Source organism: Aeoliella sp., from assembly GCF_965227375.1.
Taxonomy (GTDB): Bacteria; Planctomycetota; Planctomycetia; order Pirellulales; family Lacipirellulaceae; genus Aeoliella.
Window position 1 is genome coordinate 1,898,574 of the sequence record NZ_CBDDFX010000002.1, and the last position, 57,671, is coordinate 1,956,244.

A 57,671-nucleotide genomic window follows, 5' to 3' on the forward strand; every position below is an offset into this window, starting at 1 on the left:
CGAAACGCGCTCGGTAGATCGATCGAGTATCGTTTACCGCTGTGGTCACCCACGACCAGCGGCTTGCTCTCGAATACGAAGTCGATGTTTCGCCGCGACTTGTTGACCAGTTCGTTCCATTCGGTCATCGCGCCATCCACGACACTGAGAAACTCTTCAGAGTTGGTCACTTCCAGCAGCAAGGCGGAGTTGGACATCGATGGTGCGTCCTTTTCCGGCGTGATCGCCAACGCTCGCATGCTCTGGATCATGCCGCTTGCCTTCATAACCGTCTTGCGCAGGCTGTTGAACTCCGCGGTCGAGAAGTAAGTGATTCCCACGGCGTCCGATCCGGTCGAAGCGTGATCGACGTACATCTTCACCGCCGTTTCGACCCAGGGCGAATTCCAAGGTCCTTCGGCAATGGCAAAGTGACGCTGACCATCGACTTCCACTGCTGGCAGGGTTATTTGGGTGTCGGCAATCGTGGGTGGCTTTTCGGATAGGAGGTGAAGCTCGAGGTCGATGCTCTGCTGCTCACCGACATCGGCCGACAGCACCATGGTGTCGCAGCTCTTGCAGAGGTGAATAATCGGCGCGCGATAGAGCGTTAGCCGCTCTTCCCAATCGCTGATGCTAGTCCAGTTCATCTTGCGATTGGCGAGCATGCGTCGTCGGCTCGCCACGCGGTAGGGAGCTTCGGACCGGGAACTGGCGATTCTGCGCAGTTCGCTCACTCCCTGCGGTGGCACCGCAATGGTGACGAGAGTTTCCTCGTTCACCGCGTCGGTGATCTTGCTGGCAAATTTCTCGTCGAGCCGGCCGAGGTCGTTGACGTCTTCAATGGGATTGATGATCAGCGCCCACTTTCCACGCTGCGAGCCGATCAGTTCCTCGCCGGCTATCGTGAGCGGTGTGTACACGAGCCCCGCATCGCCATCGCCTGCCTGCACAAAGGCCTTGTAGTCGTTGACCGGCAGTAAGACGAATGGCGTGTAGTTGCGGGTGCCGAGCCGCAGCAAACCCACCGCGACGTCTCCGCCCATGTCCACTCCTTCGAGATCGGCGGCGATGTCGCCCACGGCCGGCATATCAATGCCAAACGTGGCTGCCAGCGGTTGGACCAGGTGGTCCAGGTGATCGAGCTGCGAGACGCGCACCGCCACCACTGTGTTGCGAGGCAACGTGTGCAGCACCGTTTCGGCCGACGCGGGTAGGCAGATCGACAAACAGGCGACCAAGCAGCCGAGGGCTGCAGTGTTCCAACGCCCGAGCATGGTTGGGGTCCTTCGAGGCAGAAGTTTGCGCTTGCACCTGGCTCCACGGATAGCGCCGCTGTCGGCAGTGCTATCTGAGCCCCCTTCCATCTTGCGCGATCGTCGCCAATCAGGCCAGCGCGATCTTTGCCGCAGCGACGAGGGCCGCAGCGGTAATGCCCCGATCTTCGTAAACTGCCTGGAATGGGGCGGAGGCACCAAAATCGTCCATTCCGATAAATGTGCCCGTCGTTCCGAGATAACGGTCCCAGCCCTGGCGGATACCGGCCTCGATGGCAACCCGCTTGGTAACCGCAGCCGGCAGGACACTTTCGCGATACTCCGCGTCCTGGGCTTCGAACAGTTCCATCGAAGGCATGCTTACCACCCGCACGGCGACGCCGTCGGCGGTGAGTTTCTCGTAAGCCTCCACGGCCAGCGACAACTCGCTTCCACTGGCCAGTAGGATGAGGTCCGGCTTGCCACCCGCCGCATCGGCCAGCACGTAGGCTCCCTTGGTAACGCCCTCGGCCGAGGCAAACTTATCGCGGCATAGCGTCGGCAGATTCTGTCGTGTAAGTACCAGCGCGGCGGGATGCTCGGTCTGCGAAATGGCGGTCTTCCACGCCTGCACGCATTCGTTGGCGTCGCCTGGACGGAGCACGATCAGGTGCGGGATGGCTCGGGCGGCGGCCAGTTGTTCAACCGGCTGGTGGGTCGGTCCGTCCTCGCCCACGCCGATGGAGTCGTGCGTGAACACGTACACCAGTGGCAGCTTCATGATCGAACTGAGTCGCATCGACGGCCGCAGGTAATCGCTGAACACGAAGAACGTGGCCACGTAGGCTCTCAAACCGGCCAACGACATGCCGTTGCCGGCCGCCGCCATGGCGTGTTCGCGGATACCGAAGTGCAGGTTGCGACCGCCGTAGTTCTCGGCCTCGAAGTCCTGCTCGCCCTTGATGTCCGTCAGGTTCGAAGGAGCGAGGTCGGCCGAGCCGCCGATCATCCAAGGCAGGTTCTTGGCCAGGGCGTTGAGCGCCTCGCCCGACGACTTACGGGTCGCCAGTCCCTTGGCATCGGCTTCGTACACCGGCAGGTCCTTGTCCCAGCCGTCCGGCAGGTCGCCGCTCCAGATGCATTTCAGCTCGTTGGCCAGATCGGAGTGCTTTTCGGCGTATTGGCCGAACAGCGTATTCCACTTCTCGTGGGCCTCGCTGCCCCGCTCGCCCATAGTCGCGGCGAAGTGCTCCATCACTCCGTCGGGCACCAGGAACTTCTCGTCTTCGGGCCAGCCGTACGCCTTCTTAGTGCCGGCGATTTCCTCGTCGCCCAGCGGAGCGCCGTGGGCGCCATGCGTGCCGGCCTTGGTGGGAGCACCATAACCGATCACGCTCTTGACGATGATCAGCGTGGGCGAATCGGTCGTCTTCTTGAAGCTCTCGATCGCCGCCGCGAGCGCCTTGAGGTCGTTGGCGTCGTCCACTCTCCGCACCGTCCAGCCCAGGCCCTCGAACCGCGTGGCGACGTCCTCGCTGAAGGCCAGGCTGGTGTCGCCTTCGATGGTGATGTTGTTGTCGTCGTAAATCCAACACACGTTGTCGAGCTTCAAATGCCCGGCGAGCGAGGCCGCTTCGCAGCATACGCCTTCCATCAGGTCGCCGTCACTGCACTGCACGTAGATGTTGTAGTCGAACAAGTCGAAGCCGGGCTGGTTGTACCGGGCGGCGAGCCACTTCTGGGCCATCGCCATGCCGACGCTATTCGCACAGCCTTGGCCCAAGGGGCCAGTGGTGGTTTCGACGCCGGCGGTGTGCTTCACTTCGGGGTGCCCCGGCGTGCGGCTGCCGAATTGCCGGAACTGCTTTAGCTCCTCCAGCGGCAACGAAGGTGCGTTGACGACGTTGCCATCGTGGTCGATGTCCTGAATGCCCGACAGGTGAATCATCGAGTACAGCAGCATCGATGCATGGCCGCACGACAACACGTAGCGATCGCGATTGGGCCACAGCGGGGCCGACGGGTCGTACCGCATGTGGTTGGCCCACACCTCGTAAGCGATCGGAGCCAGGGCCATGGGCGTACCGGGATGGCCGCTGTTGGCCGCCTGCACGGCGTCCATGCTCAGCGTGCGAATCGTGTTGATGGTGAGTTGTTCGATGGATTGCGTAGCGGTAGACATTGGGTACTAAGAGCGGGGCTAAGTGTTGGCCTGTATATGTTTTGCGACTAGTCTATCGCCCCTGCACGCAGAGTGTCAACGAAGCCCCCAAGCGGTGCACTCTCGGGGCGCAGCTTTGCAATCTCGTGGACCCCGGATGGCACTCTAGAATCGCCGCAGAGGCGGCAAAGTTGGAGTAGTTACTGCCCAAAAGCGGACTAACCGCAATCGATGCGGCGACCTTCCTTGTGGCTCTGCTGCGCGGCGATCACGATCGACATCGCGCGGTAGGCGTCTTCCAGGCTGGCTGATTTGAGCAGTAGGCTGGCCACCTGGCGGTGGAAGTGCAACAGCAGTTGCTCGCCCACCGGCCGCTCCGAATCGAGCGACTCCATGTGCTGGCCTGCCGAGTCGAACCACACCAGCGACGAGGGCAGGTCGACAAAGGCGATTCCTCGCTCGCAAACCACCTGCAGGTCGGCGGGGCGGCGGAACGCGGTGGCCTCCGACCAGGTGTGGCGGACATAACTGCCGCAGGCGATTTGAGCCTGCGGGCGGCTGTGCGCGTTTTCGGGCTTCTCGAAGTCAAGCAGCATTAGCAGATAGTCCTGGGCCGAACCGCCGGTGCTGCCGGGGTTGGCCATGCCCATGACCGATCGCGGCTCGGTGCCCACCAGGTAGCGGCACCAATCGACCATCTCCACGGTCTGCGGCATGTTCACATCGCCCGAGGCGCCGTTGAGCGCGTGGTTGCCGTTCTGCTGGTCGGCCGTGTGGCGGTGATTGCAGAACAGCAGTCGCGGCGGCCCCAGCTTGGTTGCCATGAGTTCCTGCAGGCGGAGCGTGGCAGGTGCCAGCCGGCACGGGAACTCGGCCATGAACGCAATGCCCGCCTCGCGGACCTGCTCGCGAAGTGCAGCCGCCTCCTGGGCATTCAGTTCCAGCGACGCCCCACAGTAAACTGCCTTGCCCGCTTCGCAGGCGGCGACGATTGGCAGCGACCCGAACCAGCGAGCCGAGAGCAGCAACACCGCGTCGACATCTTCGGCAAAGGCCACCTCGCGGAAGCTGTCGACCGATCGAGCACTGAGTTGCGTGGCGAGCTGCTGTGCCCGGTGGGAGACCGGATCGCAGACCGCGCGAACCTCGAAGCGGTCGCTCAGCGCACGCAAGGCGGGCATGTGCCGGCTAGCCCAATGGTTGCCGAGTCCGATCACTCCGAGCCGAAGTTTCAACGTCAATCCTCACGTTGGGCGACAAGAATACCGTCTGCCACCGACGTCCGATCCTTTCGGTGGTCCTGAGAAGTATACTCCACGGGTGAGCCGAATTGAATCGGCTTTCCGAAGCGGGTTCCGACAATTCGGCAAGGCTAGCGGTCGCCCTCGAGCAACGATTTGACCGCGTCGCTCTCGAGTTCCTGCTGAGCTTTGGTGAGATTGGGGTTCGCCGGCCCCAGCTTGCCCCGCCCTTTGCCTCCAGCGATACGGCTTTGGACGTCTTCGCGGGTCGCTTCGGACTCGAAGTCCCAAAACCGCTTGAGGGTCTCTGGCGGCAGCGGCTTGAGCGAACGAACCACTCGCATGCCGACGCCGGTGGTGGGGTAATCGGTATACCACCACGGGCTGAGCGGCGAGTTCGGGTCGCCCGACTTCCACAGCTCGTCATCGGAGTAGAAGCGAGAGGTGACCCGGCAATCCTCAGGCGCCGAGTCGTAAAAGCCACCACGCAACACGCGGGCTTCGTTCGACTTAGCCCAGTTCACCGCCTGGTCCCACGAGAGCACGTCGGCGTCGGGACGCTCGATTTCTTCGCTGAACTCGTCGATCACCCACTCCGCCACGTTGCCCAGCATGTCGTGCAGTCCCCAGGCGTTGGGCTTCAGTTCGCCCACGTTGTGCGTGCTCCAGTCGGAGCTGTCTTCGAACCAGGCGTACTCGCCCAGGTTGTCGGCCGTCACGCCCTCGGGGTACGCGGTCGTCGAGCCAGCTCGGGCGGCGTATTCCCACTCGGCTTCGGTCGGCAGGCGGTACTCCTGGCCGGTGGTTTTGCCGAGCCACTTGGTGAACTGCTTGGCCGCGTAGGGAGTCATCGTGGCAGCAGGCAGTTTCGGGTCTTCGCCGAATTCATACGTGGTGCCCGGATCGTACAACGGCGTCGGCGCGGTCACTCCGTCCACGTAGGTGGCATCCTGCTGGATGGCCGCTGCGATGGCCGGCGAGCTGGAGACCGCGTTCTTGGCGGCGGCCGCTTCGCTGGGGTTGGTGCTGGTCAAGCGGTTCTTGATGGACTGCAGTTTGACGAAATCGTCGTTCAGCTTCATGTACTTCCAATATGCTTCCCAGGTCAACTCGTGCTTGGCGATCCAGAAGGGAGGAAGCTCCACCTTTACCGCGTCGAGTTCGTACTCGCCGCGATCTTCGTCATCGGGCGAGCTGCCAAAGGTGAACACGCCGCCCGGCACGGGCACCATCTCGATCTTCACTTCGGTGCCCGGCAGGGTCTCGGTGTAGGGAACCATGTAGCCCCCTTCTACTTCGATCGCGGGACCCGACTCGGGCTTCTCGCTCACCACCCCGCGCGGCAATACGGAGTCCTTGGCGCCAGCGGAACCGATGAATGTCAAAGATGCTAGTAAGCAGGCAGCTAGACGCATTGGGTACCTCAGCGGGGTGGGGGCGAGGTGACTTGGCGGCTGAGAGCCGCGACTTTCACCTCGCATGGGGTGGGACACCTATTATCGTCTAGCCGCCAGGCGAGGTAAACACCTGTGCGGCTGCCAGCAACTCCTTCACTCGTTCCATCGGCAGGCCCACCACGTTCGACTCGCTCCCCTCCTGGATGTGAATCCAGCCCAGCCGATCCTGATAGCCAAAGGCCCCTGCTTTGCCCTCCCACCCGCCGGATTCCAGGTACTCTTCGATGGCTGCATCGTCGATGTCGTCCATCCGCAGGGAGGTAACCACCGCCTCGACCAGCGGAGAGTCGGCTTCTCCCTCCACCGGTAGACGCCACAGGCACAGGCCCGTAATCACCCGGTGGAGTTTGCCCCGCATCAGTTGGAGCATCTGCCGGGCGTGGTCTTCGTTGGCGGGTTTGCCGAGGATCTGGCCTTGGCACTCGGCCACCGTATCGGCAGCCAGCAGCAACAGGTCGTTCTCGCGGTTGCTGTGCATCAGTTGCTGGGCCACGTCGGTTGCCTTGCGAACCGCGTACTCGCGCACCAGTTCCACCGGCCCACCGGAACTGCACGCGCCGCACTCGGCGTTGGGGTCGGGACCTACCACGCGAAACGTGTAGCCAGCGTCGCGCATCAGCTCCTGGCGGCGGGGCGAGGTGCTCGCCAGGATCAGTTCGGGGGCGGGGCTTGGTGTACTCATAGGTTACAGGTCACAATTCAGTGGATTGTTGATTCGTTCGCCTGAGTAGCGTTGAAATTGTATGTCGCTCGATGTCTTGTACGAGGATAACCACCTTCTGGTGGTCAATAAACCGGCCGGCATTGCCACGATGGGCGTGCGGGACGATCGGCCTACCATGCTCTCGGTGGCCAAGGAGTACATCCGCACCAAGTACAACAAGCCGGGCAACGTCTACTTGGGCGTGGTCAGCCGGTTGGACGCTCCGGTCACGGGAGTGCTGCTCATCGCCCGCACTTCCAAGGCGGCCCGCCGGCTAACGGAGTCGTTCCGCAGCCGTTCGGTCGAGAAGTGCTACCTGGCGCTGGTCGAGGGCCACCCCAGCGAGTCGCAAGCGACTTTGGAGCACTACCTTCGCAAGGACGAGCGCCACCGCAAGATGCACACGACGTCCGCATCGGCGCCCGACGCCCAGCGGGCGGTGCTGCGTTATGAGGTGTTGAGCGAGCAAGCCGAAACCTCGCTGTTGCGTGTGGAGTTAGATACCGGGAGGAAGCATCAGATCCGAGTGCAGCTGGCAAAAATAGGACACGCCATCGTGGGCGACCGAAAGTATGGTTCCACGCGCGCGTTCCCTGAAGGCATCGCCTTACACAGCCACCGAATAGCGCTCGAGCATCCGGTGCGCAAAACGCCGCTGGAGGTGGTTGCGCCGCTGCCAGCGTACTGGCCGTCGGTCCAGCTTCCCTAATCGGCAACATTCGGGTAATACCTCGAAGCGTGTAAGTCTCTATGGTGTGGCAGTTTACGCCGAACCGGTGCGGCTAACTGAGTTGGCGCAGCAGGGATTCCCGCATTAGACTATGCACAGTGCATCTCGCACCTTTTCCCCACCTGCGCGCCCATGTCTTCTACGACCAAATCGATCCTGCTCGAAACGGCCCAAGCCAGTGGCTTGGTGACCGCCGAGCAATTGCATTTGGCCACCGTTTCGGCGTGCGACGCGGGCGATGAGCACACCGTTTCGATCAGCGAAGTCTCCGACGACGCGATTGGTCGGCGGCTGGTGGAACTCGAGTTCCTCAACCCTTGGCAGGTGGAGCAGCTCAAGCTGGGGCGGAGCAAATTCTCGCTGGGGCCATATCGCATCGTCGACGCCATTGGACGCGGTGGCATGGGGCATGTGTTCAAGGCCGAGCACGAGATCCTGGGGCGCATCGAAGCGGTGAAGGTGCTGCCGCGCCACAAGACCACTGCCGAGACGATCGACAAGTTTCGGCACGAGATCCGCATTCAGGCCCAACTCGATCATCCCAATTTGGTTCGAGTCCACTTTGCCGACCGCGAAGGCGACATCTACTACTTTGTCACCGAATTCGTGCCAGGCACCGATCTGCGTAAGCTGATCCGCCGGCTGGGGCCGGTCAGCTATCAAGCGGCCGCGCTCATTATGCAGCAGGCGGCCGAGGGGCTCGAACACGCTCATCGCCGCGGTTTGGTGCATCGCGACATCAAGCCGGGCAACCTGCTGGTCACGCCCGAGGCGGTCGTCAAGCTGATCGATCTCGGCCTGGCGTGGTACCTGGAAGCCGATATTCACGCGGCCAAACAGGGCGACCGTTTGAAGATCGTGGGCACCGCCGACTACCTGGCGCCCGAGACCATCCGCGATCCTGGCGTCATTGTGCCGGTGAGCGACATCTATTCGATGGGCTGCACGCTGTACTACGCGGTTACCGGCAAAGTGCCGTTCCCTGGTGGCAACCCGGCCGAAAAAATGCAGCGGCACCTGCACGAAGTGGCCCTGCCGCCCGAGCAACTGCAGCCCGATCTGCCACCGGAGTTTATTCAACTGGTGGCAGAGATGATGTCGAAGGATCCCAAGCAGCGTCCCCCATCGGCCGCGGCGGTCGCGCAGCGACTGCAGGCGTTCGCCACGGAGGAGGCCATTGCCGAAGTATCGCAGGCGGTGCGGACCATCCAGATGGAGCCGCGCGAAGCGCGTTCGGAGCGATCAGCCGCGCAGAGTCCGCATCTGCAAGATACGCTCACGTTCGACGATGACCCCTTGGCGGACCTCGACAGCGACGGCCGCAGCAGCTCGCAAGGCACCACGCCGATTCATTCCCCTACCGACGAAACGACACCCCAACAGACGCCCGCCTACGTGTCGCCTGCCACTGCGGAAGCGGATTCACTGGAAGCCGACAGCGGCATGAACCGTCTGGTGCTGGCCAGCATCGCGATCGCGAGCACGGCCGTCATTGCCATCGTCGGTTTCTGGCTGTGGGAAATGTGGGGTTAGGTATCTCGTCAAGCCGAAGATAATTCGTTTGACAGTGAACTATCCAATGCTCCGCAAGTTGCTGCTTGTCGCGTTCGTCGTTATCTTTCCACAAGCCAACGTTTCTGCCGCCGACTACGTTTGGATCGAAGGCGAGGACGCCACTCGGCAGCAAGTCAGCCCGCATGGTTGGTACAACAGCGTCAAGAAGGACGCGCTGTCGGGCGGTGAGTGGCTGTCGCACTTCGACGAGGGCCGTGAGGGAACCGCCGAGTTCGACTTCCAAGTCGAGCAAGCCGGCGAGTACACGTTCTGGTTGCGCGCCAATCCCGTGAAGGCCAAGCTCTCCTTTCGGCTGAATGACCAGCCGCAGCAGGAGGTCGATTTCCGTGGCGACTTGCGAGGGCAGATCAACATCGCCACGGACGACAAGCCCGATCTGCGGTTCATCGGGTGGGTGAAGGTCGGCAAGCTCGATCTCTCGCAGGGCGCGCACACACTTACCTTCCGAATGCACAGCGGGCCGCAGCACCATGGTGGCATCGACTGTTTGGTGCTCGCCCGCGGCACGTTTGTGCCAAGCGGCACGACCAAACCACTCGAAGATAGCGGCCCGGCGAAGCCCGACGAGTGGTTTCCGGTGATCATGGACATCGACCCGCTGTCGCCGAAGTCGGTAATCGACGTCAGCCACCTGATTGACACCCCCGCCGGCAAGCACGGCTTCCTGAAGCGTAGCCATGACACACTGCGATTCGAAAGAGCCAGCGAGCCCACCAAGTTCTGGGGCGTTGGCTCGCCACCGCACGGCAACACGCCGGAGGAGATGCAGCAGGCCGCGCGTTGGTTTCGCAAGCACGGCATCAACATGGTCCGCCAGCACACGATGATCGGCGCGGTAGGCTTGCTGAACGAGCGCGGCGAGTTTGACCGCGCGCGGCTCGATCGCTACGACCGCTGGTTCGCTGCGCTGAAGGAACAAGGAATCTACTCCACCTGGTCGGTCGTCTATCCCCATCACGGTGCGTTCCTGCGCCCGCAGGATCTCGACGCGGACCTGTTTGCCGAACTCGACGCGGAGGACAACTCCCGCGATGGCCGCCGGCAACCGATTGTCTCCAACGACTACATCAACCTCGACCGCCGCATTCAGGACGCCGCGTGGAAATACTTCGACAAGCTGCTGAATCACGTAAACCCCTACACCGGTTTGGCGTACAAGGACGATCCGGCGTTGGCGGTGCTCGAGGTGCAGAACGAAAGCAACGTGTTTTTCTTCACGCTCAACAGCTTGCTCGACCCGCAGCGCGCGCCGCGGCTGTCTCAGGAGATGCGGAAGCGATTCTACGAGTTCGCCAAGCAGAAGTACGGCAGCCAGCGGAAGGCCGAGAAAGCGTGGGGACGCGCGATGCCGGGCGACGACTGGCGTCGGGGCGAGTTGGCCCTGATGGGCGCGCATCACTGGGGGAGCGATGGACCGCAGTACGAGTACGCCGGGCAAGAACGCCGCTGCAGCGACTACATCGAGTTCCTCACTTCGGTGCAGCGTGAGTACTTCCAGCGCCGCATTCAGCAGATGCGCGACGCAGGCTTCCAAGGCGTGACCGTAACCACCGCCTGGAAGTCGGGCGGGCCGGCGGCCAGCCTGGCCAACCTGTATTGCGACACTGCGGGCGATAGCATCGACCGCCACAACTACTTTGGCGGCGGCGACGGTGGCCACCGCATCACCGTAGGCAAAGTGAACACCGACACGCACCTCGACCAACCGGGCCGCGGCTTGTTGGCGGTCGGCATGTTCCAGGTCGAAGACCGCCCGTTCTCCTACAGCGAGTGGTCGCACATGCCGCCCAACCCCTGGAAGGCCGAAGCCGCGCCGCTCGTTGCGTTCTACGGCATGGGACTGCAAGGTTGGGACGCGAGTTACCACTTCAATATGGGCGATCGCCGCATTGGCGATGGCTGGCCTGCGCAGAGCAAGTACATGTCGAACACGCCGCACTACATGGCCCAGTTTCCCGCATTGGCGTTCGCAGTGCACAACGGCCATGTCGAAGAGAGCGTGAGCATCGCACACCGAAGTGTCGACCTGGAGGATCTCTACACGGGGCGCGACCTGCTTGGGCAATCGCTCTCCGGCGGCGGGCACGATAACAAGCAGCTGGTTGGACGTGGAAACACGCCGCCTGAAACGCTGGCAGCCGGACGAGTGACGATCGCCTTCTACGACAAGTCGATTGGAGTGGGACCGCTCAACCTCCCCAACCGCATCTCCCATTCAGGCGAATGGAAGATGCTGCACGATGAGGAGAGCAAGACCATTCGCTCGTCCACCGGGCAATTGTCGTGGCGGTACGGCGACCGCGTCGTCGAAGTTCGTTCGCCGAAAACGCAGGGCGTGATCGGTTTCGCCAAAGACGAAGTCATCCGCCTGCCAGACGTGGCGGTGCGGACGACCACTCCGTTCGTCTCGCTACTGTTCACCCCGCTCGACGACCAGCCGCTGCGGCAGTCAAAACACATCCTGGTAACCGCCATGGCCCGCGACAAGCAAACCGGCAGCGAGTTCAACGAAGACTGGTCGCAACTGCTGACCGAAGGCCGCCCACCGCTGTTGATGGAACCGGTGCAAGCGATGATCCGCCTGGCGGGCGAGGCGCCCAGGAGCGTCACTCCGCTCGACCTATACGGCGTGCCTAAAGAGGAGTCGCTCACCGTCGGAGAAAACGGCACCTTCCAGATTGATGGGACGCATCGGACGTACTACTACGAAGTCGTGCGTTAGTGCCCGTTAATGCGCGTCGCCATCTCGAACCGACTCGAGAAGCGCCGCCAGTTCTTCAGCGACTTCCGGATGCGCACCCGCCACATTCTTGGTCTCTCCGATGTCGCTTTCCAAATTGTAAAGCTGCGCGGGCTGTTTGCCGGCCGGGGCGATGTACTTCCAGTTGCCGCGCAGGATGGCCAGTTGATTGCGGCTGCCGGAGTGTTCGACGATGTAGTCGCGGCCGGCCTGGCTTTCGCCTATCAGCACTTCCGAGAGGTCGGTGCTATCGGGCGCTGCGCCTTCGGGAAGTTCGTACACCTCCGCCAGCGGCGCGAGGGAGGCGATGAGGTCGACCTGGCTGATCATCGCCTGGCTGACGCCGGGCTGCACGCGGGCGGGCCAGTGGACGATCCACGGTACGCGGGTTCCGCCTTCGAACCGGCTGTACTTGCCGCCGCGGTAGGGACCAGCAGGCTGGTGGTCGCCCAACTTTTCTACCGCATCGTCTTTGTAGCCGTCGTCCAGCACCGGGCCGTTATCGCTGGTGACGAGGATCAGTGTGTCGTCGAGCTTTCCGGCAAATTCGAGCTGCTCCACGAGTTGCCCCACGCACCAGTCGAACTCCACCATTACATCGCCCCGCGGGCCGTGTGGTGTTTTGCCGACGAACTGCGGATTGGGTGCACGCGGTACATGAATCTGGTGGGCCGAATAGAACAAGAAGAACGGCTCGTCACCCCCTTCGGCGATGAACTTCCGCGCCCGCTCGGTCAGCACCTCGGCCATCGTTTCGTCGGTCCAGCGCGCCTCTTCGCCGCCAACCATGAACCCGATGCGGCCGATACCGTTGACGATCGAATTATTGTGCCCGCGTGACCAATCCATTTTCAGACTGTCGCGGTGCGTCACGCCGGTGGGCTGTCCGTCAGGGTTATTCCGAAAGACGTCCACCGGGTCATCGGGGTCGAGTCCCACGATGCGATGCCCGTCGACGTACACGCACGGCACGCGGTCGTTGGTGGTGGGCAGGATGAACGAACTATCGAAGCCGAGTTCCAACGGCCCGGGCTTGATGTCTCCCGACCAATCGGGCTTGGGTGGCGAGCCGAGTCCCAGGTGCCACTTGCCGACAATGCCGGTTCGATAGCCAGCGTCGTGCAAGACCGAGGCCAGCGTCGGCGTGCCAGGCTTGATGAGCGAAGAAGCGTTCGGCGGTGCGATCCCCGTGCCGGGCACGCGCCAGGCGTACTTGCCGGTTAGCAAGCTGTAGCGGCTGGGCGTGCAGGTGGCCGAAGTGCAGTAGCCCGAGGTGAATCGCAGGCCGTGCTCGGCGAGTTGATCGATGTTCGGCGTGGGAATCGATTCCGCGCCGTAGCAACCAATGTCTCCGTATCCAACATCGTCACCATAGATGAGCACGATATTGGGCGCCGCGGTACTTGGTGCAACGAAGACGCCTATCAGCAGCGTCCATATGCACAGCAATTCGAAAGGAAGTCGCATGGAGCTCTCGTCGTGTGGCCAAGCAAAGTGGATTCAGGTGTCCAGTGTACCAACTAAGACGCCATTCGGCCGAGTATTGTACCATTGGCGTTGTCAGCAAATCGCGGTTGAAACTTGACAAAACTCTGATCCAATGAGTGTGGCGTTATGTATGGGTGGCCCCGATGAGTAGGCGAGTAGGTTTTCCAGTTTGCCCTTCGCAGACTTGCCCCAAGAGTGCCCCCTAGCCGGCAACCTGTGTGTTGTCGGAAATCAGACAAAAATCTCCCAAGTTGGATTCCGATTCCCAAATATAGCGTGGGCTGCGATCGGGGGTTTTGTCCCCTTTAAAACATGCGGGGAACAACGTGGCAAGTTTTGTCGCACCCCCCGATTGGTTTAGTCGAGAAAACAAGGGAGTTTGCAATTTGGACGTGGGCAAAACGGTTGGGGTTTTGGGCCCATGGATCGTGAACTGGGGAACAACGAACAAAACGGGACACAACACCACTGCCTGCGCGGCAACGACGATGGCGACAACGACATCTTCGACTTCCAGATGTTCGTCGAGTTGTACGACACCACGCACCGCCGTGCCAGAACGTGCCACTTGGCTACTTGCCACGATGGCGGTGGTTGCTGCATTCCGATTCCGGTTTTGCTGAGTGTCTAGTGTAGAGACTCGGAATTTTCGGGCACTTATCCGCACTGGTGTAATCAAAGGGGCTTATCTGGCGCTAAAGTGGGGTGGCAGCCAGTAGGTCCCGTGGTTAGCCTTGTGATAAGCCGTGCTTGTGTGCGTGACGCTTAACTTTCGAACCACGATTCATTTCGGGAAACGCTATGCCAGGTATCCATCGCCGTGACTTCATTGCTGGTACTGCCGCAACCCTCGCGGTCTCTGCAACCGCGCGAGCTGCCGCCAACGAGGCCAACAACAAAGTCGTACTGGCTCTTATGGGAGCTCACAATCGTGGTTCGCAGTTGGCGAAGCGATTTGGCAAGGTGAAAGGCTTCGAGATCGCTTACGTGTGCGATCCCGACGAGCGGCAACTCGACAAGGGCATCGCTGCGGTCAAATCGGGTGGACAGAAGACGGCGGCCAAAGGGGTGCGCGATTTTCGCGAGGCTTTGGACGATGCGAACGTCGATGGGCTGATTTGCGCCGCGCCCAACCACTGGCACGCAGCGGCCACGATTACCGCCTGCGACGCGGGCAAGCATGTTTATGTGGAGAAGCCTTGCAGCCACACGGCCGAGGAAGGCGAGTTGATGATCGCAGCGGCCCAGAAGACCGGCAAAGTGGTGCAGGTGGGCATGCAACGCCGTAGTGGCCCGCTCTACCAGCAGATGGTGGAAAAGGTGCGCGGCGGAGCGATTGGCGAAGTGCTGATGGGCAAGTCCTACTACTACAACAATCGGCCCACGGTCGGTCACGCCGAGCCGGAAACCCCGCCTAGTTGGCTCGACTTCGACCTGTGGCAAGGCCCGGTGACTACGCAGCCGTTCCGCTCCAACATTTTGCACTACACCTGGCACAATTTTTGGCAGTGGGGCAACGGCGAGATCGGCAACAACGGGGTCCACACCATCGACATCTGTCGCTGGGCGATGGGCGTCGACTTCCCCACGAAGGTGAGCGTCCACGGCAGCAAGCTGCGCTACGACGACGATCAAGAAACTCCCGACACGATGAACGCGAGTTTCGAGTGCGGCGACAAGCTGATCACTTGGGAGGGCGTCAGTTGGTCCGATCCTTACCAGACCGGCAATCAGATCGGCATCGAGCTACGCGGAACCGACGGCACCTTGTTCGTCAACGACGCCGGCATGACGGTCTACGATCTTGATCGCAAGCCGGTCGATAAGCTCGAAGGCAGTCGTGGCGACTACGAGCACATCAAAGACTTTCTTTCTTGCATTCGGGATGGCGGCACGACGAATGCCAATCTTGACGAAGGACACCGCAGCGTGATGTTGTGCCACCTGGCAAACATCGCCTACCGCACCGGGCAGTCGCTCGACGTCGACCCCAAGACGGGCCATCTCGTCGGCGCCACGGGCAAAGACCTGTGGCAGTGCGAGTATCGCGACAAATGGATGCCGAAGTTGTAAGCGGCTTGCGACTCACGCCTCGTACCGCTGAGCGCCGGCCAGCAGTGCAGGGGCGATGTCTTGCTGGACGAATTCGTTCACCCAGGTGGAAGTGGCCGATCTATCGGCAAAGTGCTGGAATAGCGCACAGAAGAACTGGTCGGGTACGTGCGATCGCCGCTGGAAGTCGAGCACCTCTCGCCGCCACATTTGGTTGTAGCACTTCTGAGCGAACTTGGCGTTCAACGGAAACCAAAGTTTCTGATCGACCACAGGACGAAGGTAATACAGCACAAGTACTGCCACACCAACAATACCCAGAATCATCACCAGCACCGCAACGAACGCTAGTGTGTCTTGGTTCGCCTGCTCCATCGAGGTGGAGACGCCAGCGTAGATTGAAATGACGATCAGGGAGCCAATTAGTACCCCCACTGCCAGGGCGACCCATCGGGCAAACAAAGCCAGGGACCACGTCACGCCGGTCAACGAGTTGTTGCACTCCTTTTCCAGTCGGGCGAGCAGTGCGGCGCCGCGGCTCACCCAGACTTCCTGGTTGACCTCGGTCTCCTGCTTGAACGACTGTCGTTCCGCCACGTCATGCGAAGCCCACGCCCAGATGGGGTAGAACTTGTGCAGTAGCTCGCTTTGTTCCACCGGAAACTCATCCATCAACGCATCGCCAGCCGAGAGTAGTTCCATCTGCGCGGCGACCATTGAGTGATCGCCGACCTCCTGCGACTCGCTGAAGTAGTCCTTGAGGGCCGCGTCCATGCGGCTACGCAGCGGTGAGCCGGCGGCGAACTGCCGACGTACCAGCAGGTACTCGCGGGCGAGGCCAAGCAGTTCGACGTCCCACTCCAACCAGGGTGGAATGTTGCTGAAGTTCTCCTCGATAAAGCGAAGCTGCGCGGCCGACCAGCCATTGAGCTGTTCGTCGCGCCACAAGGCGCTCTTCAGCGTGTGAATCAGGAAGGCCATCCTCCCCACGATATGCGAGTCGCGCAGTTCTCTTTCGCAGCGATCGTAGGTTGCGGTGAACTGGTTGAAGTTGCACTCGCGCATCACCGTTTGCCAGGCGGGCTCGGTGAGTGGATAGAACTCGTCGGTCCGAACCGCCTTGGCCACCGCCGGTAGTATCTTCAGCAGCAACTTGGCCTGCTGCGGACCGCGGAAGTAATCGTGCAGCAACTGCTTGAGCGCCCCGTCGCGTCGGTGGGTTGCGATGCCCTCGATGAGCCACTTGACGAATCCTGTTGGCGACTTCTCGACCACATCCGATAGCAACGCCAGGGCGTAAAAGTCGTAGGGCGACTTGTTTTCCCGCTGCTTGAGTTCTTGAAACAGCGCGGCGGGCGACTCGGTCTTGAGCCGCTCGGCTAGCGTGGGTTCCAATTTCTGTGGCGTGGCCGCATCCGCAGGCCCGCTCTCGTCGGTCTTCCAATCCTGCGGTGTCGGCACTCGCTGCGGCGCTGCGCCGCCGTGGTAGCGAAGCTGCTCGTCCAGTTGTTCGTACGCCGCGCGGATCTTCTGAAACTCGGCGGGGAACTTCTCTGGTTTGTAGACGCGCAGCAGCCGATTGTAAGCACGCTTCAGGTCCTTGCGATCAAATCCATCCGCCAGCGCAAAGAACCGGATCGGATCTTGAGGCAAAAGGTCCCAGTTGGGATTGTCAGCCGTGTCGGCCATGGCTTCGTGCGATGCAGATAGAGACGTTCAGGGACCTGGCAGGCCGGGGCTGGTCGAGTAGGGGCGGGGAAAGTTCGGACGCGAACGGTTGGAACCAGGCGGGCTGGGAGTCGGCACGTTCGGTGGCCGAGGATACTCGGGCGGCGTGTAACGCTGCCGATTGCTCCTGTGTTCTTCGAGGATCTTGTCCATCCTCGCGCGGGCGTCCTCTATCGACTTGCGGTGTTCTTTGAAGGGGTCTTCCACCTCCCAAACCTCGCGGTCGGGTGGGCCAGTTCGAAACTGTTCCGGCTGAGTTTGGCGGCCTGGCCGATAAGTGTCCTCGAACGTGTCCGGAATCTCGACACGAGGAGGCGTGTAAACAGGCTCCGTGTACGACGAACGCGATTTGGACGACGAACTGCTCTCGTTGGCGATGTGGGCGCAGCCACGAATGACCGGGAGAACAAGCAGGAACAGCCACCAAGGCCAACCGTTGCTCGAGCGTTCGGTCGTAGCCGCTTGGCCCGGTGCAGCGGCCACCGCGTGTTTGCGGGCGGAGTAGCGAAGCAGGGAGTCGAGCCAGTCGGACTCCAGCGCGTATAGCTCAGGTAGCTCCGTCTTGAGCAGACGAATCATCGCCTGGCCGTGGCGACGGTTGTGTCGATGGCGAAAACTGGCGAGCACTTGCTCTCGAAGCACAGCCACGTCGCGCGACGGTGAAACCAGAATCTTCTTGAGCACGCTGAAGAAGTCGCCATCAAACCGGCGATCGCTTGCCAAAGCTGGCAACTTTCCGCGACTCTGCAATACGACTGTCAGTCGTCTTGCGAGTGCAGCCAACTCGGGGAACTCTTGGACAGGAAGCTGCCGGATACGGCCCAGCAGTTGATCCACCGGGCCAGTGAAGCAAGCTTGCCGGATCTGCTCCAACTGATCGCGTACCTTCTGCCGTTCTCCAGCCGAGGGAGCGTTGGCCGACTTGGTCTTCTGTTTGGCTTCGAGGCGAAACGCTTTCGCTCGCGAGCGAACAATATCGCCGCTCTCGTTAATTGGATTGCGAGCAAGTTGCTTGGTCAAATAGTCGACCACTTGCGGCGAGGCGCTACTCATCGCTCGGCTCCTGGGCGGTGTCGGGATCGATGCCAAGCATCGACAACACTTCCTCCAAAGTGCTGCGCGCCGCTTCCACGGTTTCACGGTCGCCGGTGCTCATGGCTTGCTCGAACATGTCGATCGCCACCTCGAATTGCTCACGCTGGTAGGGGCTCACTTCGCCCACCATCCGCTCGGCAAAGCGGAGCAGTCGCTGGTTGGCCATGTCTTCGCGCGGGTAGTACTTCAGGCCCTGCATCTTGGCGACCGCCTCTTCCAACTCCGTGTCGGTCAGATCCGCGGCGTGCTGCGTAACGACAGTGCGGAACTTGTTCTCGGTGCTGCCCACGTAGGCTTCCACCTCGAGGATGCCGTTCAGGTCGTAGGTGAAGCGGATGAACACATCCTGCCCCGCCGGCCCACGTGGTACGCCTGTGACGCGGAGTTCGCCGATCTTCAGGTTGTTTTCGACCTTGCGATTCTCGCCTTGATACACGTCGACCTGCACCTCTTGCTGGTTCGGCACCATGGTGCTGAAGACGTGCTCCTTCGAGACGGGAATCGTGGTGTTGCGATGGATGATCGGCACGAAGTAACCGGAGCGGACCTGTCCGCCCATGTCCTTGGCGGTGTCGATGCCCAACGTGAACGGGCAGACATCGGTCATCACCATGTCGTCCACGGCGCGATTGTCGGCAATGAGCGCCGCCTGCACGGCCGCACCCATGCAGACCACTTCGTCGGGGTTGTAGGTTGCCTCGGGCTCAGTGCCGAAGTAGTCGCGGACGAAATCGACCAGCGGCAGCATTCGCGTTGCCCCGCCCACCAGAATCACATCGTCGACCTCGGACGAATCGGTGCGCCCATCGCGAAGTGCTTTTCCGATCGGTCCCGCGATGCGATCGAGCAGCGGCTTGACCGCCTTGGAGAAGGTCTCGCGATTGATCTTCACCATCTTGGCCTTCTCGGGCAACGTCCCATCGTCTTCCGGCAGGGTCACAGCGACTTCCGCCTCGTTGCTTAGTTGCCGTTTGGCGTCCTCGCATTGCTGACGGAGCCTGGCCACGCGGAGCGGCTGTTGCAACTCTGCCAGCTCGAAGTTGATGCCCTGCTGTTTTAAGATCACCGAGACCAATCGATTGGTGAAGTCCTCGCCGCCCAGGAAGCTCTCGCCAGAAGTGGAGATGATCTCGAGCGTGCCTTCGAACACTTCCATCAGCGTCACGTCGAAGGTGCCTCCGCCGAGGTCGACAACGATCAGCTTCTTCTCCGCTTGGCGGTCGTGGAAGCCGTAGGTCAGCGCGGCGGCCGTTGGTTCGTTGATGATGCGGCGGACCTTCAGTCCTGCCAGTTCCCCCGCCACCTTGGTCGCCTTGCGTTGGTTGTCGTTGAAGTACGCCGGCACAGTGATCACCGCATCGGTGACTTCCTCGGCAAGGAACTTCTCCGCGTCGCTCTTCAGGGCCTTGAGCACCAGGCTCGAGAGTTCTGGGGCCGAGAATGCTTGCCCGGCGAGTTCCACACGCGAGTCGCTGCCCATCAGACGCTTGAAGGTCGACGCGCACCGCTCGGGTTGTGTGACGCGCAGTTCGCGGGCTGCCTCGCCTACGAGGACCTGGCCATCTTCCAGTATGCCAACGACCGACGGCGTGAGCATTCGCCCCAGTGCGTTGGGTATTAATCGCGGTTTGTCGCCCAGGAACACGCCGCAAAGCGAGTTGGTTGTTCCCAGGTCGATACCGATAATATGAGACATGAAATTCCCGTTGATTTCCTGTTGGCCGGCATCGAAGCCGTTCCGGCAGGCCCATTGTAAACGTTGAGGGCGGGGCGTACCACTGAATCGACCGCCGAATGGTGCGCGAAGTTCGCCCAGTACTCAACGCCCGTATGGTTCTGCTATTTTGGGGGAGTTGCGTATCCGTGAATCAAGGTCCGACCGCCCATGTTGCTCAAGTTTCTCACCTATAACATCCACAAGGGCATTGGCGGCGTGGACCGCAAGTATCGGCTCGAGCGGATTATGGACGTGCTTCGGCATCACGATCCCGATATCGCCTTGTTGCAGGAGGTGGACGACGGGGTGCCGCGTTCGCGGGGCGATTGTCAGATCGACTTGCTTCGAGAGGAATTGGGCTACGCCGACAGTGCGTTTCAAGCCAATGTTCGCCTGCGCAGAGGGCACTACGGAAACGCAATTCTCAGTCGGTTCCCGCTCAGCCATCAGACCGATATCGACTTGACCATTGGGCCCAAGAAGCGAAGACGTGCGTTGGTGGCTCACGCGCGACTCGCGGACCAGAACCATACGCGCACGCTGGTTGTTGCGAACTTGCATTTGGGACTTGCCGACTTCGAGCGGCGCATGCAACTCCGGAGGCTGCTAAAGCACGATGCTATCGCGCATCACCACTCCACGACGCCCATGCTGGTGGGTGGCGACTTCAACGACGTGTGGGGCAGGATGGGCAAGCGGATCATGCACCCAGGCGGATTCCATTCGGCGACTGGCAAGGTTCGCACGTTCCCCGCCCGACTGCCGCTCCGCGCGCTCGACGCCATTTACTACCGCGGCGACGTGGAACTCGACCATGCGTTCGCGGGGCATACGCAGCTGTGCCGCGAGGCGTCCGATCACCGCCCGCTTGTCGCTCACCTGCACGTGCAGGTGAGTTGAGAAGATAGCTCAGGCGTTCTCTTGCATCTGCTGGTCGATCCAGCCTTCCAGTTCCGCCAGGTCGACCGGCGGCACGTCGCACAGATCGGGACGCAATCGCTCCGCCTTGCGATGATACACGTGGTGCACATCCGACTGAGCCTTGTCGGTGTTCCAGTGAATGAGCACCCGAATGCACTTCTCGAGCGATCCGGGCACGTAGATCTCGTGGCCGCACAGCAGTGGGACATCGCACCAACCAAGTTGCCGCGCCGCTAGCGCCGGAAACTCCGCATCCAGGTCGACCGTGGTCGTGAAGAAGGCGCTAGCCACGTCCTGCTTGTCGATTTCGTTGTGCCGAATGATCAGCGCAAGCAACTCGCGAGTCGCGCGGAGGATTTCCTCGCGATCATTGTTTTCGACGGTAGTAGCGCCTCGTACGCCGCGGCACTGCATACAAAACCTGGATTGAATAGTGGGATCTTGGGGCCAAAAGACAAGGTGGTCATGTTACCCCAATTCGCCCCGTCTTGATAGCACCTCGCCGGCGGGGAGCCGTGGAACGCTGTAACTGTTGCTTGTGCGTAACCGCACATGTGCGACCGTGCCAGGGTGTTTGTTTCGTCCGTTGCGGGGTTCAACACAGAGTGTCTTCGCAAAAATCAGAAGGTTCCCTACCGGTTCGTGGATTGTTCCGCTGAGGGTGCAGTTTGGCACGGATGGTGCTTAGAGAGCTTCCAGCCCATCCATTAGTTACTCTCCGCACACTCTCTACCAACCTTATCGGTGCCTCGAAATGTTTGTTAGATCCTCTAGTTTCACATTCCTCGTCGCCTGCAGTTTGCTGATTGGCTGCAGTTCCGAACTCCAAGAGCTGGCAAGTTCTTCGGATGCCGACCAGTCGAACACTGCGGCCCCGAAAGTCGAGCAGCCTGCTTCACAGACCGACGCGGAATATCGAGCAGTTATCGATTCCGCCGACCTGCCGAAGCCGGCAGAGTTGACGGCCGACGACTGGCCCCAGTTTCGGGGCGCGAATCGGGATGCAGTCGTCCAGGGGAGCACGCGACTAGCACGCACGTGGCCGGCCGAAGGACCTCCCGTGCTGTGGGAAGCCACGGTGGGGCAAGGATACTCAGCGCCCTCGATTGTCGGCGACCGCGTGTTTTTGAACGACTACGACGAAGACGCCAAAGAATGGCTGGTTCGTTGCTTGTCACTGGAGAGTGGCGACGAGCTTTGGACCTACAAGGTCGCCAAGCGAATCCGCCCCAACCACTCCATCACGCGTTCCGCTCCGGCGACCGACGGTGGTTTCGTCTTCTCGATCGACCCCAAGTGCGAACTGCACTGCCTTGATGCGAGAAATGGCAATCTCATCTGGAAAAAGAACCTGCCGCAATTGTACGACAGTCCGATTCCACCCTGGTACAACGGTCAGTGTCCGCTGATCGACGACGACAAGCTCGTTCTGGCAACCGGCGGTAAAGCGGTGCTCGTGGCGCTCGACAAGGCAACCGGTGAGCCCATTTGGGAAACGCCTAACTCCGATGAGTATCTACTTTCACACTCATCGGTGATGCCGCTCGAAGTCGACGGGCATCGCCAGTACGCCTACCTCACGCTCAAGGGAGCTTTGGGCGTGGATGCCGAGTCGGGCGAATTGTTGTGGTCGTTTCCCTGGAAGTTCAACACGGCTGTAGCTCCTGCACCGCTGCCGTTGGGCGAAGGACGCCTGCTTTTGACTAGTGGATACAATGCACAGACGGTAATTTGCCAGGTGAAACTGGAAGACGGCAAATGGACTGCGTCGGAGAGTGTTGCATTCCAATCTCCCCCACGAGGTTGGAACTCGGAGGTTCACACTCCGATTGTTCATGGCGGACATATCTACGGAGTTGGCAAGACCAAGCGGGGGATGTGGACCTGCCTGGACTTGGATGGCAACGAACTGTGGACTAGCGGTCGTGCCGCGACGTTCGGCATGGGCGGTTACGTTCTGGCCGATGGGATGTTCTTCGCGCTCGACGGGAAAAGCGGCACACTGCGACTCATAGACGCTGAGGCCGACGAGTATCGTCAGTTGGCCGAAGCAAAGCTGCTGTCTGGTCCGGACGTATGGACCCCACCTGTTATTTCAGGCGGAAAGCTGTTGGTGCGCGACTTGGGCAAACTGCTGTGCCTTGATGTTGCGGATCCCAACGCTCCGCTGGCCGCATCTTCCAACTCCAGCGGCCAATAAAATGACAACCAAAACGATGAATGTCGCTCACGTGAAGACGCTCACTGGCCCATCCGCTGAGCCGTTGTTCGATCTGCGGCTGGTTGCGGTGGCCGTTGACCCGAATGATCTGGTCTACATGCTCGGCGACGATCGAGTCCGATGCTTCACTTCCGAAGGTGAGCCGGTGCGGAATTTCCAACTCGACGCGTTGGGATGGTCGCTCTTGGCCGAAGAAGACAAGCTGTGGATCGGTTTCGATGGGAAGGTCCGATCGTACTCGCCCGATGGAAAGCCGTTGACGATCATCGCAGACGCCCGATTGGGGCGTATCACATCGATCGCCTCGGCAGGCGAAAGCTTGGTGCTTGCCGACTCAACTAACCGGGCAGTCCATCGCTACTCGCGCGACGGCAAGTACCTTGGCGACATGGGGGCGGAGGCCAACACGCGAGGATTCATGATCCCCAACGGCATTCTCGACCTGGCCCGCGATCCCAGCACCGGTTCGGTCGTCGTTGCCCATCCGCAGAAGCATCGAGTCGAGCGATACGACGCCGCGGGTCCGTTGCTCTCCAAGTGGGGACGTTTTGGCATGCATGAACCGGGCGACTTTGGTGGGTGCTGCAACCCGACGAACATTGCCGTGGCCCAGGAGGGGATGATTGCGGTGAGCGAGAAAGCCCCACCGCGCATCAAGCTGTACGACGGCGACGGGAACTTAGAACTAGTTGTCGACGAGGAGGTCTTCGATCCGAACACGAAGAACATCGATCTGGCGTTCGACTCGAAGAATCGGTTGTATGCTACCGATCCGCTTCGCAAGGTGGTCGAAGTGTTCGAACTCCAAGAGTCCGAGGAGTCGGAGCCATGAACGAGCAGAATCGACGAGACTTTCTTCGGCACTCCGGTCGGGCGGCTTGCGCTATTGCGATCGGCAGGGTGGGCTTCGAACTAGGCCGGAGAGCCTGCGCCGAAGACGCATGGGTGATTGCGCCCAATCAGTGCATCAACATTCGCCTGGGAGTCACCGGCGCGGTGAACGTGTGCGACGCATGCGCGACTAGCTGTGTGCTGCCACTGTCGGCTGTGCGTGCGGTGAACGATCACTCGGCTTGCGGACGGTGCTGTATCTGCCCGGCTTACTACGACGTGCTGAGTCCCACCGGCTCGGACGGACTGCCGACCAAAAAGCTCTGCCCACGTGATGCGATTACGCGGACGCCGATCGGCGAGGTCGATCCTTATGATCCACTGAATAACTTCTACGAATACACGATCGATGAAGAGAAGTGCAATGGTTGCGGTCAGTGCGTGATGGAGTGCAAGGACCCCGCGGGTCTGGGCTCGATCCGCTTGGAGGTGCGCAACGATCTGTGCCTGCGCTGCAACCGCTGCAGCATCGCGGAAGTCTGTCCCGAAGATGCGTATCTACGCGCCGGCCCCGAACCTCGCCCGTCGCAGCAGTTGGAGGGGGGCCACGGATGATTGTGCCGCGCTGTGCCTCTGGAGTGCACATCGCGAGCCGTCTCGTGGCGGTGGTGCTGGTTGTGGTGCTTGGCACCAGTTCGCCGCAGTCGGGGCTCGCACAGGAATACGAACGCCCTGTGGCCAACGCGCCGCAGGCGGAAGATATCGGCGGTGGTTACGAAGTCCCTGCCGTGCAGCGGACGCCACCGCGCTCGTTGGCGATGCATGTACTCGACATCGTGCTGCTCGTGGCGGGGATGGCGGTTATCGCGTGGGTCGTTCGCCGCGGACGCCGCCGCTGGGTGATCACGTTGGTGACGCTACTGTCGCTGGCGTACTTTGGATTTTACCGCCAGGGATGTGTCTGTCCGATCGGAGCTACCCAGAACGTGGCTGCGTCGTTGGCCGATCCGACGTCGGCCGTGCCACTGGTGGTGCTGGCGTTCTTTCTGCTGCCGCTAATCGCAGCGCTGCTGGTGGGGCGAGTTTTTTGTGGTGGTGTCTGCCCGTTGGGTGCAATTCAAGACGTGGTGCTGCTGCGCCCGATACAAACGCCCCGTACGTTTGATCGCTGGGCTGGGGCCATCAAGTATCTCTACTTAGGTGCAGCGATCTGGTTTGCCGTGAAAGTGGCCGCCCAGCGCGACTTCATCATCTGTCGTTTCGATCCATTCGTGGGCTTCTTCCGGCTCAACGGTACCGCGTGGATGCTTGGTTTTGGTGTGGCACTGCTGGCGATCGGTACTGTTGTCGGGCGCCCGTACTGCCGTTATCTCTGCCCGTATGGCGGCCTACTGGCGATCGTATCGCGGTTTGCCTTCTGGCCCGTGAAGATCACGCCCGACGAGGAACTCGACTGCGGCCTCTGCGTCGACAGCTGCCCGTATGGTGCGATCAAGGACCTCAGGGCCGAGCCCAGCAAGTGCCTGGCGTGCGCGCGGTGCTTCGCCCATTGCCCGCGACAACAGCTTGCTTGGGGCGAGATCGAGCTAGTGCAGCTCGAAGAAATGGTTGCCGAGGCGAAGGCGAGCCGCCAGGTACACGAGGGAGACGCATGATGGCCCTCGACTTAAAATCCCGGTTCATGCAGATCGCCACGATTGCATCATGCCTTCTACTGGTGGGCAGCTTAGTGTTGTTGCTGGTCGATCACGTGCAGTGGCTCTCGAACTACTCGGCCGCCGAGAATGCCCTGCAGGAAGCAGAAGCCGCCGCACAACTCGATTCAGCCGCCAACGACCGGTTCGAGCAACTGGTCGAAACGCAAACCGCGGATTCGCTGAGACTGAAGCGTCGCGAGCGAGTGCTTGGTATCGCTGCTCTGGTTGCAGCCGGTGCGTTTTTGCTTCTCGTGCGTCGTCCCGCGCCGGCGAAGCCTCCCCTGCCCCGCACGTTGGCGGAGTGCATGCCCCAGCGCAGCGGCGAAACCACACCCGCTGAGATTCCCGACTCCGCGGGCGAACCTTCCACACAACCGTCTATTGATTTGCAGCCACTGCGCGAGATCGTTGCACGTGAAGGTCGAGAGTCGCACCGGCTCATTCCGCTGCTGCTAGCCATCCAAGCCGAATACCGCTACCTGCCGCAAGCGGCACTGGACGAACTTTGCCGACTGACGGAGATCACTCCCGCGCAGCTGGCCGGCGTGGCTTCGTTCTACACGAAATTCCGCACCAAGCCGTGCGGCAAGCATCTCGTGCAAATGTGTCGCGGAACGGCGTGTCATGTCGCGGGCGCGGATCGCGTGTTGGAGGAAATGCGGCGTGCCTTCGGAATCGCTCCAGGGCGTGACACGGATCCTACCGGGCAGGCCACCGTTAATTCCGTTGGCTGCTTGGGCTGCTGCAGCCTGGCGCCGGCTGTGCAGGTGGACGACAAGATTCTCGCCAACGTGAAAGTGGAAGACTTGCCGGAGATTGTCGATTATTGTCACGACAAACCCAAAAAACGCAGCGGCTATCTGCCGTTCCGCAAGCCGACGGAGAGCCATTCGTTGGAGGCAACTTCGGCAGAGATGCTACTGGATTCAGAGCAGTCGGTCGCTCGTATTGTAACCGGCGCGTGGGAGACTACCAAAGCGGAAACACTCGAAGAGTACGAGCGCCAAGGCGGCTTCGCTGCGTTGGCCAAGTGCTTGCAGCACACGCCGGAGGAGATCCTCGACGAGATTGATCACAGCGGATTGCGTGGCCGCGGCGGCGGGGGATTTCCAGCGGCACAAAAGTGGCGTCTGGTGAGCCTGCAGAGCGGCGAGAAGTTCGTCGTCGCTAATGGCGACGAAGGCGATCCTGGCGCGTTCATGGACCGTTCGATCATGGAGACCGCGCCCGCAAGCGTTCTGGAGGGAATGCTCGTCGCCGCGTACGCAGTGGGTGCTTCGCGGGGCGTGGTGTACGTGCGGAATGAGTATCCTTTGGCGGTGCGGCGGATGCGCGAGACGGTAGATCGCATGCGCGAGAAGGGCTACCTGGGCGACGGCATCCTGGGGAGCCGTTTCGCGTTCGCCATCGATGTGGTGGAAGGCGCCGGGGCTTTCATCTGTGGCGAGGAGACGGCGCTGCTGCAGTCGGTGATGGGCCATCGCGGGACGCCGCGCCGACGTCCCCCCTTCCCTGCTGAGTCGGGTTTGTGGGAACGTCCGACACTGGTCAACAACGTCGAGACCTTAGCGTGCGTGCCATGGATCGTCTGCCATGGCAGTGAGGCGTTTGCTACATTCGGCACCGCAGGCAGCCCCGGCACCAAGGTCTTCTCGCTCGCCGGTAAGGTTCAGCGGGGCGGACTGGTCGAAGCCCCCATGGGAACGACGATTCGCGAGTTGGTCGAGCAGTATGGAGGTGGAGTTGCCCCTGGCCGGCGATTCAAAGCCGTGCAGATTGGCGGCCCTTCGGGCGGCTGTCTGCCAGCCGAGTTGGCCGATACGCCCGTCGACTACGAGTCACTTCGCGAACTGAATGCCATCATGGGGTCGGGTGGGCTGGTGGTGCTGGACGACACCGATTGCATGGTGGACGTGGCGCGCTACTTCCTCGAGTTCACGCAGCACGAGTCCTGTGGGCATTGCACGTTCTGCCGGATTGGCACGCGAAAGCTGCTCGACCTGCTGGAGAAGCTGTGTGCTGGCAAGGCCAAGAGGCGGGACCTGGAGGAGATCGAAACGCTCGCCCACAGCGTGGCGCAGGGAAGCTTGTGTGGCCTTGGCAAGACGGCGCCCAATCCGGTGCTCACGACGCTTCGGTACTTCAGGGATGAATACGAAGCACACCTCGAAGGACGTTGTCCAGCCGGACGATGCAAAGCGCTGATTGAGTACCGAGTGACGCAGGACTGTGTAGGGTGCACATTGTGCGCTCAACACTGCCCAGTTGCCGCGATCGAGCCCACGCCCTATCGGCAGCACTGGATCGATACCGAGATGTGCACGTGCTGCGATGCTTGTCGCACCACGTGTCCGGAAAATGCCATCGATACCTTCAGCACGGCCAAACCGCCTTCGAATACAGTCACCCCTAACCTGCGAAAGCAACCACAGTTGGTGTGATGGTCCAAGTTTGGATAGACAACGTGAGCATCGATGTGCCGCCGGAGTCCACGGTGCTGCAAGCGGCGCGCAAGTTGGGAGTTGATGTGCCGGCCATGTGCGCGCTAGCCGATCACGAGCCCAACACCTCGTGCATGTGCTGCCTGGTGCGGGTCGATGGTCGGCAGGACTTCGTGCCATCTTGCGCCACCAAGGTACGCGATGGAATGCGCGTGGAGTCGGAAACACGGGAAGTGCACGACCTGCGCAAGACTGGCATCGAATTGCTGCTCGCCGATCACGCTGGTGATTGCCACGCGCCCTGCCAGAACACGTGCCCCGCGAAGATGGACATCCCCAACATGCTTCGGCTAGTGGCCGAGGGAGACTACCGCGCGGCGCTCGCCACCGTGAAACGCGACATTGCCCTGCCATCAATCCTCGGGCGCGTCTGCCCGGAAGTGTGCGAACAGGCGTGTCGGCGCGGGCAGCACGACAGCCCGGCAGCAATCTGTAAGCTTAAACGATTCGTCGCCGATCGCGATCTCGAGTCGCCCAACCCCTACGAGCCCGAACTTGCCCCTGACTCGGGCAAGCGCGTTGCAGTAGTCGGCGCCGGCCCAACAGGACTCACGGCCGTCTATCACTTGCGTCTGCAGGGGCATCGATGCACACTGATCGACCTCGCGGACAACCCCGGAGGTCGGCTCCGCAACGAGTTTTCCAGCGAACTATCCGACGACACCCTGCAAGCCGAAGCCAATACCGTGCTTTCGCTAGGAGTGGACTGCCGATGGAACGAGAGCCTCGACTCGGTGGATGCACTTAGATACCTGATGAGCGAGTACGACGCGGTGCTGCTGGCCATAGGACGCGCGGCGCTGTCGTGCGGTGCACTGGCGGACGTCGCCATGACGAAGAGCGGTGTGAAGATCGAAGCGAGCCGTCGGATGACGTCGCACGAAGGGCTGTTTGCCGCAGGCAACGCGGTGCGGCCGTACAAGCTGGTGGTGCAGTCGGTTGCCGAAGGGAAGCTGGCCGCCGAGTGCATCGATGGGTGGCTACGCGGCGCACCTCCGCCGGATCGCCGTCACGCCTACGAGACGCGCCTGGCCCGGCTCACCAACCAGGAGTTGTGTGACTTCTGCGATGGTGCGGTCCCCACGGCCCGTGTGGATAGTCGCTTGCTCGAGGAAGCCTCCGAGGAGGCTGCCCGTAGCGAGGCCGAGCGATGCCTGGAGTGCGATTGCCGCGCATTGGCCAGTTGTCTGCTGCATCACTATGCGGCCATGTACGATTGCGACGCGCATCGCTACCGAGGAGAAGGGCGTCGATTCGAAGGCCGATTGGTGGGCGAGCGAGTGACGCTCGAGCAGGGCAAGTGCATCTTGTGCGGCATCTGTGTGCAACTCGCTGCCGAAACGCCCGACGCGGCGGGGCTCGCGGTGATGCACCGCGGGACCGCCACTCGTTTGTCGCCGCCGCCCGGTAGTTCGCTGGACGAAGCCCTCGGCAGCGCCGCCTTGCGCTGTGCCGAAGCCTGTCCCACCGGAGCCATCGTTTTGCATGAGACGACCTCTGCGTCTTCTTTGCGCTGACGAGAGTCGAGTTTGGAAAACCAGGCCTTCTGACGCTCACCCTCTGCTGAGAAACGGTAAAATACGTCTTGTTAAAGTAGTTTTATTGCAATCCGCAATCGATTGTGCTACGATCGCCGCCAGCTTGTATTTCATCTCTTATCGCTAGTCGGAGTAGGTATCGGCGTAGTCCCATATACGGTTCGCGGCGCGCAATCCTCGGCGATGTTGCCCTTCGTCGTTGTTGGACCATTCTCTCTTCGCGCCTAATTTGCCGACAAGACTCCGCGGCTGACTGCCCCTTGCCCCTCGTCACCCCCCCAATTTCAGCCAAATGTTCGTCGTCGATAGCTATCCGCTGGCCGTTGTACTGTGCGTGGTCACGATGTTCTGCTGGGGTTCGTGGGCCAACACCCAAAAGGCGACCGGTGACAACTGGCGTTTTGAACTCTTCTACTGGGACTACGTATTCGGCGTGGTTCTCATGTCACTCGTGTTCGCATTCACCTTGGGCAGCATCGGAGAGGGGGGCCGCTCGTTTATGGACGATGTCCAACAGGCGGAGGCCGGCAACATGGGGTCAGCGATGCTCGGCGGGGTGGTGTTCAACCTGGCCAACATTCTGCTCGTGGCCGCCATTGAACTCGTCGGGATGTCGGTCGCGTTTCCCATCGGGATTGGCTGCGCATTGATCGTAGGTGTTGCGGTGAGCTACTACTTGGATCCTCAGGGAAGCGCGGGATTGCTGGCCGTGGGCGTTGGCTTCATCCTCGGGGCCATCATCCTCGACGCCCTTGCCTATCGACGGATCCCAGGGCAGGGCGCCAGCGTCTCTTCGAAGGGGCTCATACTCTGCTTGGCGTGCGGGTTGTTGATGGGGATGTTCTATCCGCTCGTGGCCCGCTCCATGAGCGCGACATCGGATAATCCCATGGTGCTCGATCCCGGCAAGCTCAGTCCCTACACGGCCGTGGTCTTTTTCAGCTTGGGCGTCTTGCTCAGCAATTTGGTGTTCAATCCGATCATCATGGCAAAGCCATTCGCCGGCGAGCCGGTTGGTCTGCGCGAGTACTTGGCCGGCACCTCCTGGCAGCACACCCTGGGGGTGATTGGCGGCATGATTTGGTGCGTCGGCATGACGCTCAGCATTCTGGCTGCAACCAAGGCGGGGCCCGCCATTTCCTACGGCCTGGGACAGTGCGCCACAATGATTGCAGCCATATGGGGCGTTTTCATCTGGAGGGAGTTCCGCACGGCAAGCAAAGGGACTGGTCTACTACTAACGGCCATGTTCGCCTGCTTCGCCATCGGCATTTGGGTACTGGTCATGGCAAAAGGAGCTTGATATGGATGGTGCGCCAGCGACAGGTCCTTCACGCGTTGTCGTTGTGGGAAGCTGCAACATGGACCTGATCATCCATGGTCAATCGTTGCCCAAGCCCGGCGAGACGGTCATCGGTGGCGAGTTCTCGATGGCCAGCGGCGGCAAAGGGGCCAACCAGGCGATTGCCGCCGCCAGAATGGGGGCCGAAGTGTCGCTCGTTGGCTGCCTGGGAGACGATCTATTCGGAAACCAGCTCGCCGGGAACTACCGCGATGAATCGATCTCAACAGAACATCTGAACGTCGTTGCGGATGCTGCCACCGGTATTGCGCTCATCCTGGTGGACCAAGCGGGCGAGAACATCATCTCCGTGGCGGCCGGCGCGAACGCACGACTCACTCCTGACGATGTCGAGCAGGCCATCACCGCGATGGATGAGTTCTCCGTGTTGCTCTTGCAGTTGGAAGTTCCTCTGGAGACCGTGGAAGCGGCGGCCAAGGCCGCCAAAAGACGCGGCGCCACGGTAGTGCTCGATCCGGCTCCTGCAGCGTCACTCCCGCTGGAGCTTCTGCAGCACGTCGACATCATTACTCCCAACGAAACAGAGGCCGCCATCCTCACGGGACTCAAGCCAGAACTAGACAACTTCGCCGAGCTGGCCTCCCATCGCCTGCAAGAGATGGGAGTGGCCAATGTTATCGTGACGCTGGGCTCCAAAGGGTGCTGCTTGGCGACGGATGATGGGATGAGCGTTGTGCCTGCGTACGAAGTGCAGCCTGTCGATACGACCGCAGCCGGCGACGCCTTCAACGGTGCGCTGGCGTCCGCCTTGGCGCGTGGGTTGCCACTCTGCGAGGCGATTGCGCAGATCGCCAGTTTGGCCGCGGCCCTGTCGACCACAAAGCATGGCGCGCAGCCTTCGTTGCCAACCAGAGAAGAGATAGAGGAGTTCCGGGCGGCCGCACGAGTTCAATGCGGCTGACTGGTTATGTCGCTGGGAGGCTACTCTTGTGCCTCCGCCGGATTCCTAAGCTCCTCGTCTATGGGTAGCTCTTCGTCGTCGGGCGCGGGAGCATCGATTGGTTCGCCTTCGGGCGGATTCTCCGGCTGCAAGGCAACAGGAATTGGCTGCGTTAAGTAGGGAGAAGGCCACCCACCGCCGAGAGCACGGTAGATGGCAACCACACCTTGGGCCACTTCGCCCTTGGCGGCCGCGGCCGAGAGTTCCTGCTGAGTCTTGGTGTTCTGCACATTGAACACGCGGTTAAAGTCCCTCTCATCGCCAATTTCGTACTTCTCCGTGATCAAGCGGTTGGTGATGTCTGCAGCCTCCGCGGCCTCGAGTTGCAACTTGAACTGCTCTTGCGACTTCAAAAACTGAACAATGGCATTTTCGGCTTCTAAGTTCGCCAGCAGCACCGTCTCGCGGTATGCGAAGAGCAACTCCTGGAACCTCGCGTCTTGCAGGCGGACATTATTGAGAAGGCGACCGTAGTTCAAGATGTTCCATTCGAGCGATGGCCCTACGGATCCGAATCCCGAACCGCTACGGAACAAGTCCTTAAATTGGCCGGCGCTCCGTCCGACGGTCCCCGTCAACGTGATGTGGGGATAGAGTTCCGACTCCGCGACTCCGATCAACGCACTTTGCGCTGCGAGTTGCCGCTCCGAACGACGCACGTCGGGGCGTTGCAAAAGTGTTGCGGCTGGAATACCGAGGACGATGTCCGGCTCTACGTCTGGTATCTTCCCCTCTCCGAGAGTCTCCTCCAGGTCCTCAGGGGGGATTCCCAGAAGGATGCAGAGTTGATTCTCGGTTTGTCGCAAGAAGATCTCTAACTGGGGAATCAAGGCTTGAGTTTGCACCAAGCTCGACTTCGCCTGTTGGACGTCTACGTCACTCGACTCCCCGGCTTCGAGTCGGAATACCGTGAGGTCGTAGGTCTTTCGCTGGTTCTCGACGTTCTGTTTGGCGAGTTCCAGGCGTACCTGCAAGGTGCGGATGTCGATGTACGTTGCCGCGACGTCGGCGATTAGCGTGACCACCACGTCGCCATAGTCGTAGATCGAGGCATCCAGGTCCGCGTCGGCAGCTTCGATGGCTCGTCGGTAGCGGCCCCAGAAATCGATCTCCCACGCCAGGCCAAACGAGCCTCGCCAAACGCTGAAGTGGCGGTCGCCGATTCCCGTCCTCAGATTGTGCGAGTACGCTGCCGCGAAGTCTTGCTGCTGAGGGAACAGTTCTCCCACTGTAATAGCGCGAATCGCTCGCGCCTGCATGATCCTCGCCCCGGCTTGCCGCACGGTGAGATTCTGCCCGTAGGCATCGGTGATCAGTTGATTGAGCACCGGGTCGTTGAACGTGGTCCACCAAGCGGCGGCTTCCACCGGGTCGTCAATCACCCGTTTGTCGTCGGCGTCGATCCAGTCCTGTGCTACCGGCACAGCGGGAGTACAGTAATTGGGGCCCACTTTGCAGCCGTTGGCAAACCACTGCCGCGGACTTGTGCATCCCTGCAGAAGCAGGACAACGCAAGCAACCACCGCCACGGCTTGAGCTCGCCCGCCGCAGGGGAATTGGCCTCTGTGAGATGCCCTGGTCATTTGCATTGAATATCCGCTACTTGCAGCACGGTCGGTAAACCCCATTTTTTCCTTCTCATCGTTGATTCTGCTTCCAGTCCTACAATTTGTTCTGCTAGACTAGAAAGGCTTAACATCCCGGCGGATCCACGCCCGGCTAGAGCTTTCCTGACCATTAAAAGCGGTAAAGTCTACCGGGAGGCGCGCCAGCGAGCCGGCACCTCGCCGCATCCGTCGGGGTTTAAGTGGTCCCCAGGCCACGTGAGCATGACCAGCTTGCGGTTGTCTGCAACCACTCCCACCTTACATTCCCTCCCTTACCGGCCGCCCCGGCCCTGACGCATGACGACGTCCTCCCATAGATCCACGCACTTGGCCGGCCTGCTGCTCAGGCTTGCGCTTCCGTGCGTGATTCTTGCGGCAGGATGGTACGGGTTCACCCTCCTGTCTTCAGGAGTGGAAAAGGAACCCGAGCCAGAGAAGAAGCGCCAGGTGTTACGGACCAGGGTCCAGGACTTGGAAGTTAGCGACTACCCGGTCGTCATCAGGACGAACGCAGTGGTGCAAGCGCACAACGAAGTGACGCTCTCCTCTCAAGTGACAGGCAGAGTGGTGCGGGTGAGCCCATCGTTCGAGGCAGGAGCCTACTTCGACGAGGGGGAAGTGCTTGTCGAAATCGATCCGCGTGACTTTGAGAACGCCCTGTCCATTGCAAAATCGGAGCTGTCGGCCGCGAACTCAACGCTCACGCTAGCTAAGTTGGTCGAGGAGCGCAAGCTGAAGCTCGTCAAATCGAATGCAGTGTCTCAAGGCGAGGTGGACGCCGCCACGGCGAGCCGCGAGCAAGCCGAAGCCAACGTCGAACTAGCGGCGAGTCGCGTTGAACAAGCCAAGCTGCAGCTTCAGCGAACCAAGATAAAGGCCCCGTTTGATGGACGGGTGAATACGAAGCTGATCGGACTGGGCCAAGTGGCGGGAGCGAACAATCCTCTCGGCGAAGTATTTGCCATCGACTATGTGGAAGTGAGGCTTCCCATATCGGGCCAGCAGAGGGACTTTCTTGAGTTGCCCGAGTTCGCCGACGACGAGCCACTCGAAGTGACGCTGCGAGATGGAATACGCCAAGCGAGCGACACCATCTGGAAAGGCAGGATTGTGCGCACCGAGGGCGTGCTTGACGAGAATTCTCGCGATCTGTTTGCAATCGCCCGCGTCGACGATCCGTTTGGACGCAAGACGGATATGCCGCCGCTGCGAATCGGCCAGCCAGTGATCGCTTCGATTCAAGGCACAACCCTCAAGGACGTCATGGCGCTTCCTCGAGCAGCTGTTCGCCAACTGGACCGTATTGTGCTGGTCGACCCCAAGGATCAGACATTGCGGCCGATGAGTGTACAGGCCGTGTGGTCCGACGCCGAGCACGTGGTTGTGAGGGCGTCTGCCATTCCGCGCGGCATGTGGCTGGCGACCACGACCTTGGCCTATTCACCGGAGGGCGCAAAGGTCGAGATCATTCCCGAGCCTGGTGCAAGCGAGGCGATTGCCGAGACGAACGCCAAAGGCGATGACCAGAAAGCCACAAACTAAACACTTCTTATGATCCGATGGTTTGCAACTAACGGCATCGCTGCCAACTTCTTGATGCTTGCCATCTTGATCGCAGGTGTCTACACGGCGTGGTTTCGCCTGCCGCTGGAGGTATCTCCCGAACGCAGCTTCGAAACGGTGGTCGTCGAGATGACTTACCGTGGCGGGACCGCCAAAGACATCGAGCAGGCGATCCTCATCCCCATCGAAGAAGCCCTCGAAGGCGTCGAGGGAATTAAAGACATCCACGCCGACGGCCATCGAGGCGAAGCCCGCATGTTCATCGATGCCACTTCCGGCACCGACTTGCGGGAACTGATGGACGATATCGTGGCGCGGATCGACACGATTACAACCTTTCCGGACGAGACAGAAAGCCCACGCGTTGTCATTCCCGATTCGTCCAATTGGTGGGAAGTGCTGAGCATCGCGGTAACCGGCGATCTCACTCCTCATGAGCTTCGGGAAGTTGCCCGCAGTGTGCAAGAGGACGTCCTCGCACTTCCTGGCATCAGCCGTGCCAAGGTGCAAGGAGATCGGCGGTACGAAATCAGCGTAGAGGTCGATTCAACCAAGCTGCTTTCCTACGGATTGAGTTTTCAGGACCTCTCGGATGCGATTCGGCAGTTCTCGATTGACCTGCCGGCGGGATCAATCGATAGCGACAGCGGCACTTTCATCGTTCGCACACGTGGCCAGGCCTACTCCGAGCGGGAGTTCAGCAAGGTGCCCATTCGAGCGGCCAATGGGGCGGACGTCTTGCTTGGAGAAGTTGCCACCATCACCGATGGCTTCGAAGAAGGCGAGAAGACCGTCGAATTCAACGGTCGCCCTGCGCTGTTTGTCGAAGTGATGCGGACCGGCAAGGAGAACGCCATCGATATATCGGATAAGGTGCACGAATACGTCCGCAACGCACAGTCGCGTTTTCCGGAAGGAATCGAACTGTTCGTTTGGGACGACGAGTCGGTCGAGATTCGAGGTCGCCTGTCGACGCTCATCCAGTCGTTGCTTCAAGGAAGCATTCTGGTAATGCTGCTGCTGGGCTTGTTCCTTCGCCCCGGGCTGGCGTTTTGGATTGTCGCTGGAATCCCCGTCGGCTTCGCCGGTGGGGTGATGCTGATGCCCTGGTTTGGTGTCACAGCGAACGTAATGAGCTTGTTCGGGTTTATCATCGTGGTAGGCATCGTTGTTGATGACGCCATCGTGACTGGCGAGAACGTCTATCTGAAGATGAAGGAAGGGATGCCTCCGCTCGATGCCGCCGTCAAAGGAACGCACGAAGTGGCGATCCCGGTTACGTTTGGCGCGCTGACTACCATGGTGGCGTTCATTCCATTGCTGTTCTTCGATGGAAGTTGGGGTGACTTCGCGTCGCAGGTGCCGCCGGTGGTCGCTCCCGTTCTGCTTTTTTCCCTGGTCGAGTCGAAACTGATCCTGCCAGCTCACCTCAAGCACCTGCGACCCGTTCCGCGGAATAACCCGTTCACCAGGTTTCAGACTTCCGTGGCGCAAAGTCTCGAGTACTTTGTCGATCGAATCTACCGACCTTGCCTCGAGAAGGCGGTTCACTATCGGTACTCGGTAATGGCGGGCTTTGTTGCCATGGTAATGTTGATGGCGGGGTACTGTCTGAGTGGGCGGATGGAGTTCATTGCTTACCCATCGGTCGACAAACGCCGCATTTCCGCCGAACTGGACATGCCGGATGATACGCCGCTGGAGGTCACGGAGCGCTACATGGAGCGGATCGAGTCGGCGCTGTTGCAACTTCAGCAGGAGTACGTCGATCCGAGCGGCAAATCGTTGGTGCAAGATATTTCGACGCTGGTAGGCGCTGCACGAATTCATCGCGACTTCGACAAGACGCGCGGAGCAATCTCGTTCGAGGTGTTGTCACCTTCCCACCGAACCGCGCCTGGACCACGGAACAGCGAGCTGGCTACCCGTTGGACGGAACTGGTCGGGCCAATTCCCGAAGCGACGGAGTTTCAGATTCGCGCCGATTCGAGTATCAACCGCGACCGACATGTCGACAACGAGAATCTCAACATCGAGTTGCGGGGACCAATGTCGCCGGAAAAGGCCGAGGTGGCGCGTGAGATTCGAAGTTTGCTACGAACGTACGATGAGTTCAGTTCCACTTGGGCGAATATTAACTACGGACAAGACGAACTGGAGTTGCGGCTAAAGCCGCTGGCGGCCGAACTGGGATTGACCCAGCAGTTGCTAGCGCAGCAGGTACGGCACGCCTTCTTCGGCGAAGAAGCGCAGCGCGTGCAGCGCGGCATTGATGATATACGCGTCATGGTTCGGCTGCCACGCGAGCAACGCGAGTCGCTGCACACGCTCGACCAAATGCGGGTGCGCACCCCGCGCGGTGCAAATGTCCCACTTTCGGCGGTGGCGGAGATCTCGTTCGCCAAGGCGCCGTCCTCGGTCGATCGAAAGAATGGGAAGGAAGTCCTTCGCATCGGCGCCCGACCGGCTAACGAGACCGTCGATGTGCTGGGAATCGCCAAAGAACTGGATCCCAAGATTGAGCAACTATGTCGCGAGCACAATCTCACCTACGAATACGTAGGATACGTTGCAGAAGCGGAGGACACCCGGCGAAGCACGATCATTGGTTCCTGCTTGCTGGCGTTCACCTTGTATGGCTTGCTCGCCATCGCGCTAAAGTCGTTGACTCAACCATTCTTCGTGTTGCTGGCGGTTCCATTTGCTACCGTTGGCGCCCTGTTAGGGCACATCATCTTGGATATTACACCATCCTACCTTTCGGTGTTTGGAATCCTCGCTTTAGCAGGCGTGGCGGTCAACGATACGTTGGTGATGATCGACTACGTTAACCATCGCCGCGCCGAAGGAGCAAGCATGCGGGAAGCGGCGTTGCAAGCCGGTGCGAGACGTTTTCGACCGATCATGCTCACGTCGGTTACCACGTTCGTCGGGTTGGTGCCGCTGCTCATGGATAAGTCGCTGCAGGCGCAGTTCTTGATTCCGATGGCGGCGTCGCTTGCCTACGGAGTACTATTCGCCACACTCGTTTCGCTATTCCTCACTCCCTGCGCCCTGATCGCAGCCGAAGATGGCGGAAGCTGGATAGCTGCTGCAAGGCGGTGGTACGTTCGCCCCTTTGCATCAGGTACGTCGCAAGCGAAGCAGCAGGCTTAGAGCAGGACGGGTGGTTGGTTCCACACCAAGTCGCTGGTGACACATTACTCACTCCGCCGACCTAGGATTTCGACCGCCCTTTGCTTTGCTTCTTGCGGGCGTCGTACAGTTCGTTCAGGAGTGCGGTGGTGTGCTCGAGAGACTGCTGGAAAGTGTCTTTGAGTTCCTCGAAGCTCTTTGAGTTCTTTTCCGTAGAGATTAGCAGCGGAGCGATGGAGTCCTTCATTAACTCGAATTGACTTTCGATCACTCCTAGAATCGACTTGGGAACCCGATGGCTGACAGACACGCGAGTTGGCTGCGATGGGTCGATCGGAAGGGTGCCGCTCGTTAGCTCGCTAAGCTCGCCAGCAAGCTCCTGCATGGCTTGGATGGCTGCAGCTACGGTAGCGTCGTCGGCGCCCGCGGGCTTGCGAGCTTCGCTTGCAAGTTGTTTCTTGCTCGTGTCGTGGAGCTTCTTCAAGCCCCGTTCGATGGCATCTTGAATGCTGGCCAGCCCCGACCCTACTTCCGATATTCGTTCAACCAGCAGCGACGCCCGCTCCTGCTCAGACTCAATGCGCCGGTTCTCTTGCTCCTGCGCATGTTCGAGCAATCTGTCATTGCTCTTGTTCTCGGCTATCACCTCGGCGTTCTCGGCCAAGGCGGTTTTGATAGCGTACAACCCTTCATTAAACGATCGCAACTGTCCCACAACCTGCCCGATGGGATCTCCTTGGTCGATGCCTTTCATCTTCACGTTTTCGCTAAACGTCCGCTTAATGCTCTCCCATCGCGCGGCCTCGTCGGCGGTGAGTATTCCGAGTAACTCTCGAAGCTTGAGCAGATTCGATTCCGTATCGGACGTGAGTGTCTGGGCGTCGTTTTCGTAGCTGGAAAGGATTAGCGATTGAAGTTCGGCATCGTTCATGATCGGCACTACCTTCTCGGCAATTCGATTCATGTTTCGATACGACCCCTGCAACTTGAAAGGCGGCTCGGTGCGGTAGTCGTCCGACTGGGCCGCTGAAGCGACGTACTGGCGATTGACCTTGAGAATGACGTCGCGGACCGTCATCAGCTTTCGGAGTGTGGATACAAACTCCTCCACTTCGACAGAAGAGTAGCTGCCTTCGAACTCTACCCCCTCGCGCTCATCCGTTTCTGCAATCTTGAGGAACGCATACACGTCCTTTTGGCTTCGGCTGGCGAGTCGACTAAGCGTGGGATTGCTCGTAAGGCAGTTCTCCAGATAGCTCATCTCAAACGCTTTGGCCGAGTCGCCAATGATCTCGCCCAAGTTGTAGATGTCTGCTCGGTTAGAGAGCATGTCTGGAATCTGGAAACGCTCACCACTTTCGGTGTAGGGGTTTCCGGCCATGACCACTACCACTTTGCGGCCGCGAAGATCGTAGGTTCGAGTGTGTCCTTTGTAGACGCCCTCGATCTTGCGAGTAGCATCGCAAAGCGAGATGAAACGCTGCAAGAACTCCGGGTTGCAGTGCTGAATGTCGTCAAGATAGATCATCACGTTGTCTCCCATTTCGAGAGACAAGTTGAGCTTCTCTACTTCTTCGCGGGCTGCGGCATTGGACGCTTCGGAAGGGTCGAGCGACGTGACCTGATGGCCGATTGCCGGCCCATTGATCTTCATGAAGATGATGCCTAGCCGGTTGGCCAGGTATTCCATCAGGGTCGTCTTGCCGTACCCTGGTGGCGAAACCAATAGCAACAGCCCCATTCGGTCGGTTCGCTTTGACTCACCGGCGGAGCCAATCTGCTTAGCCAGATTATCTCCAATAAGCGGCAAGTAAACGGTGTCGATCAACTTGTTTCGCACAAAAGAGGTCAGCACTCGTGGCTTGAACTCGTCGAGTCGCATCTCTTTCCTCGCCGCATCCACTAGTTCGGCCTTGCGGTGTTGAAAGGCGGTGTACCGAGGAACCGCTTCGGCGACAAACTTGTCCAGTTTGGCCATAAAATGGTTGAAGTGAAGAGCGTAGTTTCCCGACTTGATAGTCGGGTGAACGCCAAGCAATCCAGAAAGGTCGGCCGTCACCTGGCCATCGACGATCACTTGGCCATCAACCACCGACTGACCTTCCACGCCGGCAGTTGCGAGATTGTCCGCTTGCATCAATGCGGCCGCAATCTCATCACGATATTCTGCAGGCGTGTCTGTTGTGGGTAAGAATGCCTCGACCCAGCCGCGAATCAACTGAAACCGAGCCGCCGGGTTGTCGGACAGAGGTTCGATGCTGTGGGCGTATTGGTTATCGAAACTGCTGTGACGCAGCAGGCGGCCAAACGCGTCGCAGGCGTCCGCGGCAACACGACTTACGCAGAACGACCCAAAGGGCCGGCCGTCGGACGGACGGGCCAATTCGGCAAACAGGTACCTGGCCGCCTCGTCTACTAGCGAAGCATCGAAAAGCCCCTTCGCATCCACAAAAGAGCTTAGTTGCTGTCGCAACGCCTCAGTGTACAGATACTGTTGAGTGGCATTGGGAAAGACCTGTTCGATCAACGCCACCCCCTGGAGTCGAGCTGCCATGAGCGCCCGCTCCTCTTGATCCATGAAATGCTCCCAGAACACGCGAGCACATGCCCTCGCCTGCGTCTGAAAGCAAAGCAATCCAATCCGGTCGTTCATCTTCAACAGTTCGTGAAGCATGAGGCTAGCGTCATGGTCGGTAACGCCCTTCACGTACGACTCTTGATACCGTGGCCCCATAAACTGCTGAACGCTCTTCGCACGCTCGACTTCTGTTGCGTGCTGGAAGCTTGTGCGAAGCTCTTGGTTCGCCTGAAGGTGCTCGAACATCAGGCGGGCCAAGTACTCGCCCCGGTAGACTTCGTCGTTCTCCGACACGACCTCTTGTGCCCACACTTCGCGAGCGGCTTCCAATTGCTCGTCAACCAGCGGCTCAAAGAAGTTCGTGCCCGTCAAGTGCAAGGTGATGTTTTCGTCCCTTAGAACGGTAGTCAGGTCGAGCGCCTGCACGTTCACCGTAAATTGATGGGCGCCGAGCTTTATCAGGTTGTCGCCGTCGGAGAATAGTTCCCGTCGATCCTTCAACTGCCGGATCGCATCTTCCTTGACCGTCTTCAGGCGACTTTGAATGTCGTCGACTTTGACCGTATCTTCCAGCTCTTGCAGCTGGCGGATCAAGTCCCGGACCTTATCGATCATCAGGTCCGAGGCAAAGTACGAATGGATCTGCTCGATATCGTCAAGTCGCTCCACGCGACTCTGGATGCCCTTCAGGATGCGATCGGCCGCGCTAGCAATGGAGCTCGCCCGACGATTTCGCTTCTCCACCAGCGCCAGCTTCCGAGACTCGAAAGCGTTATAGACCTCGTCCCGCTTCTCGCTCAGTTGAACAACGAAATCGTCAAACTCGGCAAAGCGTCCCTCGAGTTCCTCGATTTGCACGAGGATCTTCGTCAACAGTTCTTCACATTTTTCTGGCGAATCGCATAGGTCGATGTAGCTAACGACGCTTTGGTCCAGCAGTTTCATCTGCGAGCCAAACTCAGCGATGCCTTCGACGGATACCAAGTCTTGGATGCGAGACTTGATCGATGCGCGGGCGCCATTGATGGTTCCGAAAATCGCCGAAATATCATCGATGATACTGGTGCGCTGCGTGGCGTCGTCGATCTTGAGGTTGCCGACTATTTCAATCAGCATCTCCAGTTCCCGCGCCCCCTGATCGATTACCTCGAGCAACTCCTTGGCGTCCGCCACGCGCTCGAGTCCCTCGATTGCCTTGCTCTGCTCCGCGATGCGATCTTGATAAGGCTTTAGTGCCGTGTCGCCGAGCAGGAACTCGACGCAGCGTTGGGCAAGCACATCCGACTGCTCGACAACCTCTTCTTCAAGCGACTCGATCAATGGATGATCGGCGTAGCGCAGGTCTTTCAGCGATATGATGGCGCCGCGTATGGCCCTGAGATCTCCAATCGCGCCCACAAACTCATCGATCGTCTCAAAGCGGCTGTGACTAATCGATGCGAGAAGTTGTTGCGTGCGACTCTGAGTGTCGCGAGTTTGCTGACTGGTCGCGGCGCGAACCTGCCTGACTTTTTCAAACTCATCAATCGCCGCACTGGCGGCGGTCAGGATTTCGCGAAGGGGCTCGCTGAGTTTGAATGCGTCCTCATCGTCGATCCAGAAGAACGAGTCGAGAATGTCACTGGTCTGCTTGGCAATGTCAATGTACTGCTCGGCATAGGCTTCGTCTTTGTCGATCAGTGCCAGCACTGCACGGCATTCCGACATGCCTCGCACAATGTCTCGATTGCCTATCTTGAAAAGCTGCGAATCCGTGTTGGTTGGCGGGACAAAGTTGGGCCCCACGTAGGGAGTTTGCCAGATCTGCAGGGCGTGGTGCTTCTCTGGCTTGTCTGGCGAGCGAAAGCAGACGAGTTCGCCGGCATCGAATAAGGAGCTGCCACTGCAAATGAGAGGTGTGTCGACACTCTGCTCGATCACGTTGTATCGCAGCAGGACATAGACGCCAGTTAGGCGGTTGTAGAAAACGTAGAGGTAGTCTTCACCATTCGGCGATGCGACCCGGCGTTCGAACAACATGCCAGCGGTCTGATGCTCGAATGTCTTGTGCTCGCCATTCTGGAGATAGTAGCCGTTCGAGAAGATCAACCCATGGCCGTCAGGCAGCAGAACGCATGCATGTTCGATGGCATCGATGCGCCGAGCTTCCTGCATCTTTTCGTTGTAGACGATATAGCGAAAAGCTTGTTCCTGATAGGGGCGAATCTTCAGCAGGATCAGATTGCCGACAATCGCGTAGTAGATCAGAGCGTCGTCAAGCGTTTGGTCTGCGTTATCGACAGGCTCGGCGTAAATGCCCTCTCCCGTATCGGTGTTGTTCTCAATCTTGATGGTCAAATCCCCGCCGACCGTCTCCACAAACACCCGATCTTCGATCGAAATGTGGGGATGAACGCCGCTCGAGTGCATGTCGCGCGTTGTGCGAATCCATTCAAACTCGTGTTGCGGGGGAAACTGAACCTCGTGATCACTTCGGCTATCGACGTACTTTAGCTGATCGTCAACGAGCAGCCATTTGAAGCACTTAATGTCGGAGACACTTTCCCCAACCCTGAAGACCATGTAGAGGTGCGGATCGCGAACGAAGAATTTGGCGAAGCGTGCATCCTTGTAGTACTTGTAGAGTTCGCCAAATTCTCGTTGGAATCGCTCGTCGGCTATCAGCGAGAGGGGAGCTGCGTGAAACGTGTTCTCGCGAAACTCATAGGACGCGAAGACGTCTTCGAGATGCGTTTCGCTCTTGAGCCCCAAGTGAACGTTGTAGCCGAACAGAAACTTGTCTCCCACCGACACCAGGTCGCGGGGGACGCAGTTGTTCTCGGTGGTAATGCGTTCGGTTGCCAGCAGCGTCGTGGCGATAGCGCCAAACACGTCCTTGCGCGCAGCGTTTAAGCGATCCAGTCGTTGCCGCAACTCCTGGCCATGCTCGCGCAAACGGTTCCGCAGGATTTCATAGGCCCCGCTTTCAAGCTGGACGTCCTGCTCCGTTTCGCTTGCTGTCGCCTCACTGGACGTTTCGGGCGAAGCCATCAGATCGCTTCCGAGGGGCTAGAGGTTCAAGACACTGCATGGTGACACGAATCAGAGCGACTACTTCTTGTCGTCCGCCACGCCGATGCCTAACGCCGCCAGGCGTTTATCCGACACCCCTAGCTGCTTCACCGTGTCGAGTAGTCGGTTAAGCTCGCTTCGTGTCTCGTCCGCATCCGTCATGCCGAGCATCTTGAGCAGCACAGCGGAGATGGACAGATCCTTGATGTCGTCCGTGCTGAGATTGAACTGCTCGACAAGCTGCATCGTCTTGTCCCTGAAGTACTCCGGGTTGCCGTTGAAGAATGTGTTCTTCACGTCCGTCAACACTTCGCTGTTGTGCACAAAGCGATCGACTGCCTTGCCGCCCTTCACCGAATCGACGATCTTGTCGAAGAACTCGCTCTCGCCCCCAACGATGTCGATGCGGGCGCTCTTGAGTGCTTCGCCGACAAGCTGCGATTGGGCTTCGGCGATTTGTCGCTGGGCGTGAATCGCTTCGATTTCGATCTCTTTGTCTTTGTTCAGTCGGAGCTTGAATTCCTCGTGCTCGCGGCCAACGCCGTCGAAGAGCTTCATCGCTTCGGCTTTTTGGGTAATGCCGTCGGCTTCGCTGCTGAACTTGAGCTTCATCACCGTGGCTTCGGCAGTGCCTTCCTTCTCCTTGGCTTCGGCCATGGCCCCGACGCCAGTCGCCTCGGCGACGGCTTTCTTTTCGATCACATGCGCTTCCGCCTGACCTGTTTTCTCCAGGGCATCGGCTGCGGCGATCTGGACGTGGGCTTCGGCGAGCCCCGTCGCTGCGTGATCGGCCGTCTTGCCTTCGGCCAGCATCTTCATGGCCTGGGTCTTGCGTTCGGCGGCGTCGCGATCCGCGTCGGCTTCGATTACGACCTGCTCGGCCTTGAGCTCGGCCGACTGCTTGGCTGCCTCGGCCGCCTTGACCTCGATCACCAGGTTTTCTTGTGCAGCCATCTCGGCTTTTGTCACCGTTACCTGCTTGAGACGGTCGGCTTGAGCAAACTCTTGCGTGTCCTTGATCTTCTCTTGCTCTTCCACCACCGCTCGCTCGACCACAACGCGCTCGCGGATGACTTCCTGGATGTTGCGATTCTCGACTTCAATCGCTTTGTCTTTCTCGACAACAGCGACACCAACCAAGCGGTCTCGTTCGGCGACTTCCAACAGGCGATCTCGCTCCACCCGTTCCACTTCTACAGCTTCGGTGCGTTGCTTGTTCTTCTCCGCAACGATGATCTGACGATCTTTGTTCTCCTCGGCAACCTTCAGTTCTTCTTCAGTCTGGATACGTGCGGTTTCGGCTTTGAGCCGCTCTTGCTCTTGTACCTTTCGGGCTTCAGCCTCTTCGCGAGCACGGATTTCAGCCGCTTCGCGTTTCATCTTTTCTTCCGCCTCGATTTGCTGTCGATCGAGATTCAAGATGACTTCACGAGCTTCTACGTCCTGCTTGCGAATAAGCTTTTCTTTTTCTCGGGTGATGTCGTTGGCTCGAATGTGCTCTTTGGCCGTAAGATCCGTAATTTTTTTGATGCCTTCGGCATCCAGAATGTTATTCGGGTCGAGTAACTCAACCGAAGTCTGCTCGAGGTAGTCGATCGCGGCGTCGTCGAGCCGGTATCCGTTCAGGTCAACACCAATGACCTTGATGATCTCCGTCTTGAACTTCTCTCGCTTGTCGTACAAGTCGACAAACTCAAATTGCTTGCCAACCGTTTTTAGCGCTTCGGAGAACTTGGCGTCGAACAACTCTGTGAGCGTGCCTTCGTCGGACGCCCGGTGGCAACCGATGGATTGTGCGACTTCCTTGATCTTCTCGTCTTCTTTGTCCACGCGAACGAAGAATGCGACTTTGATATCGGCTCGAATGTTGTCGGCGCAGATCAAACCATCATTCCCCTGGCGGGCGATCTCGATGCGTTTCAGTGTCAGGTCCATACGGTCCACGCGGTGCATGATGGGGACAACCCACATGCCTTGACCGGTGGCAACCGTCAATCTGCCTCCGCCGGAGCGAACCAGCGCTTCCTCCGGAGCAACCTTCCGATAGAAATTTGAAAGCGCAAATCCGATGAGTAGGAGCAAGACGATGGCTGTCAATACAATGCCACCTACAATGACGTACACATCGCTTATTTCTGCCAGCAACATCATTCATCACTCTCTGTTGTTAGTTTCTCGATCTGGTAGGTTTTTGCTGCTTCATCGTAGCCAACCACCATGGCCAGATCGCCTTTCTCAAAGTCTATCTGCCTGGCTCGCACATCGATTAACAGAGGTGCGGCATCCGTAGCCACCTTCGCTTGCCCGACATCCTCAGTAACTTCGCTCGTAGTCACTTCGCATATAGCGCCAATAAGTTTGCCCGGCGTGTAGTGTTCAGTCTCATCAAACATCTTCTGAAGCGGCTCGGTGAGCCCCTTGGCCCCCACAAGTCCAATCCCCAGATTTCGCAGGATCAGGACTGCTCCGTGCCCCCAGGTGATGTCCTCGGGTTTTCCATCCACGAGAACCCACAAAACCAACGATGCCGCCCACCAAATCAGGCCAAAACACGCCAACCATATAATGATTGGGACGTCCCCCAAATTCAAGAATTTTAGGATGGCCATTCCCACACTGGTGGGCGAACCGGTATCGGCGTCGACATCTATGTCGAATTCGAACAAATCCAGGTCGGCAGCCCCCACCAGGGCCACCAAGCCGTAGGCCAAGATCAAGAGGATCAAGGCCGTGGCTGGCAGCACCGGCCAAGCCAGACAGTATTCGAGAAAGTTGGTTATGGTCCTATCCCCCCTTACGCTGTAACCAGCGCCAAAATTGAGGCGTTATTGATCAGTATTCGCCGGGTCCGACTCGATATTGGAGATTATCGTCGAGCCGGCCTGCCCGCGCAAAGCCGCCGAAATGATATCATGAATGGCGGGCCGCAGCTAATCGGCGCCAAACCTCCAAGACCACCCCTTGGCCCTAGGAATAGGGGCTATTACGGGACGATCTTCATCCAGCATCACCGTGGCCGATGGCTTCCGGAACGATGGCGAGGAGAGGCTAGCGACCTGCCTCCACAGCCCGTGCAGCAACGACGTTTGAACACTCTACCGCAACGGCTGGATGCACACACGTTGACAGTCAGGCGCGGCATGCCTCTTCCTGATGGAGCTCGACCCCGCTGTACTGCGAAGTGATCGCCGAATGATCCCGAGGACCATCTGGGGCAACGTCTCATTGGACCATTGTGCGTCAAGCTCCTCCCCAAGAAGGGAGCTTTCACATTTTGAGACTCGCACTGGAATGTGAGTGCTAGCCAGGGGCTGATTTCTGAGAGCGCTCCAATAAGCGAAGATGGCTGAGCTAATGCCACTGCCTCCACCACTGATGTTGGTAGTTGCCTTCCCTCGTTTCGCATTCGATCCAACGGAGCAATGTGAAGATACTATGAAGTTCGCTCTGTTTTTCTGCTATATTCTGCTCTTTGTTGCTTTTTTGAATCAGTTTGTTTGCTGTCCCTACGTCCTTTGGTAGGGAGTGGGGGATACGACGTCTCCATTGGGAAGCCCCCGAAGATGATTGGGTGACACTGACAGCCGGGTTGCAGGACACAATGTCGTCTATACCTCAGAAGGATGTCTCTTCGACGAAAAAGCGAGACCTGGAGCTCTTCACAGAGCTGTCGGGGCGGTACCAGCTGCAAGTCTTGGGATACATCTACGCCACGCTCCACAACTTGGATGACGCGGAGGATGTCTACCAACAAACTTCGATCATCATGTGGGACAAGTTCGACGAGTATGAAGTCGGGAGTGATTTCTTGAAGTGGGCCTGCACCGTCGCTCGTTACGAAGTGCTGAACTTCTTACGGACTGCCAAGAATCGGCCTCGCTATTTCTCTGACGAATACATCCAGCAGGTCGCAGAACTTCCCAGTGGTCACGACTCCGGTCGGCTCGAATCAAGACAGCAAGCGCTCAATGGATGCTTGCGACGTCTTCGGAATCGCGATCAGCAGCTCATTGAACGATGCTATGGCGGCGCCACCAAGATACATGAAGTAGCGAGACAACTAGGGCGGACACCCGAGAGTGTTTACACCTCACTCCGCCGCATTCGCCGGACCCTGCACGAGTGTATCAATCGTGCCCTGGCTTTGGAAAGTGGTCATGAGTAAACCGAATCACTCGTTCAGCGAGTTCTACTCGCTGCTCGATGCCGCGTGCGAAAATAGACTTACGGCCGAGCAGTCACGCAGGCTAGAGGAATTGTTGCGTAGCGATGAATCCGCTCGCAGAGAGTATGAAGAATACCTGCACCTCAATCTGGAGTTGCACTTCGCCTCGCGGGCTCATCGTGCGAAGCATGCCGCGAAAGGAGTGCGTCGGCAGGGCTCGGAAGTTCGCTCGGTAAAACCAGCGTCAGCAAGGAGTTTCTTAGGCTTTGCGAATCAGCGACAGGCGGTCACCTGCGCCGCGGCGGCAGCAGTGTTCTTGGTGCTGCTTACCGCGGCAGGCGTGATCCCTTGGGGCGACTCGGGCGACCCGACAACGGCCATGCCCATCGAGACCGTGGGCAAGCTCACCAACGCCGTGGCCGTGAAGTGGCGAGACACCCAAGGCGCACCTTCGTTGGGTGAAGACCTCGCCGCCGGACAGCGGCTGGTTATTGATCACGGAGTGGCAGAGATCACCTTTAGGGACGGGGCAAAAATCTCGGTGGCGGGGCCGGCGTCTCTGCAGTTGAGCGACGCCATGGCTATGAGGCTGTTCTCTGGCCGATTGACCGCCACGGTGCCTTCCAGCGCGGTTGGGTTCCGAGTGGACCTTCCGAACGCACGCCTGATCGATAAAGGGACCGCGTTCGGAGTAAACGTCGTCGCGAATGGCGACGACGAGATTCACGTGTTCGAAGGCCAGGTCGACGCATTCATCCGTGCCGGTAGTTCTCAAGGATATGACAAACAAGTGCAACTGAGAGCTGGGCAGGCGGCGCAATTCAATGAAAAGTGGTCCGCTGTGCGATTGAGCGAGTCGGAGAAATCGCCCCTCTCGCCTTCGCTGGCGCTCTATCTCGAGAATCAAGGGAAGGACACTGTCGCACCAACGCGGCAGTACATCCTGAGTCAGTCCTACCTGGTCGGTCCTGCCCCAGGAACATTTGCTATTGAGGACGGCGAGATCAACTTGCGTGCAGGACTGGATAACACGGTCTGCGTGATGGTTGATGAGTCGCATTTGTCCCTGCCGAGTAGCGGATACCTGGAGGTGGTGGTGCCACCACTGAAGCATCCCTATGACGGGGTCTTCCTGATGTGCAGTTCCGTTCCCAGACAGCCAGGCGGCACCAACAACTTTGGCCTTCGTTTGCGACGTGACGTGCGTGGCATTTGGGTGATGCCCATCAAAGACCCTGAGTACCGTAGCGTGCTCGAAACGGAATTTGGGAGAGAAGGCATGAACATGCTCCCCGATCCGGGTGGCGCGTTGCGATTCAGCATCGAGCGAGTAACAAGGTCTCGCTTCCGGTGTTACTACCAACCCATCGGGCGTGATTCGGATCCGGTATTTGTAGATGAAATCGTCGTGCCTCAGCTCGAGTCGTATGATGAGCTCTGTGTTGGAGTGCAGGCGTATTGCTTTGACGAAGTACGCAACTATCGATTCACGGAACTAGACGTGATTCCGGTAGCAAGCCAGTAGTTCTTCGTGCTTTTTTGAAATGTATAGAACCGTTTGCGCTCAAGGTGCGCGCCGACGGCCCGCACCGGGACGTTGAAAGCGAAGATGGACAACGCGGTCACGACGTGAATAGCATGGCGAAAACGAAAGCAGCCAACGCGAGAACACTCGGAGCAACCTCGATCGTGAGGCAGGCGCAAGGCCTGCTGCAATCTCAGCGATTCGAGGAAGCCATACAAGTGTTGAGCCGAGCTCGCAAGCGATTCCCGAAGCACGTGGATGTTTGCACCGCACTTGGCAGCGCCTATGCTCGCTTGGGTCGATTTCCGGCGGCCGAAGTAGCCTATTTGGATGCATGTCGACTGGCGCCCCACCGCCCCGACTTACAGCGGATTGCGGGACTGGCGTTACAGGAGATGGGTAGCTACCAGCAGGCCGAGTTGTGCTTCCGGCGTGCTGCGGAACTGGAACCCCAATCGGCTTCGAACTTCGCCCATCTGGCACAAGTACTCGAGCGCCAGCACCGGCTGGACGAGGCTCAAGAAGCTTTTCAACGGGCGCTCGATCTCGATTCGCACTCGCCCGCTGCAAACCTGGCAGCAGCGGTGATTGCTCGTCGTAACGGAGACCTCGAGTCAGCAGAGAACCGCCTGGTTCAACTGCTCGAACGGAATCCGCCCGCCGATATCGCCTGGAAGGCGAACTACGAACTGGCGAAGGTCAGGGATCGCTCGGGTTGTCACGGCGATGCGATGGAGGCTCTGCTTGCTGCCAAACGTTTGCAGGAGAAAGATCCACGTGTGCCGGGTTGTGTTCAACGGGCTTGGCGACATCGGTCGCGGATGAACGAGTCTCTCGACGAGCTATCCGCCGAGCAACTGGAGCGTTGGCATTCAAACGCGCCGGCGACGAGCGACAACTCGCCTGCGGTGCTCGTCGGCCACCCGCGCTCGGGTACGACGATGTGCCTGCAAATGCTCAGTGCCCATCCGGACGTCGTCGGCCTCGACGAAAAGCATCCGATGGGCACGGTGGTGCATAACGGGGCGGTTGAGCGTCTCGGTGAAGAAGAGTCGGTGCCGGAGTGCCTGGATCGGTTGAGCAACAGCAACATCGTGCAGCTGAGGTCTGCTTACTGGCGGGAGGTGGATCGCGTTATTGGTGAACCTCTCGGCTCACGGGTTTTGATCGACAAACATCCGCAGTATATCGCTTACTTGCCCTCGATCATGCGGGTATTCGGTGGCTCCAAGATCATCTTCGTGGTTCGCGACCCCAGAGACGTGTGCCTGAGCTGTTTCATGCAGGCGTTCTCCGTTAATGCAACGAGTGTTTCGTTTCTCACGCTGGAGCGAACCGTTGATCACTACGTCCAGTTCATGTCGTCTTGGCGACGCATAAGAGACCTGTTGCCAAGTGGCTGGACCGAAGTGAAATACGAAGCGTTGGCACGCGACCTGCCGACCTACTCCCGACGCATCACGGAGTTCTTGGAAGTTCCCTGGAGCGAGCAGCTTCTCGCCTTCCACGAACTCGCATTGCACAGCCACAGCACCACACCAAGCTACGAAGCCATTACTCGCCCGATCAATACGGACGCAATTGGGCGATGGAAGCACTACGCCAAGGAGTTCGAGCCGCACCTGGAGAAACTGAGACCGTTTGTGGAGGAGTACGGCTACTCAACCTAGCGGCCATGACTTGCAAGCGCGGAGCGTAACTAGTCGTCGAAGAGGGCAAAAGTATCGGAATTATGCACCAAGTACTGATGAACCGTGGTTTTTGACACTTACACAGCTGGGAGATGACTAATGGGACTTAGCAGCATCATTTTCGACACACTTAAGTCGTTACCAGAGTATCTCGACCGACTTGCAAATCGCAAGCTCTTCATTGGAGCCTGTGGAGCGATCGCGCTGGCCGGAAGTACCGCAGCGTCGGGCGCTTTTATCGACGACTTTAGCGCCGACACTTCGGCCAACTACACGTTCGAGGACTCCTACGGGGGTGGGGGCAGCTTCGAGATTTCAGGAGGCACACTCAACGTTGCCAGCAGTGGCAACAACACGGCCACGGCCACGACCTCCGCCGCGGTGCCATTTACCGTGGGGGAGTCGCTGGGCGTCGACGTCGTGGGCCTCACCGGCTCGGCGGGTGTGTTTCTTACCTTGGGCGAGAATCCTGGACAACCTAGTGGCTCCAACGACGGCTACCGCTGGCGGCGAGACATCAACGGACTTAGACCTCAAGCAGCCAACGACGGAATTCTGATTGTTAGCGCCGATCCCGATCCAACAAGCAACGCAACCCTATGGATCGATCGCACGGCAGCCGACACGTTCGAGTTTTTGTTTCAACTGGAGGGCGAATCGACCCGTTCATCCATTTACACCGACAACTATCCAGCACTTGCTGGTCTGACCGACTTGCACATCGGCGTGCAACATTTCGGCGGCAGTCCCGCGACACGGTCCTTTGACAACCTGAGAATCGTCGCAACATCCAGCCTCGTACCCGAACCGGGAGCGGCTACCGTGGCACTGATTGCGGTCGTCTCCGCCGCAGGGGTGGCGTGGCGTCGTACAGAGCTCACGCGGAATAGCTAATACGACACGAGACTCTCCAGCAAGGCGCCTTGCGCACAGGGGGCGCGAAGCGCCTTGATCCGCGTGAACTAGCCAGAGAATAACGACCCCGCAAACTGGAATACGAAAGCAACAGCAGCAGTGATCAGTAGTAGACATCAATGGTTAGCCTTGTTGGCCTTGTCACTGTGCAGCAGCAGTCTAGCGCAGCAGCCCTGGACGCTGGTAGGCATTGGCGATACGCAGGTGCTCTCGCAGTCGGTGGCCGGAGGTCAGGCGATCGAGAGCATGACTCAGTGGGTGGTCGACAATCAACAAGCGAAGAACATCGTGTTCGTCACCCAGTTGGGCGATATCGTGCAGGACGGACTCTACGGACGAACGAACGCGCAGGCTTCTTCCGTCAACAACGTCGATGAATGGAATCGAGTCGAAGCAGCGATTGCCCATTTGGAAAATGCATCGATCCCTTGGGGTACTGCGGTTGGTAACCACGAACTCGATTGGGTGGATGTCATCCCCGGCGTCACCCCCAGCAGCAACTGGTGGAGCAGCGAGAACCCAGGTGTACCAGTGCCCGCAAGCGGCTTTGAGGGCTGGAAGCAGAGATTTGGCCCTACCACGACGGGCCGATTCGACGATGTACCGCAATTCGGCGGCGCCAGCCCGGACGACGTCGATAGCTACTTCGTCTACAACGCCGGCGGTCGCGACTATTTGCACATCCACCTACAGGTGGATGTACCGGACACCGCGATATCTTGGGCCCAGGGAGTAATCGATGCTCACGCTGGCATGCCCACCATCGTCAGCACCCATGTTTTCGAAGGGACGATACACGGACCTCCCAATCATCCCTACCTGCCAGGTTCCGGCCGGAACAGCGCCAACCAGGTGTGGGACAAGTTGATCAACGACAACAGCCAGATATTCCTGGTGCTCAATGGGCACACAGGTCAGCAGCAGCATCGCACGCGAACCAATGCTGCTGGTAAATCGGTCTTCACGATCGTGCAAGACTATGCGGGCTTCGACACTGGTGGCCAGAACTCAGGCTACATGAGGCTGTACGAGTTCGATGAATCCAATAGCGTGTTGCGCGTGAAAACCTACTCACCAAAGCTTGACGAGTACTTAACCACCGCTTCACACCAGTATGATCTAACACTCGACTGGCTTACCCGTTTCGACATAACGCTGGTAGGCGACCTGGATTTCAACACCGTCATCGACATCAACGACTGGAACCTGTTCCGTACGGGCCACCTTACAGACCTTTCCAGTCTGACCAAACTGCAGCAGTATTCCATGGGCGACATGGATGGCGACGGAGACAACGACGTTTCGGATTTCGCGTTGTTCAAGACGGCTTACGACAACGCCAATGGCGTTGGGCAATTCGAAGCCATGGTGAGCCGCGTTCCTGAACCGTGTAGTTCGAGTTTGCTGGGAGCCTGTTCGTGCTCTTCTCTAATCGTCCTTCGTGGTCGGTTAGGCAGATGCAGACACGGTCGCCGCTAAAAAACAATCAATTGAAGTGTGCTTAGTCCTTCGCAGAGCTGATGCAACAACTTTTGGAGGAATCGCGATGAGATGGTTCGGACCTTTCTACCCAGTCGTCCTAGGGCTGGGTGTATTCCTGAACTCAGCTACACCAGTGTCCGCAGTCTTCCTGGACGACTTTAGCGCCGACACGTCGGCCAACTATGCCCTGGAAGATTCGTTCGGAACGGGTGGTTCGTTCGCTATCGCGGATGGAACCCTGAACATCACGACCGGCGCGAACAACACCGCCAGCGTCACACTCGCCACCCCGCAAAGCTTGGCGGTAGGCGAGTCGCTGGGCGTTGATGTAGGGCCGGTCCAGGCGCCCAACGGCGTCTTCATGACTCTTGGGGCCGACGTTGGGCAGCCGAGTGGAGCCAACAACGGATATCGCTGGCGACGCGACGCTAGCGGAGGCGGCAACAGCATCCGCATCCAGCGCAACGACGCAGGTGTCATCATCGGCCCCGTGCCCGATCCGGATATCACTAAGCCGGCGACGCTGTGGATCGATCGAGTTGCTGCGGACACGTTTGAGTTTTTGATCCAACAAGAGGGTAGCCTCACGCGGACATCCTACGGAACGGACACCTATTCGGCGCTCGGTAGCCTTGACGACTTGTACATTGGCGTCCAGGCATACGACGCTTCCGCTAACACCTTCGCGTTCGACAATCTGAGAATCGTTGACACGGGCAGCATCGGCGACATCAACATCAAGGCCGTTATCGACCGGGACAGTGGCGCGATCTCACTCGTGGGCGATCCGAGCTCAGCAGTCACCATTCTGGGATACACGCTAACTTCAGCTCGAGGATCCTTGGATCAGTCGGGGTGGACCACCATCGCGGGGAACTACGATGGCCAAGGCAACACTTCCGTGGACGCCGATGATTGGTCCGTTCTGGCTCCAACGGGCTCCCACACCTTATTGGCGGAAGCCGAGCTCGACTTCGACGGCGGGGACGGAGCAACCATTGCTGCTGGTCAAACGGTCAACCTGAGCCAGTCGGGAGGACTGTGGATTCAAAATCCTGTAGAAGAAGACGACTTGGAGTTCACTCTGCTGTTCGACAACGGTAACAGCGAAGTCGTGGACGTCGAGTTTTTCGGCAACTCAGGGGAAGCACTCAAGCCGGGGGATCTCAACTTCGACACCCACGTGAATGTGCACGATTGGAACATCTTCATTGCCAATCACCTGGTTGACCTCTCCAGTCTCACTGTGGCGCAAGCTTATCAACTGGGGGATCTCGACGGAGACCTGGATAACGACATCTCCGACTTTGGCATGTTCAAGCTGGCCTACGACGCGGACCAAGGCCCAGGGGCCTTTGCCGCCATGATCAGCCAGGTGCCCGAGCCCTCAACGACGTTGCTGATGGGCACGGCAGCGTTCCTCACGTGCGGCCCCGTGCTGCTCCGACGCCGATGGAAGTCCAACCAGCCATCGTAGCTTTCTATTTAATACCTGATCGACGACCTACACCGAATAAGTACAGCCGCTGGAGAAACGACGATGCCATTATTCGATACGATTTGTTCGGCCTGCCAAAGTCTGGCCGACTTGATTGCTGGGCTAGACAGAAAGAAGTTGCTGGTTGGTGCCGCCGGGTTGGCAGTGGCCTGGGCAGGCCAGTCAGCATCGGCCGATTTCCTTGATGATTTTGAGACCGATACGTCGGCTAACTACAGCTTCGAGGATTCGTACGGTGGCGGTGGCAGCTTTGATGTCTCCAATGGCACGCTCAACATCGCCAGCAGCGGAAACAACACCGCGATGGCCTACACCACGGCCACGGTGCCTTTTGCTGTGGGTGAGTCCCTGGGCGTGGACGTTGCTGGCCTAAGCGGCAGTGCGGGAGTATTCCTCACCCTGGGCCAGGGCGCGGGACAGCCAAGCGGGGGGAACAGTGGCTATCGCTGGCGGCGAGACATTAACGGCTTGCGCCCCCAAGCGGCCGACGACGGCATCCTGATAGTCACGGCCGATCCTGATCCTGCCAGCAACGCGACGCTGTGGATCGATCGCGTTGCCGCCGACACGTTCGAGTTCAAATTCCAACTGGAAGGAGAGTTCGCTCGCACTTCGATCTTTACGGACACCTATGCTGCCTTGGCCGGACTTGCCGAGATGCACATCGGCATGCAGCACTTCGGCGGTAGCGCAGCAACACGCCCCTTCGACAACCTCAGAATTGTCGACACGGCTATCATCGACAATCCTCCCACTCTGACGTTGTCGGTCGATGCGGTTTCGGGCCAGGTCGCCATCATGAATTCGTCGGGGACCAATTTCGAAGTCGACTACTATCTAATCGAGAGTGCCGGTGGGGCGATGAATGAAAGCGGCTGGAACAGTCTGGCCGACCAGAACCTCGATTCGGCGGCTGGTGGAGACTACAACGGCGATGGCTCTGTCAACATTGGCGACTACACGGTGTGGCGCAACAATCTCGGTGCGTCGATCACCCTAGCAAATGAAAATCCTGCAGCCAGCACGCCGGGCGTGGTCGATGCGGAGGACTACGAGTTTTGGAAAAGCCAGTTCGGCGTTGTAGGCAGCAGCGGATGGGGTGAGGCTGGCGGTTCGGACGAATTCAAGTTGGCCGAACTCTCGCTCGCCGGCAGCACACTGTCGGATGGCAGTTCCGTTGGGCTGGGAGCTGCCTTCAATCCAGCCGTGTTTGGAGCGGGGAATGTGGGCGACCTCGAATTCCTCGTACGACTCACATCAGGTCAGGTGTTGACCGGCGACGTTGTATATTCGAACGCCGGCGCAATTGCTGCGACGGTGGTGCCAGAGCCTTCCACGCATTTGCTCATGTTCTGCGGTGTCGTGGGTTTGGGAGTGGTCGCACGCCGACGCTTCACATTGCCCGCCAGAAGTTGCAGGGCAACACACAGTATTGCCGTTTCGATCGTCGCTTGGGCGGCAGTGGGCAGCACCGCCCTTGCGACGATTACTCTCGACCGATCTTATCAGTTTGGCGACCCTGGAACGTCTGACGCGACGCTGGCTCCGCCCAGTGTCGAACAAGCGGCCAATGTTGGAGAAGGCAATCCGATGGGCTTCGTTTTTGGCGGCACAACCAGCACGGGAGACGATGAATCGCCCTTCGTCGATCTGGAGGTATTCGGCGCCACCTACACCTCGACTGCAGCTCGTCCGGGCGCCTCGGCCGGACACTATGGTGCTCACTTCGACGGAGTGAACGACTACCTCCGCGGCCAACGACTGGGGCTACCCTCTACTTCGGTCAACTCAATCGATGGAGGAGGTCCGCTTAACTACAGCGGAATCTCCGATCGTGGACTCCACTTCTGGGCAAATCCAAGCTCTGCAGGCAGTGGCACTGCCCAGTCGTTGATTGCCGATACCGAGCAACACGGCGTACGTATCAGCAGCGGTGGAACCTGGGTAATGCAGTACAACGGTGTGACAGTCGACTCGGGCGAGCCGGTGAGCTTTGATGATTGGAGTCACGTGATGCTCGTGCGGCCCTATGGCTCGGCCGGCGGTGCCCGACTGTATGTCGACGGGATCGCCATTGCCGCCGCGGCCGGCGGCTACGACGGGTCGGACCTCTCTCCGCTGGTAGTGGGCGCCAACAGCGGCGACACGCCTGGCACAGCGGACTACTTCAGCGGAGTGATCGACGATCTGGAATTGTTCGTTATGGGCCAGGCGACCGAGTCGCCGTTCGACGATTGGGGAACGTTCGACTACGCCACGGACAATCATGTGGCCGCTTCGATGCTCACAGGTATTGCTGGCGATGTCGATCAGGATGGATCCTTGACACCACAGGACGTCGACGATTTCATCGCCGGATTCTTCCAGAGAAACCTGGTAAACGGGATCCAGGTAGGCGACATCACGAGCATCAAGCAGGGCGACCTGAATCTGGACGGATTTACGAACCTCGACGACGCCTTCCTGTTGCACACGGCACTGGTAGCCAATGGCATGGGCGGGCTCGGCCAATTCGGCTTCACGGTGG

The 57,671-nt window shown here is 59.4% G+C and carries 37 protein-coding genes (2 of these 37 cut by a window edge); 23 read left to right on the forward strand and 14 right to left on the reverse strand.

Going from position 1 to position 57,671, the window contains the following annotated elements:
• The 5 genes from ACQK2L_RS20550 to ACQK2L_RS20570 all read right to left on the reverse strand — a co-directional run.
• Window positions 1–1,256 carry the 5' portion of a hypothetical protein gene (locus tag ACQK2L_RS20550; protein WP_425398920.1) on the reverse strand. Its footprint begins 409 nt before the window's first position, so the window shows 1,256 of its 1,665 coding nt (coding positions 1–1,256); it begins with the start codon at window positions 1,254–1,256; the stop codon falls past the left edge of the window.
• A 109-nt stretch (window positions 1,257–1,365) separates the two neighbouring features.
• Complete coding sequence (tkt, locus tag ACQK2L_RS20555) at window positions 1,366–3,417, reverse strand: transketolase (RefSeq protein WP_425398921.1); 2,052 nt, start codon at window positions 3,415–3,417, stop codon at window positions 1,366–1,368.
• A gap of 197 nt (window positions 3,418–3,614) precedes the next feature.
• On the reverse strand, window positions 3,615–4,631 hold the full coding sequence (locus ACQK2L_RS20560; RefSeq protein WP_425398922.1) for a Gfo/Idh/MocA family protein: 1,017 nt from the start codon (window positions 4,629–4,631) through the stop codon (window positions 3,615–3,617).
• A gap of 137 nt (window positions 4,632–4,768) precedes the next feature.
• Window positions 4,769–6,052, reverse strand: coding sequence for a formylglycine-generating enzyme family protein (locus ACQK2L_RS20565; protein WP_425398923.1), 1,284 nt, complete (start codon window positions 6,050–6,052; stop codon window positions 4,769–4,771).
• Between the two features lie 88 nt (window positions 6,053–6,140).
• The gene (locus tag ACQK2L_RS20570; RefSeq protein ID WP_425398924.1) at window positions 6,141–6,776 is read right to left on the reverse strand and encodes a Maf family protein; all 636 of its coding nucleotides are present in this window, start codon (window positions 6,774–6,776) and stop codon (window positions 6,141–6,143) included.
• A 61-nt stretch (window positions 6,777–6,837) separates the two neighbouring features.
• Between ACQK2L_RS20570 and ACQK2L_RS20575 the strand changes: the two genes are divergently transcribed.
• The 3 genes from ACQK2L_RS20575 (at window position 6,838) to ACQK2L_RS20585 (ending at window position 11,824) form a co-directional block, all read left to right on the forward strand.
• A complete protein-coding gene (locus ACQK2L_RS20575) occupies window positions 6,838–7,506 on the forward strand; it encodes an RluA family pseudouridine synthase (RefSeq protein WP_425398925.1) in 669 nt (222 codons plus the stop codon).
• A 153-nt stretch (window positions 7,507–7,659) separates the two neighbouring features.
• Window positions 7,660–9,060, forward strand: a complete 1,401-nt coding sequence (locus ACQK2L_RS20580) for a serine/threonine-protein kinase (RefSeq protein WP_425398926.1) — start codon at window positions 7,660–7,662, stop codon at window positions 9,058–9,060.
• A 46-nt stretch (window positions 9,061–9,106) separates the two neighbouring features.
• Window positions 9,107–11,824 carry a hypothetical protein gene (locus ACQK2L_RS20585; RefSeq protein WP_425398927.1) on the forward strand — a complete coding sequence of 906 codons (2,718 nt, stop codon included), beginning with the start codon at window positions 9,107–9,109 and terminating at the stop codon, window positions 11,822–11,824.
• 6 nt (window positions 11,825–11,830) lie between these two features.
• Here ACQK2L_RS20585 and ACQK2L_RS20590 read toward each other — a convergent pair whose 3' ends face one another.
• On the reverse strand, window positions 11,831–13,309 hold the full coding sequence (locus tag ACQK2L_RS20590; RefSeq protein WP_425398928.1) for a sulfatase family protein: 1,479 nt from the start codon (window positions 13,307–13,309) through the stop codon (window positions 11,831–11,833).
• Between the two features lie 442 nt (window positions 13,310–13,751).
• Between ACQK2L_RS20590 and ACQK2L_RS20595 the strand changes: the two genes are divergently transcribed.
• Both ACQK2L_RS20595 and ACQK2L_RS20600 read left to right on the forward strand, forming a co-directional pair.
• On the forward strand, window positions 13,752–13,961 hold the full coding sequence (locus tag ACQK2L_RS20595) for a hypothetical protein (RefSeq protein WP_425398929.1): 210 nt from the start codon (window positions 13,752–13,754) through the stop codon (window positions 13,959–13,961).
• Between the two features lie 170 nt (window positions 13,962–14,131).
• Window positions 14,132–15,403, forward strand: coding sequence for a Gfo/Idh/MocA family protein (locus tag ACQK2L_RS20600; protein ID WP_425398930.1), 1,272 nt, complete (start codon window positions 14,132–14,134; stop codon window positions 15,401–15,403).
• A gap of 12 nt (window positions 15,404–15,415) precedes the next feature.
• On the opposite strand, the gene ACQK2L_RS20605 is transcribed toward ACQK2L_RS20600, so the two are convergent.
• The 3 genes from ACQK2L_RS20605 to ACQK2L_RS20615 are packed head-to-tail and all read right to left on the reverse strand — an operon-like array spanning window position 15,416 to window position 19,901.
• Window positions 15,416–17,071, reverse strand: a complete 1,656-nt coding sequence (locus ACQK2L_RS20605) for a J domain-containing protein (RefSeq protein ID WP_425398931.1) — start codon at window positions 17,069–17,071, stop codon at window positions 15,416–15,418.
• Window positions 17,072–17,098: 27 nt separating this feature from the next.
• Window positions 17,099–18,163: a hypothetical protein gene (locus ACQK2L_RS20610; RefSeq protein WP_425398932.1), complete on the reverse strand. Its 1,065-nt coding sequence runs from the start codon at window positions 18,161–18,163 to the stop codon at window positions 17,099–17,101.
• Entirely contained in the window at window positions 18,156–19,901 is a 1,746-nt protein-coding gene (locus tag ACQK2L_RS20615) for an Hsp70 family protein (RefSeq protein ID WP_425398933.1), read from the reverse strand. The genes ACQK2L_RS20610 and ACQK2L_RS20615 overlap by 8 nt, the downstream gene beginning before the upstream one ends.
• Before the next feature lie 189 nt (window positions 19,902–20,090).
• Between ACQK2L_RS20615 and ACQK2L_RS20620 the strand changes: the two genes are divergently transcribed.
• Window positions 20,091–20,822 (forward strand): endonuclease/exonuclease/phosphatase family protein, encoded by a 732-nt coding sequence (locus ACQK2L_RS20620; protein ID WP_425398934.1) that lies wholly within the window; start codon window positions 20,091–20,093, stop codon window positions 20,820–20,822.
• 9 nt (window positions 20,823–20,831) lie between these two features.
• Here the strand turns inward: ACQK2L_RS20620 and aroH are convergent, their stop codons facing one another.
• The gene (gene aroH, locus ACQK2L_RS20625) at window positions 20,832–21,257 is read right to left on the reverse strand and encodes a chorismate mutase (protein ID WP_425398935.1); all 426 of its coding nucleotides are present in this window, start codon (window positions 21,255–21,257) and stop codon (window positions 20,832–20,834) included.
• 340 nt (window positions 21,258–21,597) lie between these two features.
• Here aroH and ACQK2L_RS20630 point away from each other — a divergent pair, with 340 nt between their 5' ends.
• The 8 genes from ACQK2L_RS20630 (at window position 21,598) to rbsK (ending at window position 31,895) form a co-directional block, all read left to right on the forward strand.
• A complete protein-coding gene (locus tag ACQK2L_RS20630; protein ID WP_425398936.1) occupies window positions 21,598–23,043 on the forward strand; it encodes a PQQ-binding-like beta-propeller repeat protein in 1,446 nt (481 codons plus the stop codon).
• Window position 23,044: 1 nt separating this feature from the next.
• The gene (locus ACQK2L_RS20635; protein ID WP_425398937.1) at window positions 23,045–23,896 is read left to right on the forward strand and encodes a hypothetical protein; all 852 of its coding nucleotides are present in this window, start codon (window positions 23,045–23,047) and stop codon (window positions 23,894–23,896) included.
• Window positions 23,893–24,510 carry a 4Fe-4S binding protein gene (locus tag ACQK2L_RS20640; protein WP_425398938.1) on the forward strand — a complete coding sequence of 206 codons (618 nt, stop codon included), beginning with the start codon at window positions 23,893–23,895 and terminating at the stop codon, window positions 24,508–24,510. Before ACQK2L_RS20635 ends, ACQK2L_RS20640 begins: the two co-directional genes overlap by 4 nt.
• On the forward strand, window positions 24,507–25,550 hold the full coding sequence (locus ACQK2L_RS20645) for a 4Fe-4S binding protein (protein WP_425398939.1): 1,044 nt from the start codon (window positions 24,507–24,509) through the stop codon (window positions 25,548–25,550). The genes ACQK2L_RS20640 and ACQK2L_RS20645 overlap by 4 nt, the downstream gene beginning before the upstream one ends.
• Window positions 25,547–28,033 (forward strand): NAD(P)H-dependent oxidoreductase subunit E, encoded by a 2,487-nt coding sequence (locus tag ACQK2L_RS20650; protein ID WP_425398940.1) that lies wholly within the window; start codon window positions 25,547–25,549, stop codon window positions 28,031–28,033. Before ACQK2L_RS20645 ends, ACQK2L_RS20650 begins: the two co-directional genes overlap by 4 nt.
• On the forward strand, window positions 28,033–29,610 hold the full coding sequence (locus tag ACQK2L_RS20655) for a 2Fe-2S iron-sulfur cluster-binding protein (protein WP_425398941.1): 1,578 nt from the start codon (window positions 28,033–28,035) through the stop codon (window positions 29,608–29,610). Before ACQK2L_RS20650 ends, ACQK2L_RS20655 begins: the two co-directional genes overlap by 1 nt.
• Before the next feature lie 313 nt (window positions 29,611–29,923).
• The gene (locus ACQK2L_RS20660; RefSeq protein ID WP_425398942.1) at window positions 29,924–30,934 is read left to right on the forward strand and encodes a GRP family sugar transporter; all 1,011 of its coding nucleotides are present in this window, start codon (window positions 29,924–29,926) and stop codon (window positions 30,932–30,934) included.
• A 1-nt stretch (window position 30,935) separates the two neighbouring features.
• Window positions 30,936–31,895 carry a ribokinase gene (rbsK, locus tag ACQK2L_RS20665; RefSeq protein ID WP_425398943.1) on the forward strand — a complete coding sequence of 320 codons (960 nt, stop codon included), beginning with the start codon at window positions 30,936–30,938 and terminating at the stop codon, window positions 31,893–31,895.
• A gap of 20 nt (window positions 31,896–31,915) precedes the next feature.
• Here the strand turns inward: rbsK and ACQK2L_RS20670 are convergent, their stop codons facing one another.
• A complete protein-coding gene (locus ACQK2L_RS20670; RefSeq protein ID WP_425398944.1) occupies window positions 31,916–33,562 on the reverse strand; it encodes an efflux transporter outer membrane subunit in 1,647 nt (548 codons plus the stop codon).
• A gap of 426 nt (window positions 33,563–33,988) precedes the next feature.
• On the opposite strand from ACQK2L_RS20670, the gene ACQK2L_RS20675 reads away from it, so the two are divergent.
• On the forward strand, window positions 33,989–35,083 hold the full coding sequence (locus tag ACQK2L_RS20675) for an efflux RND transporter periplasmic adaptor subunit (protein ID WP_425398945.1): 1,095 nt from the start codon (window positions 33,989–33,991) through the stop codon (window positions 35,081–35,083).
• A 9-nt stretch (window positions 35,084–35,092) separates the two neighbouring features.
• Window positions 35,093–38,260 carry an efflux RND transporter permease subunit gene (locus ACQK2L_RS20680; RefSeq protein WP_425398946.1) on the forward strand — a complete coding sequence of 1,056 codons (3,168 nt, stop codon included), beginning with the start codon at window positions 35,093–35,095 and terminating at the stop codon, window positions 38,258–38,260.
• Window positions 38,261–38,321: 61 nt separating this feature from the next.
• Here the strand turns inward: ACQK2L_RS20680 and ACQK2L_RS20685 are convergent, their stop codons facing one another.
• Genes ACQK2L_RS20685 through ACQK2L_RS20695 form a run of 3 tightly spaced genes read right to left on the reverse strand, consistent with a single transcriptional unit; the run spans window position 38,322 to window position 46,594 of the window.
• Entirely contained in the window at window positions 38,322–43,847 is a 5,526-nt protein-coding gene (locus ACQK2L_RS20685; RefSeq protein ID WP_425398947.1) for a DNA repair ATPase, read from the reverse strand.
• Window positions 43,848–43,907: 60 nt separating this feature from the next.
• Entirely contained in the window at window positions 43,908–46,019 is a 2,112-nt protein-coding gene (locus ACQK2L_RS20690) for a flotillin family protein (RefSeq protein ID WP_425398948.1), read from the reverse strand.
• The gene (locus ACQK2L_RS20695; protein ID WP_425398949.1) at window positions 46,016–46,594 is read right to left on the reverse strand and encodes a hypothetical protein; all 579 of its coding nucleotides are present in this window, start codon (window positions 46,592–46,594) and stop codon (window positions 46,016–46,018) included. The genes ACQK2L_RS20690 and ACQK2L_RS20695 overlap by 4 nt, the downstream gene beginning before the upstream one ends.
• An 875-nt stretch (window positions 46,595–47,469) precedes the next feature.
• Here ACQK2L_RS20695 and ACQK2L_RS20700 point away from each other — a divergent pair.
• From ACQK2L_RS20700 to ACQK2L_RS20730, 7 genes are all read left to right on the forward strand, one after another.
• Window positions 47,470–48,033 carry a sigma-70 family RNA polymerase sigma factor gene (locus tag ACQK2L_RS20700; protein ID WP_425398950.1) on the forward strand — a complete coding sequence of 188 codons (564 nt, stop codon included), beginning with the start codon at window positions 47,470–47,472 and terminating at the stop codon, window positions 48,031–48,033.
• Window positions 48,026–49,558 carry a FecR domain-containing protein gene (locus ACQK2L_RS20705; protein WP_425398951.1) on the forward strand — a complete coding sequence of 511 codons (1,533 nt, stop codon included), beginning with the start codon at window positions 48,026–48,028 and terminating at the stop codon, window positions 49,556–49,558. The genes ACQK2L_RS20700 and ACQK2L_RS20705 overlap by 8 nt, the downstream gene beginning before the upstream one ends.
• A gap of 113 nt (window positions 49,559–49,671) precedes the next feature.
• Entirely contained in the window at window positions 49,672–51,228 is a 1,557-nt protein-coding gene (locus ACQK2L_RS20710) for a sulfotransferase (protein ID WP_425398952.1), read from the forward strand.
• A 120-nt stretch (window positions 51,229–51,348) separates the two neighbouring features.
• Window positions 51,349–52,143 (forward strand): hypothetical protein, encoded by a 795-nt coding sequence (locus tag ACQK2L_RS20715; protein WP_425398953.1) that lies wholly within the window; start codon window positions 51,349–51,351, stop codon window positions 52,141–52,143.
• 150 nt (window positions 52,144–52,293) lie between these two features.
• Window positions 52,294–53,643 carry a hypothetical protein gene (locus ACQK2L_RS20720; protein WP_425398954.1) on the forward strand — a complete coding sequence of 450 codons (1,350 nt, stop codon included), beginning with the start codon at window positions 52,294–52,296 and terminating at the stop codon, window positions 53,641–53,643.
• A 67-nt stretch (window positions 53,644–53,710) separates the two neighbouring features.
• Window positions 53,711–55,123, forward strand: coding sequence for a PEP-CTERM sorting domain-containing protein (locus tag ACQK2L_RS20725; protein ID WP_425398955.1), 1,413 nt, complete (start codon window positions 53,711–53,713; stop codon window positions 55,121–55,123).
• A 63-nt stretch (window positions 55,124–55,186) separates the two neighbouring features.
• Window positions 55,187–57,671 carry the 5' portion of a LamG-like jellyroll fold domain-containing protein gene (locus tag ACQK2L_RS20730; protein WP_425398956.1) on the forward strand. Its footprint extends 77 nt past the window's final position, so only the first 2,485 of its 2,562 coding nucleotides appear in the window; its start codon is at window positions 55,187–55,189; the stop codon falls past the right edge of the window.

Coding starts and splice junctions, on each gene's coding strand:
- ACQK2L_RS20600 (WP_425398930.1), top strand. CDS start 14,132: ATGCCAGGTATCCATCGCCGTGACTTCATTGCTGGTACTGCCGCAACC.
- tkt (WP_425398921.1), bottom strand. CDS start 3,417: ATGTCTACCGCTACGCAATCCATCGAACAACTCACCATCAACACGATT.
- ACQK2L_RS20680 (WP_425398946.1), top strand. CDS start 35,093: ATGATCCGATGGTTTGCAACTAACGGCATCGCTGCCAACTTCTTGATG.
- ACQK2L_RS20660 (WP_425398942.1), top strand. CDS start 29,924: ATGTTCGTCGTCGATAGCTATCCGCTGGCCGTTGTACTGTGCGTGGTC.
- ACQK2L_RS20700 (WP_425398950.1), top strand. CDS start 47,470: ATGTCGTCTATACCTCAGAAGGATGTCTCTTCGACGAAAAAGCGAGAC.
- ACQK2L_RS20635 (WP_425398937.1), top strand. CDS start 23,045: ATGACAACCAAAACGATGAATGTCGCTCACGTGAAGACGCTCACTGGC.
- rbsK (WP_425398943.1), top strand. CDS start 30,936: ATGGATGGTGCGCCAGCGACAGGTCCTTCACGCGTTGTCGTTGTGGGA.
- ACQK2L_RS20615 (WP_425398933.1), bottom strand. CDS start 19,901: ATGTCTCATATTATCGGTATCGACCTGGGAACAACCAACTCGCTTTGC.
- ACQK2L_RS20705 (WP_425398951.1), top strand. CDS start 48,026: ATGAGTAAACCGAATCACTCGTTCAGCGAGTTCTACTCGCTGCTCGAT.
- aroH (WP_425398935.1), bottom strand. CDS start 21,257: ATGCAGTGCCGCGGCGTACGAGGCGCTACTACCGTCGAAAACAATGAT.
- ACQK2L_RS20640 (WP_425398938.1), top strand. CDS start 23,893: ATGAACGAGCAGAATCGACGAGACTTTCTTCGGCACTCCGGTCGGGCG.
- ACQK2L_RS20655 (WP_425398941.1), top strand. CDS start 28,033: ATGGTCCAAGTTTGGATAGACAACGTGAGCATCGATGTGCCGCCGGAG.
- ACQK2L_RS20575 (WP_425398925.1), top strand. CDS start 6,838: ATGTCGCTCGATGTCTTGTACGAGGATAACCACCTTCTGGTGGTCAAT.
- ACQK2L_RS20610 (WP_425398932.1), bottom strand. CDS start 18,163: ATGAGTAGCGCCTCGCCGCAAGTGGTCGACTATTTGACCAAGCAACTT.
- ACQK2L_RS20620 (WP_425398934.1), top strand. CDS start 20,091: ATGTTGCTCAAGTTTCTCACCTATAACATCCACAAGGGCATTGGCGGC.
- ACQK2L_RS20605 (WP_425398931.1), bottom strand. CDS start 17,071: ATGGCCGACACGGCTGACAATCCCAACTGGGACCTTTTGCCTCAAGAT.
- ACQK2L_RS20710 (WP_425398952.1), top strand. CDS start 49,672: ATGGCGAAAACGAAAGCAGCCAACGCGAGAACACTCGGAGCAACCTCG.
- ACQK2L_RS20565 (WP_425398923.1), bottom strand. CDS start 6,052: ATGCGTCTAGCTGCCTGCTTACTAGCATCTTTGACATTCATCGGTTCC.
- ACQK2L_RS20590 (WP_425398928.1), bottom strand. CDS start 13,309: ATGCGACTTCCTTTCGAATTGCTGTGCATATGGACGCTGCTGATAGGC.
- ACQK2L_RS20690 (WP_425398948.1), bottom strand. CDS start 46,019: ATGATGTTGCTGGCAGAAATAAGCGATGTGTACGTCATTGTAGGTGGC.
- ACQK2L_RS20580 (WP_425398926.1), top strand. CDS start 7,660: ATGTCTTCTACGACCAAATCGATCCTGCTCGAAACGGCCCAAGCCAGT.
- ACQK2L_RS20670 (WP_425398944.1), bottom strand. CDS start 33,562: ATGGGGTTTACCGACCGTGCTGCAAGTAGCGGATATTCAATGCAAATG.
- ACQK2L_RS20595 (WP_425398929.1), top strand. CDS start 13,752: ATGGATCGTGAACTGGGGAACAACGAACAAAACGGGACACAACACCAC.
- ACQK2L_RS20645 (WP_425398939.1), top strand. CDS start 24,507: ATGATTGTGCCGCGCTGTGCCTCTGGAGTGCACATCGCGAGCCGTCTC.
- ACQK2L_RS20685 (WP_425398947.1), bottom strand. CDS start 43,847: ATGGCTTCGCCCGAAACGTCCAGTGAGGCGACAGCAAGCGAAACGGAG.
- ACQK2L_RS20650 (WP_425398940.1), top strand. CDS start 25,547: ATGATGGCCCTCGACTTAAAATCCCGGTTCATGCAGATCGCCACGATT.
- ACQK2L_RS20585 (WP_425398927.1), top strand. CDS start 9,107: ATGCTCCGCAAGTTGCTGCTTGTCGCGTTCGTCGTTATCTTTCCACAA.
- ACQK2L_RS20570 (WP_425398924.1), bottom strand. CDS start 6,776: ATGAGTACACCAAGCCCCGCCCCCGAACTGATCCTGGCGAGCACCTCG.
- ACQK2L_RS20715 (WP_425398953.1), top strand. CDS start 51,349: ATGGGACTTAGCAGCATCATTTTCGACACACTTAAGTCGTTACCAGAG.
- ACQK2L_RS20725 (WP_425398955.1), top strand. CDS start 53,711: ATGAGATGGTTCGGACCTTTCTACCCAGTCGTCCTAGGGCTGGGTGTA.
- ACQK2L_RS20630 (WP_425398936.1), top strand. CDS start 21,598: ATGTTTGTTAGATCCTCTAGTTTCACATTCCTCGTCGCCTGCAGTTTG.